The sequence below is a fragment of the Arthrobacter sp. 2MCAF14 genome (genome assembly GCF_052115645.1).
Lineage (GTDB): Bacteria > Actinomycetota > Actinomycetes > Actinomycetales > Micrococcaceae > Arthrobacter.
This window is the reverse complement of the sequence record NZ_JBFRHB010000032.1, coordinates 1-57,475: the sequence shown is the minus strand read 5'-3', so window position 1 is coordinate 57,475 and position 57,475 is coordinate 1. Positions and strand designations below refer to the sequence as shown.

The 57,475-nt window shown below is 64.0% G+C and carries 53 protein-coding genes, 1 tRNA gene and 2 pseudogenes (1 of these 56 cut by a window edge); 21 read left to right on the top strand and 35 right to left on the bottom strand.

The genetic code is table 11. From position 1 onward, the window contains the following. Together AB4074_RS19095 and pknB are read left to right on the top strand one after the other, a co-directional pair. On the top strand, nt 1-1,099 hold the 3' portion of the coding sequence (locus AB4074_RS19095) for a LysM peptidoglycan-binding domain-containing protein (RefSeq protein WP_441414797.1). Its footprint begins 287 nt before the window's first position; only the last 1,099 of its 1,386 coding nucleotides appear in the window; the start codon falls outside the window, past its left edge; the stop codon is at nt 1,097-1,099. Nucleotides 1,100-1,171: 72 nt separating this feature from the next. Continuing rightward, complete coding sequence (gene pknB, locus AB4074_RS19090; protein ID WP_441414796.1) at nt 1,172-3,262, top strand: Stk1 family PASTA domain-containing Ser/Thr kinase; 2,091 nt, start codon at nt 1,172-1,174, stop codon at nt 3,260-3,262. Between the two features lie 89 nt (nt 3,263-3,351). Here the strand turns inward: pknB and AB4074_RS19085 are convergent, their stop codons facing one another. Together AB4074_RS19085 and AB4074_RS19080 are read right to left on the bottom strand one after the other, a co-directional pair. Continuing rightward, nucleotides 3,352-4,779, bottom strand: coding sequence for a class II 3-deoxy-7-phosphoheptulonate synthase (locus AB4074_RS19085; protein ID WP_425550454.1), 1,428 nt, complete (start codon nt 4,777-4,779; stop codon nt 3,352-3,354). Nucleotides 4,780-4,845: 66 nt separating this feature from the next. Beyond that, a complete protein-coding gene (locus AB4074_RS19080) occupies nt 4,846-5,646 on the bottom strand; it encodes a lysophospholipid acyltransferase family protein (RefSeq protein WP_441414795.1) in 801 nt (266 codons plus the stop codon). A gap of 155 nt (nt 5,647-5,801) precedes the next feature. Between AB4074_RS19080 and AB4074_RS19075 the strand changes: the two genes are divergently transcribed. Together AB4074_RS19075 and AB4074_RS19070 are read left to right on the top strand one after the other, a co-directional pair. Further along, nucleotides 5,802-6,617, top strand: coding sequence for an alpha/beta hydrolase (locus AB4074_RS19075; protein WP_441414794.1), 816 nt, complete (start codon nt 5,802-5,804; stop codon nt 6,615-6,617). Further along, complete coding sequence (locus AB4074_RS19070; protein WP_441414793.1) at nt 6,610-7,152, top strand: hypothetical protein; 543 nt, start codon at nt 6,610-6,612, stop codon at nt 7,150-7,152. Before AB4074_RS19075 ends, AB4074_RS19070 begins: the two co-directional genes overlap by 8 nt. A 42-nt stretch (nt 7,153-7,194) precedes the next feature. Here the strand turns inward: AB4074_RS19070 and AB4074_RS19065 are convergent, their stop codons facing one another. Beyond that, nucleotides 7,195-8,310 carry an ROK family glucokinase gene (locus AB4074_RS19065; protein WP_441414792.1) on the bottom strand — a complete coding sequence of 372 codons (1,116 nt, stop codon included), beginning with the start codon at nt 8,308-8,310 and terminating at the stop codon, nt 7,195-7,197. 207 nt (nt 8,311-8,517) lie between these two features. Here AB4074_RS19065 and AB4074_RS19060 point away from each other — a divergent pair, with 207 nt between their 5' ends. Continuing rightward, nucleotides 8,518-10,329 carry an AMP-dependent synthetase/ligase gene (locus AB4074_RS19060; protein ID WP_441414791.1) on the top strand — a complete coding sequence of 604 codons (1,812 nt, stop codon included), beginning with the start codon at nt 8,518-8,520 and terminating at the stop codon, nt 10,327-10,329. 99 nt (nt 10,330-10,428) lie between these two features. On the opposite strand, the gene AB4074_RS19055 is transcribed toward AB4074_RS19060, so the two are convergent. Next, the gene (locus AB4074_RS19055) at nt 10,429-13,824 is read right to left on the bottom strand and encodes a pyruvate carboxylase (protein WP_441414790.1); all 3,396 of its coding nucleotides are present in this window, start codon (nt 13,822-13,824) and stop codon (nt 10,429-10,431) included. A gap of 313 nt (nt 13,825-14,137) precedes the next feature. Here AB4074_RS19055 and AB4074_RS19050 point away from each other — a divergent pair, with 313 nt between their 5' ends. After that, a complete protein-coding gene (locus AB4074_RS19050) occupies nt 14,138-14,956 on the top strand; it encodes a ParA family protein (protein ID WP_441414789.1) in 819 nt (272 codons plus the stop codon). A 130-nt stretch (nt 14,957-15,086) separates the two neighbouring features. Here the strand turns inward: AB4074_RS19050 and AB4074_RS19045 are convergent, their stop codons facing one another. The 5 genes from AB4074_RS19045 to gcvH form a co-directional block, all read right to left on the bottom strand. Then, complete coding sequence (locus tag AB4074_RS19045) at nt 15,087-15,680, bottom strand: MerR family transcriptional regulator (RefSeq protein ID WP_236816845.1); 594 nt, start codon at nt 15,678-15,680, stop codon at nt 15,087-15,089. Between the two features lie 243 nt (nt 15,681-15,923). Continuing rightward, the gene (locus tag AB4074_RS19040) at nt 15,924-16,427 is read right to left on the bottom strand and encodes a bifunctional nuclease family protein (protein ID WP_234753890.1); all 504 of its coding nucleotides are present in this window, start codon (nt 16,425-16,427) and stop codon (nt 15,924-15,926) included. Next, nucleotides 16,427-17,143, bottom strand: a complete 717-nt coding sequence (gene ftsR / locus AB4074_RS19035; RefSeq protein ID WP_441414825.1) for a transcriptional regulator FtsR — start codon at nt 17,141-17,143, stop codon at nt 16,427-16,429. Before ftsR ends, AB4074_RS19040 begins: the two co-directional genes overlap by 1 nt. 20 nt (nt 17,144-17,163) lie before the next feature. Beyond that, nucleotides 17,164-17,643 (bottom strand): FHA domain-containing protein, encoded by a 480-nt coding sequence (locus AB4074_RS19030; protein ID WP_441414788.1) that lies wholly within the window; start codon nt 17,641-17,643, stop codon nt 17,164-17,166. A gap of 140 nt (nt 17,644-17,783) precedes the next feature. Further along, nucleotides 17,784-18,170 (bottom strand): glycine cleavage system protein GcvH, encoded by a 387-nt coding sequence (gene gcvH, locus AB4074_RS19025; RefSeq protein ID WP_078105597.1) that lies wholly within the window; start codon nt 18,168-18,170, stop codon nt 17,784-17,786. Nucleotides 18,171-18,333: 163 nt separating this feature from the next. Here gcvH and AB4074_RS19020 point away from each other — a divergent pair, with 163 nt between their 5' ends. Further along, nucleotides 18,334-19,230, top strand: coding sequence for a DNA-formamidopyrimidine glycosylase family protein (locus tag AB4074_RS19020; RefSeq protein ID WP_441414787.1), 897 nt, complete (start codon nt 18,334-18,336; stop codon nt 19,228-19,230). Between the two features lie 21 nt (nt 19,231-19,251). Here AB4074_RS19020 and AB4074_RS19015 read toward each other — a convergent pair whose 3' ends face one another. After that, on the bottom strand, nt 19,252-20,475 hold the full coding sequence (locus AB4074_RS19015) for an MFS transporter (protein WP_441414786.1): 1,224 nt from the start codon (nt 20,473-20,475) through the stop codon (nt 19,252-19,254). A gap of 171 nt (nt 20,476-20,646) precedes the next feature. Here AB4074_RS19015 and AB4074_RS19010 point away from each other — a divergent pair, with 171 nt between their 5' ends. Continuing rightward, a complete protein-coding gene (locus AB4074_RS19010) occupies nt 20,647-21,093 on the top strand; it encodes a MarR family winged helix-turn-helix transcriptional regulator (protein ID WP_441414785.1) in 447 nt (148 codons plus the stop codon). Nucleotides 21,094-21,098: 5 nt separating this feature from the next. On the opposite strand, the gene AB4074_RS19005 is transcribed toward AB4074_RS19010, so the two are convergent. After that, nucleotides 21,099-21,449 carry a zinc ribbon domain-containing protein YjdM gene (locus tag AB4074_RS19005; protein WP_441414784.1) on the bottom strand — a complete coding sequence of 117 codons (351 nt, stop codon included), beginning with the start codon at nt 21,447-21,449 and terminating at the stop codon, nt 21,099-21,101. A 205-nt stretch (nt 21,450-21,654) separates the two neighbouring features. On the opposite strand from AB4074_RS19005, the gene AB4074_RS19000 reads away from it, so the two are divergent. Then, the gene (locus AB4074_RS19000) at nt 21,655-21,909 is read left to right on the top strand and encodes a hypothetical protein (RefSeq protein ID WP_441414783.1); all 255 of its coding nucleotides are present in this window, start codon (nt 21,655-21,657) and stop codon (nt 21,907-21,909) included. 12 nt (nt 21,910-21,921) lie between these two features. On the opposite strand, the gene AB4074_RS18995 is transcribed toward AB4074_RS19000, so the two are convergent. Then, nucleotides 21,922-22,143, bottom strand: coding sequence for a hypothetical protein (locus AB4074_RS18995; RefSeq protein WP_441414782.1), 222 nt, complete (start codon nt 22,141-22,143; stop codon nt 21,922-21,924). Between the two features lie 1,031 nt (nt 22,144-23,174). On the opposite strand from AB4074_RS18995, the gene AB4074_RS18990 reads away from it, so the two are divergent. Both AB4074_RS18990 and AB4074_RS18985 read left to right on the top strand, forming a co-directional pair. Beyond that, entirely contained in the window at nt 23,175-24,371 is a 1,197-nt protein-coding gene (locus AB4074_RS18990; RefSeq protein ID WP_441414781.1) for a hypothetical protein, read from the top strand. Between the two features lie 35 nt (nt 24,372-24,406). After that, entirely contained in the window at nt 24,407-24,808 is a 402-nt protein-coding gene (locus AB4074_RS18985; protein WP_441414780.1) for a hypothetical protein, read from the top strand. 284 nt (nt 24,809-25,092) lie between these two features. Here AB4074_RS18985 and AB4074_RS18980 read toward each other — a convergent pair whose 3' ends face one another. Beyond that, nucleotides 25,093-25,335, bottom strand: a complete 243-nt coding sequence (locus tag AB4074_RS18980; protein WP_441414779.1) for a cupin domain-containing protein — start codon at nt 25,333-25,335, stop codon at nt 25,093-25,095. 94 nt (nt 25,336-25,429) lie between these two features. Between AB4074_RS18980 and AB4074_RS18975 the strand changes: the two are divergent. Further along, nucleotides 25,430-25,897: pseudogene (locus AB4074_RS18975) on the top strand (transposase); the annotation flags it as partial. A gap of 154 nt (nt 25,898-26,051) precedes the next feature. After that, nucleotides 26,052-26,441, top strand: coding sequence for a hypothetical protein (locus tag AB4074_RS18970; protein ID WP_441414830.1), 390 nt, complete (start codon nt 26,052-26,054; stop codon nt 26,439-26,441). A gap of 108 nt (nt 26,442-26,549) precedes the next feature. On the opposite strand, the gene AB4074_RS18965 is transcribed toward AB4074_RS18970, so the two are convergent. The 10 genes and pseudogenes from AB4074_RS18965 to AB4074_RS18920 all read right to left on the bottom strand — a co-directional run bounded on the left by AB4074_RS18965 (nt 26,550) and on the right by AB4074_RS18920 (nt 36,282). Next, nucleotides 26,550-26,626, bottom strand: a tRNA-Pro gene (locus AB4074_RS18965). A 127-nt stretch (nt 26,627-26,753) separates the two neighbouring features. Next, entirely contained in the window at nt 26,754-28,304 is a 1,551-nt protein-coding gene (der, locus tag AB4074_RS18960) for a ribosome biogenesis GTPase Der (RefSeq protein WP_441414778.1), read from the bottom strand. A 10-nt stretch (nt 28,305-28,314) separates the two neighbouring features. Continuing rightward, nucleotides 28,315-29,011 (bottom strand): annotated as a pseudogene (locus AB4074_RS18955) (lysophospholipid acyltransferase family protein). 28 nt (nt 29,012-29,039) lie between these two features. Further along, the gene (gene cmk, locus AB4074_RS18950; RefSeq protein WP_441414777.1) at nt 29,040-29,753 is read right to left on the bottom strand and encodes a (d)CMP kinase; all 714 of its coding nucleotides are present in this window, start codon (nt 29,751-29,753) and stop codon (nt 29,040-29,042) included. Next, on the bottom strand, nt 29,753-30,859 hold the full coding sequence (locus tag AB4074_RS18945; RefSeq protein ID WP_441414776.1) for a prephenate dehydrogenase: 1,107 nt from the start codon (nt 30,857-30,859) through the stop codon (nt 29,753-29,755). Before AB4074_RS18945 ends, cmk begins: the two co-directional genes overlap by 1 nt. A 3-nt stretch (nt 30,860-30,862) precedes the next feature. Further along, nucleotides 30,863-32,113: a pseudouridine synthase gene (locus tag AB4074_RS18940; protein WP_441414775.1), complete on the bottom strand. Its 1,251-nt coding sequence runs from the start codon at nt 32,111-32,113 to the stop codon at nt 30,863-30,865. Between the two features lie 157 nt (nt 32,114-32,270). Then, on the bottom strand, nt 32,271-32,936 hold the full coding sequence (gene scpB, locus AB4074_RS18935; RefSeq protein ID WP_441414774.1) for an SMC-Scp complex subunit ScpB: 666 nt from the start codon (nt 32,934-32,936) through the stop codon (nt 32,271-32,273). Then, nucleotides 32,933-33,793, bottom strand: coding sequence for a segregation and condensation protein A (locus AB4074_RS18930; RefSeq protein ID WP_441414773.1), 861 nt, complete (start codon nt 33,791-33,793; stop codon nt 32,933-32,935). The genes scpB and AB4074_RS18930 overlap by 4 nt, the downstream gene beginning before the upstream one ends. A 5-nt stretch (nt 33,794-33,798) precedes the next feature. Beyond that, entirely contained in the window at nt 33,799-34,698 is a 900-nt protein-coding gene (locus AB4074_RS18925) for a ParA family protein (protein WP_345446988.1), read from the bottom strand. 258 nt (nt 34,699-34,956) lie between these two features. Then, nucleotides 34,957-36,282 carry a cation:dicarboxylate symporter family transporter gene (locus tag AB4074_RS18920; RefSeq protein WP_441414772.1) on the bottom strand — a complete coding sequence of 442 codons (1,326 nt, stop codon included), beginning with the start codon at nt 36,280-36,282 and terminating at the stop codon, nt 34,957-34,959. 152 nt (nt 36,283-36,434) lie between these two features. Between AB4074_RS18920 and AB4074_RS18915 the strand changes: the two genes are divergently transcribed. The 6 genes from AB4074_RS18915 to AB4074_RS18890 all read left to right on the top strand — a co-directional run bounded on the left by AB4074_RS18915 (nt 36,435) and on the right by AB4074_RS18890 (nt 43,237). Next, nucleotides 36,435-38,102, top strand: coding sequence for an ATP-binding protein (locus AB4074_RS18915; protein WP_441414824.1), 1,668 nt, complete (start codon nt 36,435-36,437; stop codon nt 38,100-38,102). Then, nucleotides 38,099-38,812 carry a response regulator gene (locus AB4074_RS18910; RefSeq protein WP_345446996.1) on the top strand — a complete coding sequence of 238 codons (714 nt, stop codon included), beginning with the start codon at nt 38,099-38,101 and terminating at the stop codon, nt 38,810-38,812. The genes AB4074_RS18915 and AB4074_RS18910 overlap by 4 nt, the downstream gene beginning before the upstream one ends. A gap of 120 nt (nt 38,813-38,932) precedes the next feature. Then, entirely contained in the window at nt 38,933-39,574 is a 642-nt protein-coding gene (locus AB4074_RS18905) for a GntR family transcriptional regulator (protein ID WP_441414771.1), read from the top strand. 10 nt (nt 39,575-39,584) lie between these two features. Continuing rightward, on the top strand, nt 39,585-41,105 hold the full coding sequence (locus AB4074_RS18900) for an MmgE/PrpD family protein (RefSeq protein WP_441414770.1): 1,521 nt from the start codon (nt 39,585-39,587) through the stop codon (nt 41,103-41,105). Next, complete coding sequence (gene prpB, locus AB4074_RS18895) at nt 41,106-42,014, top strand: methylisocitrate lyase (protein WP_441414769.1); 909 nt, start codon at nt 41,106-41,108, stop codon at nt 42,012-42,014. 71 nt (nt 42,015-42,085) lie between these two features. Next, nucleotides 42,086-43,237: a bifunctional 2-methylcitrate synthase/citrate synthase gene (locus tag AB4074_RS18890; protein WP_441414768.1), complete on the top strand. Its 1,152-nt coding sequence runs from the start codon at nt 42,086-42,088 to the stop codon at nt 43,235-43,237. 82 nt (nt 43,238-43,319) lie between these two features. Here the strand turns inward: AB4074_RS18890 and AB4074_RS18885 are convergent, their stop codons facing one another. The 3 genes from AB4074_RS18885 to AB4074_RS18875 form a co-directional block, all read right to left on the bottom strand. Beyond that, entirely contained in the window at nt 43,320-44,861 is a 1,542-nt protein-coding gene (locus tag AB4074_RS18885; protein WP_441414767.1) for a hypothetical protein, read from the bottom strand. 1 nt (nt 44,862) lies between these two features. Beyond that, the gene (locus AB4074_RS18880; RefSeq protein WP_441414766.1) at nt 44,863-45,372 is read right to left on the bottom strand and encodes an RNA polymerase sigma factor; all 510 of its coding nucleotides are present in this window, start codon (nt 45,370-45,372) and stop codon (nt 44,863-44,865) included. Nucleotides 45,373-45,480: 108 nt separating this feature from the next. Beyond that, the gene (locus AB4074_RS18875) at nt 45,481-45,984 is read right to left on the bottom strand and encodes an 8-oxo-dGTP diphosphatase (protein WP_441414765.1); all 504 of its coding nucleotides are present in this window, start codon (nt 45,982-45,984) and stop codon (nt 45,481-45,483) included. A gap of 55 nt (nt 45,985-46,039) precedes the next feature. Between AB4074_RS18875 and AB4074_RS18870 the strand changes: the two genes are divergently transcribed. After that, a complete protein-coding gene (locus AB4074_RS18870; protein ID WP_441414764.1) occupies nt 46,040-46,780 on the top strand; it encodes a hypothetical protein in 741 nt (246 codons plus the stop codon). A gap of 38 nt (nt 46,781-46,818) precedes the next feature. Here AB4074_RS18870 and xerD read toward each other — a convergent pair whose 3' ends face one another. From xerD to AB4074_RS18825, 9 genes are all read right to left on the bottom strand, one after another. After that, nucleotides 46,819-47,781, bottom strand: coding sequence for a site-specific tyrosine recombinase XerD (gene xerD, locus AB4074_RS18865; RefSeq protein ID WP_441414763.1), 963 nt, complete (start codon nt 47,779-47,781; stop codon nt 46,819-46,821). Nucleotides 47,782-47,783: 2 nt separating this feature from the next. Then, nucleotides 47,784-48,446 carry an NUDIX domain-containing protein gene (locus tag AB4074_RS18860; RefSeq protein WP_441414762.1) on the bottom strand — a complete coding sequence of 221 codons (663 nt, stop codon included), beginning with the start codon at nt 48,444-48,446 and terminating at the stop codon, nt 47,784-47,786. Nucleotides 48,447-48,470: 24 nt separating this feature from the next. Beyond that, nucleotides 48,471-50,213 (bottom strand): CTP synthase, encoded by a 1,743-nt coding sequence (locus AB4074_RS18855; protein ID WP_441414761.1) that lies wholly within the window; start codon nt 50,211-50,213, stop codon nt 48,471-48,473. A gap of 211 nt (nt 50,214-50,424) precedes the next feature. After that, a complete protein-coding gene (gene recN / locus AB4074_RS18850) occupies nt 50,425-52,164 on the bottom strand; it encodes a DNA repair protein RecN (RefSeq protein WP_441414760.1) in 1,740 nt (579 codons plus the stop codon). A 3-nt stretch (nt 52,165-52,167) separates the two neighbouring features. Continuing rightward, nucleotides 52,168-53,190, bottom strand: a complete 1,023-nt coding sequence (locus AB4074_RS18845) for an NAD kinase (RefSeq protein ID WP_441414759.1) — start codon at nt 53,188-53,190, stop codon at nt 52,168-52,170. A gap of 13 nt (nt 53,191-53,203) precedes the next feature. Then, complete coding sequence (locus AB4074_RS18840; protein ID WP_441414758.1) at nt 53,204-54,016, bottom strand: TlyA family RNA methyltransferase; 813 nt, start codon at nt 54,014-54,016, stop codon at nt 53,204-53,206. Between the two features lie 2 nt (nt 54,017-54,018). Next, nucleotides 54,019-54,273 (bottom strand): hypothetical protein, encoded by a 255-nt coding sequence (locus AB4074_RS18835; protein ID WP_441414757.1) that lies wholly within the window; start codon nt 54,271-54,273, stop codon nt 54,019-54,021. A 9-nt stretch (nt 54,274-54,282) separates the two neighbouring features. Beyond that, nucleotides 54,283-55,272 (bottom strand): HAD-IIA family hydrolase, encoded by a 990-nt coding sequence (locus AB4074_RS18830; RefSeq protein ID WP_441414756.1) that lies wholly within the window; start codon nt 55,270-55,272, stop codon nt 54,283-54,285. Next, nucleotides 55,265-56,146: a hypothetical protein gene (locus AB4074_RS18825; RefSeq protein ID WP_441414755.1), complete on the bottom strand. Its 882-nt coding sequence runs from the start codon at nt 56,144-56,146 to the stop codon at nt 55,265-55,267. Before AB4074_RS18825 ends, AB4074_RS18830 begins: the two co-directional genes overlap by 8 nt. Here AB4074_RS18825 and AB4074_RS18820 point away from each other — a divergent pair. Then, entirely contained in the window at nt 56,120-57,115 is a 996-nt protein-coding gene (locus AB4074_RS18820) for a hypothetical protein (RefSeq protein ID WP_441414754.1), read from the top strand. The genes AB4074_RS18825 and AB4074_RS18820 overlap by 27 nt on opposite strands. Nucleotides 57,116-57,475 lie beyond the last annotated feature (360 nt).

Below are 57,475 nucleotides of genomic sequence, written 5' to 3'. Positions count from 1 at the left end.
GGGCGATACCATCAGCGGCATCGCGGCCCGCTACGGGCTGAACACCAACACCGTCCTGCAGCTCAACGGGCTCTCTGGCAACACCATCATCTACCCGGGACAGCAGATCAAGTTGTCCGGTTCCGCGGCTGCTCCAAGCGCCCCGGCACCCGCGCCCAGCCCGGCACCCAGCCCGGCGTCGTCGTCGGCTGCCAGCTACACAGTCGTGTCCGGGGATACCCTGAGCGGCATCGCCGCCCGCCACGGAGTGGCGCTCTCGGACGTCTTCAGCTGGAACGGCCTCAACGGCCGGTCCATCATCTACCCGGGACAGAAGATCAAGGTTGGCCCGGGAACGAACGCACCAGCTCCGGCGGCCCCGGCTCCAGCGGCATTGGCCCCTGCTTCCGCTCCGGCTGCCCCGGCAGCGCCGGCACTTGCCAACACCGGCTCGTACACCATCAAGTCGGGTGACACTCTGGGCGGCATTGCGTCCCGCCTTGGCGTGTCCTTGTCATCGCTGCTCTCGGCCAACAAGCTGTCCATGAGCACCATCATTTATCCGGGGCAGAAGCTCGCCATCCCGGGTGCTCCTGCAGCCTCGGCTGCGGCCCCGGCTCCGGTCAGCACCCCCTTGGTTCCCAGCACGTTCCTGGGCTACACCTACCCGGAGGCGGTGGTCAGTTCAGCCAACGCGAACAAGGCCCTGCTCAATGCGTCCCCGGTACCCAGCACCGCCCAGATGAAGGGGATCGTAGCCGATACCGCGCGCCGGATGGGGGTGGACCCGTCTTTGGCCATGGCGTTCGCCTACCAGGAATCCGGCTTCAACCAGCGTGCCGTCTCTCCCGCCAACGCCATCGGCACGATGCAGGTGATTCCCTCCTCCGGAGAATGGGCTTCCCAACTGGTGGGACGCAAGCTCAACATCCTGGACCCGTATGACAACGTGACCGCTGGCGTCGCCATCATCCGGGCCCTCGTCAACACCAGCAAGGACCTGAACACGGCCATCGCAGGCTACTACCAGGGCCAGTACTCGGTAAGCAAGCACGGGATGTACGACGACACCAAGGCCTACGTCGCCTCGATCCTGTCCCTCAAGAAGAACTTCAGCTAAATCAAGCCGCTGAACACGGGCCCGGATCGCACGGCGATTCGGGCCCGTGTTTTGCTCAACTAGGATCGTAGGGTGCAGGAACAAGTTTCGGACCAACTCCTCGGATCCCTCGTGGATGGGCGCTACCTGGTGCGATCGCGCCTCGCGAACGGCGGAATGTCAACCGTCTATCTCGCCACCGACGAGCGGCTCGACCGCGACGTGGCGCTCAAAGTGCTGCATCCCCACCTGGCCAATGACCAGAATTTCCTCGACCGCTTGCAGCGCGAGGCCCGGGCCGCGGCGAGCCTTTCCCATCCGCACGTCGTAGGTGTCCTCGACCAGGGACAGGACGGCCACATTGCGTACATCGTCATGGAGTACATCAAGGGCCACACCCTGCGCGACGTCCTCAACGAGAAGGCAGCCCTCCCGCCCCGGCTGGCCTTTGCCCTGATCGACCCCGTCATCGAAGGGCTCGCGGCCGCCCACGCGGCAGGACTCATCCACCGCGACGTGAAACCAGAAAACGTCCTCATCGCCGACGACGGCCGCATCAAGGTGGGCGACTTCGGCCTGGCCCGGGCGGTCACAGCGACAACCAGCACTGGCGCCCTCATCGGCACAGTCGCATATCTGGCTCCCGAACTGGTCCTCGGCAAAGCCGCGGACGCCCGGAGCGACATCTACTCCACCGGCATCATGCTCTACGAAATGCTTACCGGCGAGCAACCGTATGCGGGCGACGTTCCCATCCAGGTTGCCTACCAGCACGTCAACGCGGCCGTCGCTGCGCCGTCGCTCGCGGTGCCCGGCCTTGCCGCCGATGTGGACGAACTGGTCCAGTGGTGCACCGCAAAGGAACCCGAAGAGCGTCCGGTGGACGGCTCCGCGCTCTTGTCGGAACTCCGGCACATCCGCACCACCTTGAGCGACGCGCAACTGGATATCAACCCGCCGGCCGCCAAGGCGGCGACGCCCGAAGGGCAACAAGAAGCGGCCGGGGCAACCGCGGTAGTCGCCCCTTTCCACGCCGAACGTACGGAGCCCCTGGAACGGATAGGCCGCCCGACGGAGATCATCTCAAGCCAGCGCAATCCAACCACAGTGCTTCCGCCGTCGGGATTCTCCCCCGGTGCCGCGGCTTTCGACGTCCAAGTGCCACAGGACCGCGAACCCCTGGATCCGGCCGATGCCCCGCCGAGCAAACGCGACATCAAGCGGATGGAGCGCCAGGAAGAAAAGGACCGAGCCCGGGCCGCGGCCACGCCGTCGCGCTCTTTGCGGGAAGGCAACCCGCGCCGCCGGGCCGTGATCTGGACGATCGTCGTGATTGTCCTGGCGATCCTTGCCACTGCGGCTGGCTGGTTCTTCGGCATGGGGCCCGGTTCGCCCGGAACCATACCGGACACCAGGAACAAGACGGTCGCCGAGGCACAGCAGCTGCTGAGAACCGCCGGCTTCCAATCCGAGCCAAAAGACGTGTTCGACGACGACGTCACGGCGGGGTTGGCTGTTGGAACGGAACCCGCTTCCGGCCAAGTAGTCCGGAAGTTCCAAGGGGTGTCGCTCTTCGTCTCGAAGGGCCCGCAATTGTTTCCGCTTGCCGCGATGACCGGCCTGACACTCGACCAGGCAAAGAATGCCCTTGGTGTGGCGGGGATGGCGCTCGGCAAAGTCACCGAGCAATATGACGACAAAGTGCCTTCAGGCACGGTCATCTCCCAGTCTCCGGCCCAGGACACCGCGGTCCGCCACGGCACCCCGGTGGCGCTGATGGTCTCCAAGGGACCGCAGCCCCTTCCCGTACCGGATGTCCGCGGCATGAGCCAGCAAGCCGCCGTCAAAGCGATCAGCGACGCCGGATTGACCGCAAAAATATCGCCGGAACCCGTCAACGACAAAAAGGTCCCCGCGGGAGCCGTAGTCAGCCAGATCCCTGCCAACGGCACCTTGATCCGCGGCGACGCCGTCACGTTGACCCTCTCGAAGGGTCCGAAAATGGTGCATGTCCCCAACTTCATCGGCAAACAGGCAGACGCCGCCCGCAAGGCCCTGGAGTCGCTCGGATTCGAGGTCAAGATCAACAACATCCTGGGTGGCTTCTTCGGCACCGTCCGTGACCAGAACCCCGTGGACAGCGATGCCCCGGAGGGCTCCGTCGTCACCCTGACCGTCGTGTAGGACGCACCCATACAGGAAAGGCGATCCGGAATGTTCCGGATCGCCTTTCCTGTATTCGGGCCTGCTGCTGGACGTCCGCTTCGTGGGGACTACCGCTTGGTGAGGGCTCCAGCCACGAGGAACGCCATCTCGAGGGACTGCATGTGGTTCAGGCGGGGATCGCACACAGACTCGTAGCGGTCCAGGAAGGCATCCTGGTCAATGGGATCGGCGCCGCCAAGGCATTCCGCGACGTCGTCGCCGGTCATTTCCATGTGCAGGCCACCGGGTACCGTCCCGAGGGCGTGGTGGACTTCGAAGAACCCGCGGACTTCGTCCACGACGTCATCGAAGTTGCGGGTCTTGTACCCGTTGGGCGAGGTGACCGTGTTCCCGTGCATGGGGTCCGTGACCCAGAGAACCTGGGCGCCCGACGCAGTGACCTTCTCGACGACGGCGGGCAGCTTCTCGCGGATGTTCTTGGAACCCATACGGGTGATGAAGGTAAGGCGGCCGGGCTCGCGGTTCGGGTCGAGCTTGTCAATGAGCCGCAATGCGTCGTCTCCGGAAGTCCCGGGACCGAGCTTGACGCCGATCGGATTGCGCACCCGGGACAGGAAGTCCACATGCGCATGGTCGAGCTCACGGGTGCGCTCACCGATCCAGAGGAAGTGCCCGGAAGTGTCGTAAGGAAGTCCCGTGCGGGAGTCGATGCGCGTCAGGGCCCGCTCGTAGTCGAGCAGGAGTGCCTCGTGGCTCGCGAAGAACTCCACGCGCTTGAGGGCTTCGAAATCAGCACCGCAGGACGCCATGAACTTGATGGCACGGTCGATGTCCCTCGCCAAGGACTCGTAGCGGGCATGGGCGGGGTTTTCGGTGAAGCCCTTGTTCCAGAGGTGCACCAGGCGGAGATCGGCGAAGCCGCCCTGCGTGAAGGCGCGAATAAGGTTCAGCGTGGAAGCCGAGGTGTGGTACGCCTTCAGCATGCGGCTGGCATCGTGGGCCCGGGACTCCGGGGTGAAATCGTAGCCGTTGACAATGTCGCCGCGGTACGCGGGCAAGGTCACGCCGTCGCGGGTTTCCTCGTTCGAGGACCGGGGCTTGGCGAACTGGCCGGCCATGCGGCCCATCTTGATGACGGGCATGGCCGCACCATAGGTAAGGACAACGGCCATCTGCAGGATGGTGCGGACCCGGGCGCTGATCTTGTCAGCTGTCGCGTCCTCGAAGGTCTCGGCGCAGTCGCCGCCCTGAAGCAGGAATGCCTTGCCCTGGGCTGCAGCGGCCAGACGCTCGCGCAATATGTCAACCTCGCCCGCGAACACCAGCGGCGGAAGCACGGACAGTTCTTTGACGGAGGCATCGAAGACGCCCCTATCGGTCCATGTGGGTTGCTGCGAGATGGGCAGCTGGCGCCAATCGTCCAAGCCGGGATAGTTTGCCGCGCCGCTTTGGGCGGTGCTGGTCAGGGGGCTGCCCAGGGAACTGGTCACGGGGCCGGTCATGGACGGTGCGGGGTTCGCGGATAGCTCAGTCACTCTCCAAGACTAGTTGCCTTGCCCGCTGTTCGGGGCATGGCTTCCGTAACCCTTATTGGCAGGCCGTCACACTTTCCCGGCCACTGCGCCGTCGCCGTCCGGGCCTGAACTGTTGCCGGGCGGGCGCCTGCCCTCGTCGCCGTCGTCGGCTGGATTCGCTTCGCTTCCGCTCACCGGCGCCGGAGGCTGCCCGGCCAGCCGCTGCTTGACGACGGCGGCGTATTCGTCCACGTATTCCTGCCCCGAGAGACGCATGAGTTCGTACATGATTTCGTCGGTCACGGCGCGTTGAACGGCATGGTCTTCTTCTTGGCCGTAATACCGGCTGAAGTCCAAAGGTTGCCCGAAAATGATCCCGATCCTGCGGATGTTGGGCAAACGCTTCCCGATGGGCTGGACTTTCTCGGTGCCGATCATCGCAACGGGAACAACGGTGACCCGGGTTTGGAGCGCAAGTTTGGCGACCCCCACTTTGCCCCTGTAGAGCCTGGCGTCGGGGCTGCGGGTGCCTTCAGGGTAGATGCCCAGCAGGCCGCCGGCGGCCAGGACGTCCCTGCCGGCCTGCAGGGACAACTCGGACGCGGCCCCGCCCGAACGGTCCATCGGCAACTGGTTGGTGAGCCGGAAGAACATGGCCGTAAGCCTGCCTTTGAGCCCGGTACCCGTGAAGTACTCGGACTTGGCAAGGAAACTGACGCGCCGGGGCACCATCACCGGCATGAAGATCGAGTCGGAAAAGGACAAATGGTTGGAAGCGAGAATCGCGGCGCCATCCTGGGGAACATTGTCGAGGCCCTTGACCCACGGGCGGAACAGCATTTTGAGAAGCGGACCCAAAAAGATCCGTTTCATGACCCAATAGAACACTTTGGTTCCTCTCCGGGGCGGCGTCTGCAAGGCGTCCGGACGGTCCCGGCCCGCACTCAGAAGCCACCATACTCCAGTGAGAATTGTCCCGAACAGTGACACGATGGACTCATCACGGAAAGCAGTGCCGCCAACAGAGTAGCCTCGGAGTCATCATGAACACTCTCCCCGATCCCTCGCCGTACACCAGCGACTTCACCGGTAGTGGACCCAGCATCGGCGTCGTGATGAGCCACGGCTTCACGGGCAGTCCGCACAGCATGCGCCCCTGGGCCGAGTACTTGGCGGCCGAAGGCTACGCTGTCCGCCTCCCTCTCCTTCCAGGCCATGGGACCACGTGGCAAGACATGGCCACGCGGCACTGGCAGGAGTGGCACCGTGCAGTGGACGCGGCGTATCTGGAGCTCCAGGCCGAGTGCGACTTCGTCTTCGCCGCCGGCTTGTCGATGGGCGGGACATTGGCTCTGCGGATCGCGGCTACCCGCCCCGTGGCCGGCACTGTCGTCGTCAATCCGGGACTGGTGATCGACGATCCCCGCGCCGCCGTGGTCGGCATCCTCAAGCACGTCATGAAATCCACCCCGGCCATCGCCAACGACATCCTCAAACCCGGCATGGACGAGGGAGCGTACCCCAGGACACCGGTTGCCGCCGCCCATGAGTTGAAAAAGATGTACAAGGACACCGTCACCCTGCTCCCCCGGATTTCCGCACCGGTGCGCGTTTTCCGCTCCTCCGTGGACCACGTGGTTTCGGATCGAAGCATCACGCGGTTGAAGGAACAGGTCACGGCTTCGATGGAGTTCAGCACCTTGGAGAACAGCTACCACGTGGCCACGCTGGACAACGATGCCCTGGAGATTTTCCGGGGCTCGGCCGAGTTCATCAGGAAAACAATGGCAGGACTGACAAGCAGTTCCGCCCCCGCCAGCCAGTCCGGCACCGAGCTCCGGGATTCACCCCATGAATAGGCCAGGGCCTGACTCCCCCGACCAGAGCGCCAACAAAGACGACGACGCCGTCTGGCTCGATTTGGTGGCCCGGCTTGAGTCGATGCCTTCATCGGCCCTCGACGAGGCGCCGACGTCGGCGGAGGCCGGCAACGATTCCGGAACAGGGCCGGGTCCAGGTCCGGACGACGTTCCGGGGCGCTCATCGTCACGTTCCTTCCAAGACTTCGACCCTCTTGGATTGTCTAAACGGGGCGCCGCAGAAGAACCCACGGGCAGCGGGGAGCCCGGTCCACGCGACTACGACGTCGAGGATGAGAACGGCTTCGTCCCGGAGGATCCGCCGAGCCTGGCCGGCACCGAACCCCTGACCATGCTCGCCTGGATCGGAGCCGTGGGCGGCCCGCTTGCCCTGCTGTTCACCGCCATGTTCTGGCGCTCGGCGCCGCTCCTGGCAGTGATGGGCATCCTGGCGACCTTTCTGGCCTCAGTGGTGTACCTCATCATGAAGCTGCCCCAGGAAAAAGACGAGAACGACGACGGCGCCCGCGTCTAAGCGGACTGCCGCACTGCGCATCCCCTCGCGGCTGAGCCCGTACTACCCGCGCGCCCTGCCGCTGACCCGGGACAGGTCGGCAGCGCCGATCATCCCCGCTCGCGGTCCCAGCGCAGCGAGCTTGATGGCGGCCGCGGGACGGAAACCACGGCCGGTGAGGTTCCGGGTGAATGCTGTCCGCGCAGGGCCCACGAGAAGCTCACCGGCGTCGCATAGCCCACCGCCGATGACGAATGTCCCTGGGTCGAGCGCAGCAGCCAGGTTCGCCAGACCAAGCCCGAGCCAGTGCCCCACTTCTTCCAAGAGCTCCCTCGAAGCGGAATCTCCGGCTTTGGCCCGCTCCGTCACGGTTACGCCCGTGATGTTCTCAGCCGAGCCTCCGGCAGCCTTGAGCAATTCGTAGGCAACAGGTGAATTCCGGAGGGCCAGCTCCCGGGCTTCCCTGCCGAGCGCGTTACCGGAGGCATATTGCTCCCAGCAGCCGCGGTTGCCGCATTCGCAGCGGTGCCCGCCGGGCACCACGATCTGGTGGCCGAACTCCCCCGCTACGCCGAACCGCCCACGCTCCACTCGTCCGTCCATGACCATGGCACCACCGATGCCGGTGCCGAGCGTGATGCAGACGAGTCGGCTCTCCCCTTGCCCGGCGCCGAAGCGCCATTCGGCCCAGGCAGCAGCATCGGCGTCGTTGGTGACAAGTACTGGGCGCCTCAGCAGGCTCTGCAGGTTTTCGCGCAACGGCTCGTTGCGCCAGGCGAGATGCGGGCTGAACAGCACCGTGCCGCCGTCGAGATCCATCCAACCGGCGGCGCCGATCCCCACGGAGGCAATCCGGTGGCTTCTGCCCAATTCCTGGACAAGCTCGACGATCACTCGCTCTACTGCCCGGGCGTCATTGCCCGGCGTGGAGCGCCGCGCTTCCTCCACCACACGACCCGAAGGATCCACGACTCCCGCTGCCACCTTCGTGCCGCCGATGTCGATCCCGATCGCGAGCCCCCTGCGGCCGAGATGGGAACGGCGCGCGGCCCACGGCACGGACTCCCAGCGGAGGCCTCCGTGCGTGGAGCCGGGGCGCCGGCCGGTTGAGGCCGAACCGGACCAGGAAATCTTCCGAACTCTTGCCGGGGTCTGGTCGTTGGATGAATTCAGTGGCATGTCGCCATCCTATTCCGAGCGCCGCATATGTACTGACATGTTGCACCTTCGGGCGGAGCGCCCGCAGGCCCGCATTGGCGGAATCCCACGCTTCACGTAAAGTTACTCATCAGTAACTTGAGTAAGGTGAATTGCGACACACCCATTACTTGGCCGTATAGAGTTAGAGCAGCCCCGCAATGGTCTGTTGATATCGAAGGAGCTATCGTGCGTGAATTCAGTGTTCCGCCCCTGGTGAATGTTGCCCCCGAAACCAACATCACGGACCTCGTGGTTCGTCAGGCCGCCAAGCCATCCAACCCGGCATTGTTTGCCAAGCTCAACGGCGCCGGCCAATGGCAGGACATCCGGGCAACGGCCTTCCTCGAGGATGTATCGGCCCTGGCCAAAGGCCTGATCGCCAATGGCGTCGGTGTGGGCGACCGCGTGGGCATCATGTCCAGGACCCGCTACGAATGGTCCCTCGTGGACTTCGCCGTCTGGTTTGCAGGCGGCATTTCCGTGCCGATCTATGAAACGTCATCGCCGTCACAAGTGGCCTGGAACCTCGGCGACTCCGGCGCAGTCGCGGCATTCGCCGAGTCGGCACACCACGAAGACGTCATCCGCCAGGCCGTCACCGCCGAAGGCCTCGGCTCAGTGGCCCATGTCTGGCAGCTTGAAGGCGACGGCCTTGACGCGCTTCGCAGCGCGGGAAGCGGTGTCAGCGACGAGGAACTCGAGGCGCGCCGCAGCAGCGCGGAACTCGCCGACGTCGCCACGATCATCTACACCTCCGGCACCACGGGGCGTCCCAAGGGTTGCGAACTCACGCACGGAAACTTCGTGGAGCTCTCGGAGAACGCTTTGGCTTCCCTTGGCGACGTCGTCAACGAGACCGCCAAGACCATCATGTTCCTCCCTCTGGCCCACGTCTTCGCCCGTTTCATCTCGGTCCTGGCCGTCGCCGCCGGCGCCCAAGTGGCACACACGCCGGATATCAAGAACCTTTTGGCAGACCTGCAAAGCTTCCAGCCGTCCTTCATCCTGGCTGTTCCACGTGTCTTCGAGAAGGTCTTCAACTCGGCGCTCACCAAGGCTGAGGACGGTGGCAAAGGTGCCATCTTCCACAAGGCCGTCGACACGGCGATCGCCTACTCCAAGGCGCAGCAGGAGGGATCCCTTGGCTTGGTGCTGAGGCTCAAGCACGCCGTATTCGACCGTTTGGTGTACGGGAAGCTTCGCGCTGCCATGGGCGGCCACGTCAGCCACGCCGTCTCCGGTGGCGGTCCCCTCGGCGAACGGCTGGGCCATTTCTTCCACGGTATCGGCCTGCAGATCCTCGAAGGTTACGGCCTGACCGAGACCACGGCACCCATTTCAGTCAACACCCCGTCCCTGATCAAGATCGGCACGGTGGGGGCCCCGCTTCCCGGAAATGCGGTCAGGATCGCCGACGACGGCGAAATCCTCGCCAAGGGCGTCTGCGTCATGAGGGGCTACTTCAAGCGGGATGACCTCGCCGCGGAAACGTTCGTGGACGGGTGGTTCCGCACAGGTGACATCGGCGAACTGGACGAACAGGGCTTCCTGAAGATCACCGGCCGCAAGAAGGAAATCATCGTCACGGCGAGCGGCAAGAACGTCGTGCCTGCCCTGCTGGAGGACCAAATCCGTGCGGACGCCCTGGTGTCCCAGGTCCTAGTGATCGGCGACAACCGGCCCTTCATCGGCGCGCTGGTCACCCTCGACGAGGAAGCCCTGCCCGGCTGGCTCGAGCGCCACGGCCTTCCCGCGTCCACGACGACGACGGATGCCGCGGACAACGCCCTCGTCCGGGCTGCCGTCCAGGAACTGATCAGCCACGCCAACCAGTCCGTCTCCCACGCGGAGGCGATCAAGTCGTTCCGGATTGTGCCCTCCGACTTCACCGAGGCCTCCGGTCACCTCACGCCGTCGTTGAAGGTCAAGCGCGCCCAGGTCATGAAGGACTTCGACGCAGTGATCGAGGAAATGTACTCGGCGCCCAAGGCTTCCTGACGCGCCGCACCCCGACGCATCAGTCAAAGCATTAAAGAAAGGTCCCGGGCTAACAGCCCGGGACCTTTCTTCTTGCGTGCTCCGCGGAGGAGCGGGCCGCTATTCGACCACGATCAACAGATCGCCGCCCTGGACCTGCTCCACGTTGTTGATGGCGAGGCGCGAGACCGTGCCGGCTACCGGCGTCGTGATGGATGCTTCCATCTTCATCGCCTCGATGGTGGCGACGGTGTCGCCGGCCTTGACGGCGTCGCCTGCTTTGACGGTCAGGGTCACGGCGCCGGCGAACGGCGCTGCGACCTGGCCGGGCTGGGACGCATCCGCCTTCTCCGCGGCCTTCACGTTGCTGACGACCGACTTGTCACGAACCACCACAGGGCGGGACTGGCCATTGAGCTTGCACATGACCGTGCGCATGCCCTTTTCGTCGGGCTCAGAAACTGCTTCCAAGGAAGCGATCAGGCGCACGCCCTTTTCGAGCTCCATGACGTGTTCGGCACCGAGCTGGAGACCGTACAAGTAGTCGCGGGTATCGAGCACCGACAGGTTGCCGTAGGTGTCCACGCTCTTGAGGTAGTCCTTGGTGGGGCCCTCGAACAGCAGCCGGTTCAGGGTCGCCTGGCGGGACTTGGAATCGCCCTTGAGCGCAGCACTGTCTTCGGCGCTCAGTTCGACGTCGCGGACCTTGATGCTGCGGCCCTGGAGCGCCTTGGTGCGGAACGGCTCCGGCCATCCTCCAGGGGGATCTCCCAATTCACCCGACAGGAAGCCGATGACGGAGTCCGGGATGTCGTAGTTCTGCGGGTTCTCGTTGAAGTCCGCGGGATCTGCATGGATTCCCACGAGGTGCAGCGCGAGATCGCCCACCACCTTGGACGACGGCGTCACCTTGACCAAGCGGCCCAGGATACGGTCCGCGGCGGTGTACATGTCCTCAATGGCCTCGAAACGCTCGCCAAGGCCCAGCGCGATGGCCTGCTGGCGAAGGTTGGACAGCTGGCCGCCCGGAATTTCGTGCTGGTAGACCCGGCCTGTGGGACCGGGAAGCCCGGACTCGAACGGCGCGTAGACCCGGCGGACCGCTTCCCAGTAGGGCTCCAGGGAGCTGACGCTGGCCAGGCTGAGCCCGGTGTCGCGCGGGGTATGTGCCAAGGCGGCCACAAGGGCCGACGCCGACGGCTGGCTTGTCGTACCGGCCAGGGACGCTGATGCGACGTCGACGGCGTCCACGCCCGCGTCCACGGCTGCCAGCAGGGTGGCCAGCTGGCCGCCTGCGGTGTCGTGCGTGTGCAGGTGGACCGGAAGGTCGAAGCGTTCACGCAAGGCGCTGACAAGCTTGGCTGCGGCCGCGGGGCGGAGCAGGCCGGCCATGTCCTTGATGGCGAGGATGTGCGCACCGGCGTCGACGATCTTCTGGGCGAGGTCCAGGTAGTAGTCGAGGGTGTACAGGTTCTCGTTAGGGTCGAGGAGATCACCGGTGTAGCAGAGTGCAACCTCCGCTACCGCGGTGCCGGTGGCCCGCACTGCGCGGATGGCCGGAGCCATCTGGTTGACGTCGTTGAGGGCGTCGAAGATTCGGAAGATGTCGATGCCCGTTGCCGCGGCCTCATTGACGAATGCCTCGGTGACTTCCTCCGGGTAGGGCGTGTAGCCGACTGTGTTACGGCCACGGAGCAGCATCTGCAGGCAGACATTGGGAAGGGCCTTGCGCAGGGCGGCCAACCGGTCCCAAGGATCCTCGCCGAGGAAGCGCAGGGCGACGTCGTAGGTGGCACCGCCCCAGGCTTCGACCGACAGCAGTTCGGGCAGCAGGGCGGAAACCGCGGGACCGGCCGCGACCAGGTCGCGGGTACGGACACGGGTTGCGAGGAGCGACTGGTGGGCGTCGCGGAACGTGGTGTCCGTGACGGCCACGGCCTGCTGCTCGCGCAGGGCCTTCGCAAAGCCTTCGGGACCCAACTCCTGCAGCTTCTGGCGCGAGCCGGCCGGTGCAACGATCCCGGCAATCGACGGGAGCTTGGCTGCGGGGTCCGAGTGGACCTTGAGTTCGCCGTTGGGCTTGTTGACCGTCACATCGGCCAACCAGGTCAGCAGTTTGGTCCCGCGGTCCGCGGAGACGTGGGACTTCAGCAGTTCGGGGCGCTTGTCGATGAAATCGGTCGCCACGTTGCCCGCAATGAAGTCCGGGTCGGCCAGGACGGCCTGGAGGAAGGGGATGTTGGTGGACACGCCACGGATCCGGAACTCGGCCAGGCCGCGCCGGGCACGGGCCACCGCGGCAGGGTAATCGCGTCCACGGCAGGTCAGTTTGACCAGCATGGAGTCAAAGTGGGGGCTGATCTCGGCACCCGAGTAGACCGTGCCGCCGTCGAGGCGGACACCCGCGCCACCCGCGGAACGGTAGCCGGTGATCTTTCCGACGTCGGGCCGGAAGCCGTTGGCGGGATCTTCCGTGGTGATGCGGCACTGCAGTGCGGCGCCCTTAATGGATACCGATTCCTGGCTCAAGCCGAGGTCTGCGAGGGTCTCGCCCGAGGCGATGCGCATCTGCGCCTGGACGAGGTCCACGTCAGTGATTTCCTCGGTGACCGTGTGCTCGACCTGGATGCGCGGGTTCATCTCGATGAAGACGTGCTGGCCGGCCCGTTCGCCCTCGGTGTCCACCAGGAACTCGACCGTTCCGGCGTTGACGTAGTTCAGGGCCTTCGCGAAGGTCACGGCATCCCGGTAAAGGGCCTGGCGGATGGACTCGTCCAGGTTGGGGGCCGGAGCGATTTCCACGACTTTCTGGTGGCGGCGCTGCAGGGAGCAGTCGCGCTCGAAGAGGTGCATGACATTGCCCTCGCCATCGGCCAGGATCTGGACCTCGATGTGGCGGGGACGCAACACTGCCTGCTCCAGGAACATGGTGGGATCGCCGAACGCGGCGTCCGCCTCGCGCATGGCCGCCTGGAGGGCTTCCGGAAGGTCCTCGCGGGTCTCCACCCGGCGCATGCCGCGGCCACCGCCGCCAGCGACGGCCTTGGCGAAGATCGGGAATCCGACCTCGTCCGCTGCGGCGATGAGTTCGTCGATGTCGCGGGACGGCGCGCTCGACTTCAGGACGGGTACACCTGCCTTGCGGGCGGCTTCGAGTGCGGCGACCTTGTTGCCGGCGAGCTCCAGCACCTCAGCCGGCGGGCCGATAAACGTGATGCCCGCCTCTTGGGCCGCCCGGGCGAGGTCCGGGTTTTCGGACAGGAATCCGTAGCCCGGGTAGATTGCGTCCGCACCCGATTCTTTCGCGACGCGGACGATTTCGTCTACGTCCAGGTAAGCGCGGACCGGATGGCCTTCCTGGCCGATCAGATAGGCCTCATCGGCCTTCTGCCGGTGGATCGAGTTGCGATCCTCATACGGGAAGACCGCTACGGTCTTGGCGCCCAGTTCATAGCTAGCGCGGAAGGCCCTGATCGCGATTTCGCCGCGATTAGCCACCAGAATCTTGGAAAACATGCTTCTCCTGCATCATTGCGGGTGTAACGGTCGGTGGTCACAGTGTGTAAGACCTCCATACCCAAACACAAATCTTTGTGGTGACAGTCACACGGGGATTCGTCACGAGCAGTGTACCTTCGCGCACGATGCAGTTTCACGTGCTAAAAGCCGATCGAGTAACAGGCGGCCCAAGCCGTTCCGGGCCGATAAGGCAGGAATCGGTGGCCACTCAACATATGATGTTGAAGGGCAGCGGCAGAGCCCCGGTTCCGGCAAAGCCGGAACACAAGCACCGCGACACGGCAACCGGCGTTAGGTTTTGGGTTTTCAAGTGCAAGTAGTCAGCATCAGCAGCCTCAAAGGCGGCGTGGGCAAGACATCCGTAACCACTGGGCTGGCCTCGGCCGCACTGGCCGCAGGGATCCCGACCCTTGTTGTGGACCTGGATCCCCACGCCGACGCCACCACGGCCCTCGGCGTCCAGGCCGGTGACCAGCTCGACATTGGCCGCATGCTGAAGAACCCCCGCAAGGCCAGGCTCTTGGACAACGTGGTCAGCAGCGGCTGGGTTGACCACTCCCGCGGCAATGGCGGAGGCACGGCCCTTGATGTCGCCGTCGGATCCGCCTACACCGGAATCTACGACCGGCCGGATCTTGGGCGCCGCGATCTCCGCCGCCTGACTACGGTCCTGGCCGCGGCCGAAAAGTACGAGCTGGTACTCGTTGACTGTCCGCCGTCCCTCAACGGCCTCACCCGCATGGCCTGGAGCGCGAGCGACCGCGTGGTCCTTGTCGCCGAACCAGGGCTCTTCTCGGTAGCCGGCACGGAACGCACCATGCGCGCCATCCAGCTGTTCCGCCAGGAATTCGCTCCGCAGCTGGCTCCTGCAGGGATCGTTGCAAACCGGGTCCGGCCTGCCTCATCCGAGCACACGTTCCGGCTCGCAGAGATGGAATCGATGTTCGGCGAGCTTTTGCTGGCACCTCATATTCCGGAGCAGGCGAACTGGCAGCAAATCCAGGGGGCCGCCCACGCCGTCCACCACTGGCCTGGCGACTCCGCCAAGAACACCGCCAAGCTATTTGACTCGCTTCTGGAGAACATGCTGTCCTCGAACAACGGCACGCGGGAGCGCCGCAAGCGCTGACGGGAACCTGCGAGGCAGAAGCTGCCTTTTCGAGAAATGCTTTCTTCGAGAGAAGCGACGAAGCCGCCTTCCTATTGGAAGGCGGCTTCATTGGTCTTCAGTGGCCGCTCGTGGCGATCCCGACGGCGGTTCAGCCGGTGCGGCGCGCGGAACGGCGCTTGCTGAGTTCGTCGTCCGGAAAGGACTGTTCTACAACGTGCTCGCTCGGCAGCGCAGCAAGGCTCCCCTCGACTTCGCGCCACACGCGGCCTACCGCGATGCCGAACACGCCCTGGCCACCCTGCACCAGGTCAATGACTTCGTCCGCGGAAGTACATTCATAGACACTCGCACCATCGCTCATGAGCGTGATTTGCGCCAGGTCTTCCACTCCGCGTTCACGCAAATGTTCAACGGCCGTGCGGATCTGCTGGAGGGACACACCTGTGTCCAGGAGGCGCTTGACGACTTTGAGAACCAGGATGTCCCGGAAGCCATAGAGCCGCTGCGATCCGGAACCGGCGGCGCCACGCACAGCGGGTTCAACGAGTCCTGTACGTGCCCAGTAGTCCAGCTGGCGGTAGGTGATCCCTGCCGCCTTGCACGCGGTGGGACCACGGTAGCCGGCATCTTCATCCAGGACCGGAAGGTCCTCCGTGAAGAGCAGACCCTGGGCACCGCTTGCGGGTACAGCAACGCCTGTCGACGCCTGCTTTAGCTCGCCTGCTTCGCCTTTGGGACTCACGTGACCCTCCTTGTCAGAAGTTCCCTTGGGGATGGTGCATACGGCGGCTAACACGAAACGGGAAAATGCACTCGTGTAATTTCAACGCGGCCGCACCTTTCAGTGTGACTTGCGCGGGTCCTGTACGCAACGGGAACTTGATATCTTCGACGTTAGGCGTGCGGGAGCCTCAGGTCAAAGACGTCCGGGGCATTTTCAGATCGTGTCGAAACTTTCACCCTCAACTTTAACCTTAGGCTGCCTTCAGCCTTCGAAATCCTCGGGCTCCACGTCGTCCAGGAACTCCCGGAAGCGGCGCAATTCCCGTTCTTCGTCGACTTCGGGACCCGGCTCGGTGTCTTCGCCCTCGTCGTGTTCGGTGATCCGGACGCCGGCTTCATCCATCACGGCGTCCGCACACCAGATGCGGCATTTCGCCCGCAACGCAAGCGCCAGCGCGTCGGAAGCGCGGGAACTCACCACAGTGCCGTCGTCGAACTGGAGCTGGCCATAGAAGATATTGTCTTCGACCGCCACGATGTTCACGCTGATGATGGTGTGGCCGAGGGCTTCAACGACGTCGATCATCAAATCGTGGGTCATGGGCCGGGGCGGCACCACGCCTTGCTGGGCCAGGGCGATGGCACTGGCTTCGGGCGTGCCGATCCAGATGGGGACATGGCGTTCCCCATGCATCTCGCGCAGGAGGACCAAAGGCTGGTTTGAAGGCAGTTCAATCCGCACTCCAACGATCTCGACCTCAATCATCATGCGTCCATACGGGAGATACGGTCCTGCACCAAGGCTCGATGCAGGCTGAGGCAGAGTTCGCTGATTTCCCGGGCGGATTCCGCTGCCCGGGATTGCGATGCCGCATCCTTGCGGGACGTCAGAGGAGCGACGACACGCTCCACCAAACCGAATTCACGCTCGGCTGCGGCCTGGAAGGGACGGAGGTGCCGCGGCTCAAGTCCATGGCTTTCAAGTTGGACACATGCGCGCGCCACTTGAAGGGCGTGTTCGTCGAATTTGCCGTTGACGTGGCTGATGAGCCCGTAACTGAGGAGGGACTGCAATAGCGGGACGCTGGCCCCGGATTCCGTCCGCAACTGCTCCTCGCTCAAGGCGCGTGCGTGGCCCTGCAGCTCAGCCGCAAGTTCGTCCGAGACAATCCGCGGAGAGACCGACACCCCCGGCGGGAGGTTTTCGGGACGCTCGCCACGGTCGATCGCGTCCAGGTAATCCTTGATGACCTTCAGGGGCAGGTACTGGTCACGCTGGAGGGCCAGCACGAAACGCAGTCGCTCGACGTCGCTTTCGGCGTACTGCCGGTACCCGGCAGGCGTGCGCTTCGGATTGATCAGTCCCTTTTCCTCAAGAAAACGGATCTTGGACGCCGTCATGGTGGGAAAGTCGTCGCTGAGTTGGGCGAGGACCTCCCCGATGTTGAGGACCTGCGGTCCTCGCCGTTCCGGCTGGGGCAGTGCCACAGGCGTACCCGGAATCAGTCTTGGCCTGCTGCGCGGGCAGGGCTCAGGTAGTAGGTGAGGCGGAACTTCCCGATCTGGACCTCGCTGCCGTTCTTGAGCAGGACGTTGTCCACCCGGTCCTGGTTGACGTAGGTGCCGTTGAGGCTTCCGGTGTCCACTACTTCGAAGCCTTCGGGGGTGCGTACGAATTCCACGTGCTTGCGCGAAACCGTCACGTCATCCAGGAAGATGTCCGCATCCGGGTGGCGGCCGGCGGTGGTGGTGTCAGAGTCCAGAAGGAAGCGTGCACCCGCATTCGGTCCGGTGTGCGCAATCAGCAAAGCAGATCCAGGAGGCAATGCCCGGACCGCAGCGCGCTCCTCGGCGGCCAGCGGCGGCCGGGCATCCGGCTCGTGGTGGCGCACGGGCGTGAGCTGGATTGAGGTGGTCTCCGAGGTTGGCTGTTCTACAGCACCGTGCTCGTCCCGGGCGTGGTTCCGCTTGCCGCCAACCATGGAAATCCTCCTCATCCGCCGGCAGTTGACAAAACTGCCGGTTACGCAACTGCCCGGTTCCCCGGGCCAAACAGGTCGCTGGCCCGCCGCCGTCGCTCCCGATGTTCCGGGGAGAACCGACTTGGCGGGCCAGATACCATTTAGCCTACCTGTTGTTCGTACTCTGATGCACTGAGAAGGGTCTCGATGGCGTCAGCTTCCGAAAGCTTTACTTCGAACAGCCAGCCGTCACCGTAGGGATCCGAGTTAATCAGGGCAGAGTCGGTGTCGAGAGCCTCGTTACGGGAAACAATTTCGCCGCTCACCGGGGCGTAGATGTCGCTTACGCTCTTCGTCGACTCGACTTCACCTACGACGTCGTTGCCCTTCACCGTGGTGCCAGGCTCGGGCAGCTGGGCGTAGACGACATCGCCGAGTGCATCCTGGGCGAAGTCCGTGATGCCGACGCGCACGACGCCGTCTGCATTCGGGGCACTGACCCATTCATGTTCGGCGGTGTAGGAAAGATCGGCAGGAATGTTGCTCATGAGTCGCCTTTCATCGGGACATTTCGGACCACGACGGCGGCCCGGTCATCCGGCCACCGCTGAAAGTATAAGCACATCCATGTCCCCTCCCCACAGGTGTCTGGAATGATTGGAAGCAGACTCGAGCCGCATAGTCCTGCAACGCCGCCGAAGGAGCACGATCATGCCGGAGCTGCCCGAAATCACTGCCCTGAGCGACTTTCTGGACGAACAGCTATCCGGGGCACAGCTCACGCAGTTACTGCTGCCATCGGCATTCGCCCTGAAAGTTGCGGATGTTCCCCATGAATCGCTCATCGGGCGGACCGTTGAATCCGTCGGCCGACGCGGAAAGTTCCTCGTTTTCAAGATCGCCCCTGCTGCACCGGAGGGCGGCGACTCAGCAGAGCCTCTGTACATGATCGTCAATTTCGCCAAGGCCGGCTGGCTCACGTTCTCGGATAAACACCCCGGCAACGAAGCGACCGCAGCGGGCGGATACTTCGCCGCGCAATTGGGCTTTTCGCACAATGGCAGCGATTTCGACATCACCCTTACCGACACCGGAACGTGGAAGGGATTGGCCATCTTCCTCGTTCGCCAGCCGGGGGAAGTCCATGGCATTGCGGAGCTTGGGCCGGATCCCCTTGGCCCCGCCTTCGGCCTGGACGAGTTCAGCCGGCTTTTCACGCACCGGCAGCAGATCAAGGGAATCCTGAAGAACCAGAAGCTCATGGCCGGTATCGGGAACGCCTACAGCGACGAAATCCTCCACGCGGCGAAGCTGTCTCCCGTCGCCGTTGCTTCTTCGTTGGGACCGGACGCGGTGGAGCGTCTCTTCACAACGATGCAGGACATTCTCAGTGGTGCCATCAATGAGTTCTCCGGCAAGAAACCGGGCGAGCTGAAGCCTGCTAAGAAGGCCTCGATGCGCGTGCACGGCAGGACCGGCGAGCCTTGCCCGGTCTGCGGGGACACCGTGCGGGAGGTTGCCTTCGTGGGGACTTCCCTGCAGTACTGCCCCACGTGCCAGACCAACGGCGAGATCCTGGCCAAACGCGGTTCGAGCGACGACGCCTGATTCGAAGAAACCGCCGGTCGCCTAGGCGACCGGCGCCTCCTCAGGTTCGCGTACGACGTCGGAGGCTGCTTGCTGCGCGGAAGCTGACTGCGCCGCTCCCCTGCGTCGGGCGGCTGCCGCGGCAGCGATCATAACGAGCAGGGCCGCTACAGTGATGGCGGCGCCGGCCCAGATCGGCGAGGTGTAACCCAGGCCCATGGTGATGGCGACTCCGCCCAGCCAGGCGCCTAGGGCGTTACCCAGGTTGAAGGCACCGATATTCGCGCCGGAGGCAAGGGTGGGCGCGGTGGCGGCAAAGTGCATGACGCGCATCTGCAGGCCCGGGACGGTAGCGAAGCCGAAGCCGCCCATGAGTGCCAGTGAGAACAGGGTGGCCACCGGGCTCGCGGCGGTGAGTGCGAAGAAGACAAGCACCAGCACCAGGCCCGCGAGGATGACCACGAGGGTTTTGTCGATGGACTTGTCGGCCGCTTTGCCGCCGACGATATTGCCGACGAACAGTCCGGCGCCAAACAGGACGAGGAGCCAAGGGACGGCGTGGGGATCGAATCCGGAGACTTGGGTCAGCGTGAAGGCGATGTAGGTGAAGGCGCCGAACATACCGCCAAAGCCGAGAATTGTGACGATAATCGACAGCCACACCTGCCCGGACTTGAAAGCCCCAAGCTCACTGCGGAGGCTGCTGGCGGCGGCGCCTTCCTTTGTCCTCGGGACCATGAGGGCAATGCCGATGAGGGCGAAAACGCCGATGATGGTGATGGCCCAGAAGGTGGACCGCCAGCCGAGGTTCTGGCCGAGGAAGGTTCCGAAGGGCACGCCCAGCACGTTGGCGGCGGTGAGGCCCGTGAACATGATGGCAATGGCTCCGGCCTTTTTGTGGGCCGGGACCAGGCCGGCTGCAACGACAGAGCCGATACCGAAGAAGGCTCCGTGACAGAGGGCGGCCACAATGCGCCCGATCAGCATTGCCTGGTAACTGTCCGCGATGGCAGAGAGGAAGTTGCCCGCGATGAACAGGACGAGGAGCCCGATCAGGACAGGCTTGCGGGGCAAGCGGGTCACGGCCGCTGTAACCAGGAGGGCGCCGACCACGACGCTCAGCGCATAGCCGGTGATGAACCAGCCGGCGGCCGCTTCGCTGACTCCGAAGTCGGTGGCAATTTCTGGCAAGAGGCCCATGATGACGAATTCGGTCAAGCCAATGCCGAATCCGCCGAGGGCAAGGGCGATCAACCCTGCGGGCATGTTGTTGCTCCTTTGTGGGGATCGATTCCCGTGAGACTGGAAGTGCGCCGCCGAGAACCGTAGAATTAGTTGCAGACGCTCCATATATAGTTGCACGCGCCATGTAATTGCGCAAGCAACTACTTTGCGGGCGTCTGATTTCTTCATCAATCGGCAGGAGTTACAGGAGACATGGGCATCAAGGACGACGCCGTTGAAGTACGCGCGCAAGGGTGGCGGACTCTCGCAGCGCTCCACGGCAACATCGAGGCAGCACTGGAGAAGGCGTTGCAGTCCGCTGCGGATCTTTCGGTGGTCGAGTACACGGTGCTTGACGCTCTGAGCCGCCAGGATGGCTGGCACATGCGGATGCAGCAGCTCGCGAGGGCGACGGCACTGTCCAGCAGCGCCACGACGCGTTTGGTGAACCGGCTTGAAGACCGGGGGTTGCTGACCAGGATCCTGTGTGCGGACGATCGGCGCGGGATTTACACGGAGCTTACCGAGGCCGGCCAGAAGCTGTTGCTGGCGGCCCGCCCGGTGCACGACGAAACCCTCGCGGAATCGCTGGCGGCCGCAGAATCGGTACCGGAGCTTGAACCGCTGGTGAAGGCGTTGGGGGCGTCGCAGGGGGCTTAAGGGCTTTAGACCTTCTTGACCACGCTTGACTTGAGCTGCATCGGCCCGAAGCCGTCCACCTTGCAGTCGATGTCGTGATCCCCCACGCCGTTCACGAGGCGGATGTTGCGGACCTTGGTTCCAACCTTGATGGCCGTGGCGCTCCCCTTGACCTTGAGGTCCTTGATCACTGTGACAGTGTCCCCGTCTGAGAGGACATTGCCCACGGCGTCCTTGATGTCCGTTGGCTCGGCTTCTGCCTCATCAGACGCGGCCGGCGACCATTCGTGGGCGCACTCGGGGCAGACCAGCAACGCACCCATCTCGTAGGTATATTCGCTGGCGCATTCGGGGCAAGGGGGAAGTGTTTCGCTCACCCGTCCAATGATAGACGGGGGCGGTCAAACACGTAGACGGCGACCTGGGCACACGTAGACGCTTTGCAAGAACCCCGGGATCTCGCGGAATTGAGCACGGAGATCGTTACTGCAGACCACTTAATTCTTGGATTTGACCACTTAGACGCCACATATCCGTCATATATTGCCAATGCCCAAGAATCCGGAAGGTGGTGCATGAACCGTGCAATTGCCGCTATGGGGCCTCGCCCTGGGATGGCTGGTCGTCGGCATATATCTTCGCTCGCCCAGGCTCTTCGCACTGATGACAGTGTGTGCCGTGCCGGGGCTGGCGGCCCGCGCAATGTCGACGCTGTTCGCGGAACCCTTGCATTTGACGGCAAGCCAACAGACCGGGTTGAGCGTCTTCTCTTCTATCTGGATCTACCTGACGCTGATCCTTTTCGTAGGCATTCGGCGAATGACCGGGCGCGGCTAAGCCCGGCCTACTTCACCCCGCGGAAAGTCGGCGTTTTCGGTTAGAAATGTAAGTTATGCCGAACAGGATCAAAGCAACGATGAGCGCCAGCATCCCACTTTGGATGAGAAACATTGCGAGGCGAGAATGAGGCACCGTGTCATCCGGAAAGGCGCGGATGTGCGACACAGCGAACCCCATGGCAGTGTCTGGGAAGATCAGGAGCACCGACGGAACCGCATAGGCGAACAACATGAAGGGAGCCACCTCCTAGCATCGAAGGATCTATCAATCCGCCGTACAAGGGTCCAACAAACGATGCCGGTTGTTCCGCTCCAAATCACGAACCAAATGACGTTGCCAACGTTAGACCCGCTCTGGAACGCCACATAGGACTCGAAGACGCCCAGTCCGGTGTACCGCGCTGAAACGATGAACACGGCATAGGCCCCTAGTAGCCACGGAATGACACCAGCCAAGACTATCGCCGCGCCTGCCGTTCGTACCCTACGCATGGTCAGCACTCCGATTCACCAGTTGCAAGTAGCGCTTGGTGGCCAGACCGTGCCAATTCGACTCCGCCAGTTCGGGTTTGATCTGCGCTCATACTCGAGATCAAAAGTCCCCCAATCAGTCAGTCCTCCAAGCACATGACACTCCCACTGTTGTCGCATCGAATCAGTGTAGATCCACGAAGAATGCTTCGACTTTAGAAGGTTCCATCCGGAGGTCAGGAACTGTCCAGCGTTTACGATAACGTCATGACGCCCCCATGCTGAGAGTTCTATCGAGAGCTGATTCATCCCGTATCCCGCATTCCAGCGTCGTCGCGATGATCTTCCTCCGGTCGACGTCCCGGGGCCGCCCACTTAGGGGACACCCCGCACTGGATGCGCCGAAAAGCCCACTAAAATCGACCACGAGAAAAGCGACAAAGTGATCTCGAGGGCTGACCCTATTCACCACGGCGAACAGGTCGAATCCTCGAAGGTGCACGTGTCAAACAGCGAGCTGACGGTTCACTACGGAACGCTCCCCACCCAGTGGATTCCCGGGTACTTTGAGTTAATCGGCTTCAGAACCGTGCTGTCTCGTTGTCTTCCTTAATCCGTGGGTTCAACAAGCTCTCCAAGCACGATGCCCATCGCGGTTTGAATTGGCTGGCGCCTGTCGAAGTCCATGGGTCGTCGGAGGTACCGAAGGCCAGCTCGACAGACCGGAGGTTCCCCCGCCAGCGACGGCGATGGTCTGCAACCTCAAGCAGCCCCGATGGATTACTCCACAGCGTGGCGGTCGACGAGGAGATGCCCGGGTGGGGAAGGCCCCTGACAGCTGAAGACATGACGGGCTGGAGTCAGCGTCAGCTCGATATCGACACCAATATCGCGATCACGAACCTCGTCACGGCTGATGATCGCCGGGCCATCAACACTGTCACTTGGGACCCGGAGCGGGACGTCGTCTCCTTCTACGTCTTTGGGGACACCCGCGGGCTTGAAGCGCGCATCGCAAAAGCGCTTGGTTCGGAACAACGATGGGAGGTCATCGCCGCTCAACGACCGATTGCCGAACTCGAGAAGGTGATCGAGTCGCTTGCCGCCGACAGCAGTGCCTTGCCAAGCGGCGCGAGATTCGTCTCGGGCACCCCAGCCCCCGACGGTTCATCGATCACTGTCGGCGTCGAGGTGAAGGACAGGGCGTTACGGCGTAGCCTTCCCCTACCGGACGCGATATCCGGGGTGCCGGTGGCGTACGAGAAGGCAGCTAGACCCGAGGTGGCCACAAGACTGCGCAGCAGCGAGCCGATCATCTCAGGCGGGTACACGCAGGGTCCGCCGGGATCATGTAGCTCGGGGTATCCGGTCCTTCGCAACCAGGACAATCAGCCGAGCATGCTCACCGCTGACCACTGCACCTCCGCTACAAAGGAATCATGGCAGTGGGGAACCGGCAGCGTCACGATCGGCTCGTCGACGTTCCAGGCGGCCGGCGACACCGACCTTGAGCTGTTCACTAACTCGGGTCCCTTGTCGGCATGGATGTTCGCAGGCTCGTACACCGACAACACGACCGTCGCGCCGATTCGCGGATACATCGCCCCGGTGGGTGGCAACAGCGTTTGTTACAACGGCTCCCGTTCAGGGCCGGTGTGCTCCAACGTGCTGGAAAACTCCGACGCGTTCAGCTGTGTCGCCTTCCTCCAGTGTAACTGGACCCGCTGGTCCACGCAGGGTTCAGGCATCCCCGCAGCTGGCAACGGCGACAGTGGAGGCCCGGTCGCGATCTTCGCGCTGAGGTCGTCTGACAACACGGTCGGGGCGTACGGGGTCGGCGTGATCTCGATGATGTCCAACATGAGCAGTAACTGCACCGGCGACCCTTCGACATCAGCCCGGGAGTGCTCTGCCAACATGGGCATGGCACCTCTCAGCCGATGGGCGAACGCGCAGTATACGCATAGTCTGGTTTACACGACGTCATAGCTCTGGAAAGGGGTGAGGAATTGCGTCAAGCGGTCATGACCAGGATCAACGTTGTCTCGATGATAATGATTGTGGTCGTCACATTGACCTCCTGTTCCTCAGCTGGCGTTGCCGACTCGCGCCATGCCGGTGCGCCGCCGGGCGTCGAGGTCACGCTCAGCGGCGCACCTGTGGCATTCGCCCCGGGTAATGGCAGCATTGAGATCGTGACCTGGGGAAGTTCAAGCTGCCCACCGACAGCGACATTGTTTACCGTGAAAGACGGGTCCGCCTCGGTGACGTTCGACCTCTCCACGGGATCGCCCTGCACCACCGACATAGCAGCCACCACGCACGTCTTCGGCCCGGAGAAGGTCGGCAAGACGATCCCGGAGACCGCACACATCACCTTCACCGACCTTTACGAACAGTATGATGTCAAGGTGATTCGGGGATAAGCCTCAACCGGGCGCTGTCGGTCTTGGTTCGCGAAAACAAGGAAACCCATACGACACGAAACCCAGCCGTTAGGCCCCAGAAGTCCGCAGTGCTCTGATCGCAGATAGCGACCAGTTCACCACATCAAGGCTCCCTCAGTAAGCTGGCAGTCGATAGCTGTTCGGTGGCGAATTGGGAACCGTCCCCGATCGACACGAGCGTCACGAGACACAGATCAGCGGATCTGCGTCTTCGGCCGAATCGGCTCTACCAGACGGCCACGATCCACTCGCTGGATAGCTCCTTAGCTGAGTTCCTGAAGCTGCACCGTCATCTCAACGCCGGCATCTCCGGTATCGATAGTGCCCTTGGGCTCGACCAAGATAGCGTGCACATCGCCCTCAGCCCTTGGACAATGCTCGACGCCCTTCGGCACCACGAACACATCGTTCGGACGCAGAATGACGTCGCGATCGCGGAGCTGAATCGTGAGCTCGCCTCGAACCACCATGAAGAGCTCGTCAGTGTCCGGGTGGGAATGCCACACGAACTCCCCTGCAACTTGACTACCTTGACGTCGTAGTTGTTGATGCTGATCAGGCGATGCGGATGCCAGAGCTCAGGGGTTTCGAGTAGCAATCATGTCCGAGTATCCCCCGGCAGGCTGGCCGCTAGGTACCGGCAGCCAAGCGCTGGTTGACTCGTTCGGTACGGCCCGGTCGTTCCGGCGCCGCACGGCGTGGTGTTGGAATATCGCCCCCACGATTCCGGCCACGGGCGAGATCCATGACCAGGTCCAGATTGACGGGATCTGTGTCGGCTCGTGGTGCTGCCTGATCGCGATCGCCGGAGAGCATGTGATCGGCCGGCAGTGGTGCGACACCGAGAAGAAGGCCGCGTGGGCCGCCCTGTTGGGACCGCTCCCGGCTCCGCGGGTGGTGATCACCGACGGTGGTTCCGGGATCGCCGCCGCGCTCTCTGACTGCTGGTCCGATACCGCCGTTCAGCGCTGCCTGGTCCATGTCCAGCGCAACGTGCGAATCTACCTGACCAGCAGGCCCAGGACCGAGGCCGGCAAAGCTCTCCTGAGCCTTCGCCGGGCCCTGACCCGGATCAGCACAGCCGCGCAGGCCGCGGCGTGGCTCGGCCACCTCAATGACTGGTACCAGAACCACGGGCAACTGGTCCGGGCCCGGACCTACCGCACCGCAGCCTCCCCGGCGCCGGCGTGGGTGCGGGCGAATCAGGCCTGGTGGTTTACCCATGACCGGCTCCGGAAGGCCTACCGCCTTGGAGCGGCTCAGCCAGGCAGGGACGCTGTTCACCTACCTGCGCACCGAGTTCACCGGACTCGATATCGCGGCCACGACAAACCGGATCGAAGGCGGCACGAACGCGCAGCTGCGCCTGATTCTGCGCGCCCACCGAGGGATGAGCGAAGAGCACCAGAAGCGGGCCATCGAGTGGTACCTCTACCTCCACAGCGAAACTCCGGACCAGCCCGCCCGCCTCATCCGCCCCAAGCACTGCACACCCACACGCCCGGCGGCGCAAACCGCCGTCGAGCCGCCACACGGACCCGAGGAATACGGCAACACAGCCACCGCCGAGGAAGGCCTCTGGGCCCGCAAAGGCTGGGCAGGACGCACGTGACACACGCGGGATTTACACACGTTTTGTCCTATAACCCCAACTACTAGCTGCCACACCAACGCTTAAACGCAAAAGCCGCGGGAACCCTAGAGTTCCCGCGGCTTTCATTGGTCGGGCTGACAGGATTTGAACCTGCGACCCCTTGACCCCCAGTCAAGTGCGCTACCAAGCTGCGCTACAGCCCGTCAGTCCTGCCGTTCTCCGCCTAGGTTTTCACCTAAGCAGTCCGGCCGAACCACCTCAAAAAGCTTACACGATGTTCGAGGTTCCCAATGACACCTTGGCGGGTGTCATCTGTGATGCGCGTCTCAATTAGCGCTTCTTGCCGCGCTTTTCGCGGACGCGCATGTTGACCTCGATCGGCGTGCCGTCGAAGCCAAAGGTTTCGCGCAGCCGGCGAGTGATGAACCGGCGGTATCCGGGGTCCAGGAAGCCCGTGGTGAAGAGCACGAACTTCGGCGGACGGCTGGATGCCTGGGTGCCGAACAGGATGCGGGGCTGCTTGCCGCCGCGGACAGGGTGCGGGTGGGCAGCCACGAGCTCGCCCAGGAACGCGTTGAGGCGTCCCGTGGGGATGCGCTTGTCCCAGCTCTCCAAGGCAAGGTCCAGTGCGGGCACCAGGCGGTCCTTGTGCCAGCCGGTCTTGGCGGAGATGTTGACGCGCGGAGCCCATTCAACGTGTGCCAGGTCCTGCTCGATTTCACGCTCAAGGTAGCGGCGACGTTCGTCGTCGAGCAGGTCCCACTTGTTGAACGCGAGGACCAGTGCACGGCCCGACTCGATGGCGAGCTGCAGGATGCGGACGTCCTGTTCGCTGAGGACCTCGTCAACGGCCAGGAGCACGACGGCGACCTCCGCCTTTTCGAGCGCGGCCTGCGTACGCAGGGAGGCGTAGAAGTCCGCGCCCTGGGCCATGTGCTGGCGGCGGCGGATACCGGCGGTGTCCACGAAGCGCCAGGTGCGGTCACCCAGTTCGATGAATTCGTCCACGGGGTCGCGGGTGGTCCCGGCGAGGGGATCGACGACCACGCGCTCGGAGCCGGCCAGCTTGTTCAACAAGGAGGACTTGCCGACGTTCGGGCGGCCGATGAGGGCAATGCGGCGGGGACCGCCGGAGCGCTCGACGCCTTCCACCGTGGAGAACTCGGGCAGGGTGTCCATGACGTGGTCCAGGAGGTCGGCAACGCCGCGGCCATGGAGAGCGGACACCGGGTACGGCTCGCCGAAGCCAAGGCCCCAAAGCGTTGCCGAGTCGGCTTCCTGCGCAAAGTCGTCAACCTTGTTGGCCACCATGATGACCGGTTTCTTGGATTTGCGCAGCATCTTCATGACACCTTCGTCCGTGGCAGTGGCGCCAACGGCTGAGTCCACCACGAAGAGCACGGCGTCAGCCAGTTCCACGGCCATCTCGGCCTGCTCGGCGACCCGGGCGTGGATGCCCCTCGCGTCGTGCTCCCAGCCACCGGTGTCCACGAGCGTGAAGTTGCGGCCGTTCCAGTGTGCCGAGTACATAACACGGTCACGCGTAACGCCCGGGGTGTCCTCGACGACGGCCTCGCGGCGGCCGAGGATGCGGTTAACCAGCGTGGACTTGCCGACGTTGGGGCGGCCAATGATGGCCAGGACCGGGTCCAGCTTGAGGGGGCCGTCTTCGCCTTCGTCGTCGTAAAGCCCGCTCAGCAGGGCGGCGTCGTCCTCGTCGAGGTCATAGTCTTCCAGGCCTGCCCGGAGGGAGGCTGCGCGGAGTTCGGCTTCGTCGTCGTCCAGGGCGGCGAGGTTTTCAGCCACCTGGTCGGTGCCGGTGGGCGTGTATTCGTCGTCGCCGGCTCCGATGTTGCCGGATTTGTGAGTCGTATCGCTCATTGCACTTTCCTTAGTGGTGATCTGCCGGCGTCCCGGCTACTTCTTCTTGGCGGTGCTGCATTGGCTGTGGGCCGGTTCATTTAGTCCCCCGGAAGGGACTGACCGGTGGTCTTGACGGCATCCTGGACGTGTCCAGCCAGCGCAGCGCGGATCTCCGCAGCCGCCCTGTCCATTGAAACACGCCCCGACTCGCCATTTCTGCGGGTCACATTCAAGGGGGCTCCGAAACTGACGTGCAGGCGGCGCCGCAGCCTCGGAATGGAATCGCGATGTTCGTTACCGATCCGCGTTCCGAGGACGGCCACGGGAATCACTGTGGCCCCGGACATCAACGCGAGCCATGCGACGCCGTTGCTGATGCTGCCGGCGGTGCCGCTCCCCCGCGTTCCTTCGGGGAGAATCCCCACGCAACGGCCGGCGTCGAGCACTTGCTTTCCGAGCTGGAGCGCTGCGCGATCGCCGGAGCGGTCGATGGAAATCTGCCCCGAGGCACGAAGAACTTTTCCCAGGAAACCCTTGAACATCTCTTTCTTGACCAGGATGTGCATAGGCCGTGGAGCCGCGCCGAACATCACCGGCCCGTCGAGGAAGCTCATGTGGTTGCCCGCAAAAATGACCGGGCCGGACTTGGGAACATTGGAGCGTCCCGTGATCGCGGTCCGGTACAGGACATGGTCGACCAGCCAGCCAACTGGCCGGCTCCACATCATGGTCCAGCGTGCCGGGAGCCGGGCTTCAGTCACCGTAGATGACCTTGCCCACAATGCTCAGTGCCGTTTCGACCGTTTCTTCGAAGTCCAGGTCCGAGGAATCCAGGGTCACGACGCCGTCGGCCGCCTGGGTGAAGTTCACCACAGTGGAGTCCTTGGCGTCGCGGTGGATCACTTGGGCGGCGAGCTGCTCCTGGCTCTGCGTTCCGCCCAACTGGAGGCCGCGGCGCCGCAGCCGGGCTTCCTCGCTGGCGGTCAGCAACATGCGGACCTCCGCATTCGGCGCGACGACGGTAGTAATATCCCGTCCTTCCACCACCATGCGGCGGTGGTGCCGTTCGATCAGCTGGCGCTGGCGACGAATCAATTCGTTCCGGGCACCCAGGGTGGTTGCCACCGCGCTGACCGACGAGGAGATCCTCGGCTCACGGATTTCCTCCGTGATGTCCACTCCGGCAACACTGACATATTCGGCGTTGGCGCTCGTGCTGAGTTCCAGCGGCAGATCCTTTGAGGCCTGCTCGACGGCGGCACCGTCGGCGAGGTCGATGCCGGTCTTGAGGCAGTACCAGGTCAACGCACGGTACATCGCACCCGTGTCCAGATAGGCGAGCTTCAAGCGCCGGGCAACTTCCTTGCTGACACTGGACTTGCCTGAGCCGGACGGGCCGTCGATCGCGACAACGAGCGGCTTTCCCGGACGTACGACGGTCTCCGGGCCGAAAAGTTCACGTTTCATTACTGGAGTACCCGCCATCCACGGTCGGTCAAGGCTTCAACAAGGAGGTCGTGCTTGTTGGGCATAACGGAAAGTTCCACCATGCCAACGTTCTGCCCGGACGAGTGATCCAGGCGGAGGTCTTCAACGTTGACGCCGATCTCACCGATCTCCGTCAACAGCCTGGCGATCTGCCCGGGCCGGTCGTCTACCAGAACTGTAAGCCATGAATATGCCTGCGGAGGTCCACCATGCTTTCCTGGGATCCTGGCCTGCCCGGCGTTGCCCTCGCTGATGAGCTGGGCAAGGTCCAGGCGGGCGCCGGGAGCCGTGGGATCCTCCAGGGTACCGATCAAACGGTTGAGGTCTTCACGGACACCATGGAGGATATCCACCACCTTGGCCGCGTTGTTCCCAAGGATCTGCACCCAAAGAGTGGGATCGCTGGCAGCAATCCTCGTGGTGTCCCGCAGCCCGTTGCCGGCCAGGGACAGCGCGTGAAGCGGTGTTCCCTGCAAGCGGCTGGCGAGAAGCGAAGACATCACCTGGGGCAAATGCGACACCAAAGCAACGGCTTCATCGTGTTCCTCCGCCGTGAACTGGGAGACTATTGCCCCCAGGTCCCCGGCAAGGGAACGCGCGGTCTGAAGCGCGTCGGCGCTGGTCTCGTCGGACGGGCAAAGGACCCAAGGCATGGACGTGAAGAGCTCGCCGCGGGCAGCGACGGGCCCAGACTTCTCGCGCCCCGCCATCGGGTGCGTCCCGACGTAGCGGGACATGTCCACTCCACGGCCGCGGAGCTCTGCCTGGATTGCCTGCTTGACGCTGGCAATGTCCACCACGACGGCCTCCGGGTATTCACCCAGGGCACGCTGGACGACGTCGGCCGTCACATCCGGTGGCGCCGCGACAACAACCAGCTGGGGTGGGTTCTCAAGCTCGGACAGAGGCCGGCCCGCACCGATATCCACGGCCACGGCCTGGTTGGTTGGCGACGGGTCCGACAGGAACACGGAGACACCCCGGCCACGCAGGCCGAGACCGATGCTGGCTCCGAGCAGGCCGGTGCCGAAAACGACCACCGGGCCGTCAAGGTGGCCCCGGCCGTGCGAGTGGAATGCCGACATGCCTTACAGTCCTACGGAGGCCAGGAGGTGTCCGACTTCCTGCTTGCCGAGGTTGCGGATGCTGCCCTGGCGCTGGTCGCCCAGGCCGATGGGACCGATCTTGACGCGCACGAGGCGAAGCACGGGGAAACCCACGGCTTCGAACAAGCGGCGGACAATACGGTTCTTGCCGGAATGCAGCACAACCTCGATCAGCACGTGGCCCGGAGTGGAATCCACGAGCTTGAAGGAGTCGACGGACGCGATGCCGTCTTCGAGCTCGATGCCGGCCTTCAGCTGCGCGCCGACGCCCTGCGGGAACGGACCGCGGACCTGTACCAGGTACGTCTTGGGCACCTCATAGGAAGGGTGCGTCAAGCGGTTGGCGAGTTCGCCGTCGTTGGTCAGCAGCAACAGGCCCTCGGTGGCGACGTCAAGACGGCCGACGTGGAAGAGACGCTCGCCCTTGTTCTTGGCGGACTTGAGGAAATCGCTGATGCAGGGACGGCCCTCGGGGTCTTCCATCGTGGAAACGACACCCTTGGGCTTGTTGAACACCATGTAGAGCATGGTGTCATCGAGCTGGATGCGAATGCCGTCGACGTGGATCACGGCGCTGGCGGGGTCGACGCGCATGCCGAGCTCGGTGGTGAGCTGGCCGTTGACCTCGACGCGGCCTTCCTCGATCATTTCCTCGCACACGCGGCGGGAAGCCACGCCGGCCTGGGCCATGACCTTCTGAAGGCGGACGCCATCGGCGTCGTGCTGCTCGGACTGGGCCACCTCGCCGCGGCGGCCGCGGGGCTTGCGGATCGGTCCAAGGTTCTGGCCGAAGCGCTCGCTGCCGAAGGCGCGGGAAGCGTACTGTTTCTTGGTGCTTGTCTTGGGCTTCAATGCGCCCGGCGTACCCGGCGCCTTGCCGAAGCCGGGCTTGTTGGAGCCTGGCTTGCGGGGGGCCTTGGCTGGCCTCGCGTCTTCACGACGCTCGTAGCCTCCGGCCGAGGTGGGGTTGTCCGGATCGAAGGGGCGTTCTTCACGCGGACGTGTGGGCTTGAAGGGGCGTTCTCCGCCCGGGGAGAAGCTACGCTTGCTGCCGCCTGAGGCGCCACCGGCACGGCTTGCGCCACCCCGGCCGGCACCAAAACTGCTGCCTCCTGCGCGGCCGGCACTGCTGCGGCCTGCGTTGTTGCGGCCTGAGTCTTGCGACTCGTTGCGTCCGGAATTGTTTCGTCCCGAACTATTACGTGGTGAACCCTGGCGTCCCGCCTGTGTCATGACCCGTCCTTTTGTTATGGTGGCCGGCTTGTTCTTTCTCAACTAAGCCAGCCGGACAGAGAATATCTGTCCTGTGTGTCTGCCCGCTACTAGCCAGGCGTTTGTAGATCCTTGCAATATTGAGTTGTTTAGCTTGCCTGCGGCCGGGTTCCCGCGACTACATGCGTTCGGCGTCGAAGAACTCCTCGATGCCCTCCAGCCCCGGAAGGTGGGGGGACAATTGAGGCAGTTCCGCCACCGAGCCAATGCCCATGCGTTCGAGGAAGTACGAGGTGGTCCGGTAAAGGATCGCCCCCGATTCAGGATCGGTACCCGAGTCCTCGATCAGCCCGCGTTGGACAAGGGTCCGAACGACTGAATCGACATTGACGCCGCGGATGGCCGACACCCTGGCCCTGGAAACCGGCTGCCGGTACGCGATGACCGCCATGGTTTCAAGGGCTGCCTGCGTCAGCCGCGCGGTCTGGCCTTCGAGAACGAACCTGCCCACGACGTCGGCAAAATCCGCGCGTGAATAGATCCGCCACCCTCCGGCAACGTTCCGCAACTCAAAACCCCGGGGTGCAGCGCTGGCACTTGCATCAGTGTGCAAGTCTTCAGCGTCCCTGCCCGGGGCTTTAACAGTATAGCCGCTATACTCCTGCCGCAGTCCCTCCAGCAAATCCTCGACGGCGGCGACCGTCACGTTGAGCCCGGCCGCTAGCTCTTCCGCGGTGGCCGGTTGGTCGACCACCATCAGGACGGCTTCGAGAGCCGCGCGGGCGCCACCGGGCAAGGCCTTAAGCTCGGCGAGGCCGTCCCCGCCTGTATCCTGCTCGCTCACAGCGGCTCCTCTCCTTCGTCGATCTGCTCGTACTCGTCGCTCAAATTGTCACTGCTCCATCCTTCGGGGCGCCCTGTCCAGCGGACGGTCAGTTCGGCGAGCGGACCCGGCTGATCAAACGCCACCACGCGGTCGCGGAACAGCTCAAGGAGCGCCAGGAACCGGGCCACGACAACGAGCGTGGACTCTGCGTCGGCAATCAGTGCCCTGAAAGATTGCGGCTGGCCGCGCTGCAGGCGGTACCCGATGATCTCGGCTTGTTCCTTGACGCTGACGGGTGATCCGTGAAGGTGGTCGAGTCCGACTTCCTCGGGCGTGTTGTCCTTCGGCGCCAGGGTTTTGGCCGCAAGCGCGGCGAATTGCTCCGGAGTGTGGCGCCAAATCAGTTCGGGCAGCATCGCCGCGAAATGCCCTTCCAACGCAACTTGCCGCGGGAAGCGCCGGGCTTCGGACTCCAGGGTGCCGGACATGATCGCGGCCACTTGCTTGAAAGCCTTGTACTGCAGGAGCCGGGCGAAGAGGAGATCCCGGGCCTCCAACAAGGCAATGTCCTCGGCATCTTCGACTTCGCCGGCCGGCAGGAGCCTTGCGGCCTTGAGGTCCAGGAGGGTTGCGGCGATGACCAGGAATTCGCTGGCCTCGTCCAGAGCCCAGTCCTCGCCCAGTTCCTGCAGGCGCCGGATGTACTTGATGAACTCATCCGTGACGGTGGCCAGCGCAACTTCGGTGATGTCCAGCTTGTGTTTGGAGATCAGGCCGAGCAGGAGATCGAAGGGGCCGGTAAAGTTCGCCAGCCGGACCTCAAAGCCGGCCTTCCGTCCCGCGGGCGAGGCTCCCGGGGTGAGCGGTTCTGCCACGCGGGCTAGGGTGCGCCGCCGCGCGAAATCAGTTCCTTGGCCAGGCGGCGGTAGGCATCGGCACCGATGTGGTTTCCGGCGTAGCTGGTGATGGGCTCCGCGGCAACTGTGGCGTCGGCGAACTTGATGGAACGCTTGATGACGGTCTCGAAGACTTTGTCCCCGAACGCCTCCACGAGCCTCGAAATGACTTCGCGGCTGTGCAGGGTGCGGGCGTCGTACATCGTGGCGAGCACGCCGTCCACCTGCAGGCGAGGGTTCAACCGGTCCTGGACCTTTTCGATCGTTTCGACGAGCAGTGCCACCGCGCGGAGGGCGAAGAATTCGCAGATCAGCGGGATGATGACGCCGTGCGCAGCCGTCAAGGCATTGACCGTCAGGAGGCCAAGGGACGGCTGGCAGTCGATGAGCACGACGTCGTAGTCGTCCTCGACGCTCTTGAGCGCGCGGTCCAGCACTTGCTCGCGGGCTACCTCGTTGACCAGCTGGACCTCCGCAGCGGAGAGGTCGATGTTCGCCGGTAGGAGGTCGATGCCTTCGACGCCGGTCTTCTGGATGGCGTCGCGGATGTCCACTTTGCGGTCCATCAGGACGTTGTACACGGTGAGGTCGAGCTCGTGCGGGTTCGTTCCGAGCCCCGCGGAAAGGGCTCCCTGCGGATCGAAGTCAACAAGCAGGACGCGCCGGCCGTATTCTGCGAGCGCAGCGGCGAGGTTGATGGTTGACGTGGTCTTGCCCACGCCGCCCTTCTGGTTGACCATGGCGATGACGCGGGCCGGGCCATGGGAGGCCAGTGGCGCGGGCTCGGGGAAGTCGCGGTGCGGGCGGCCCGTGGGCCCCATGACGGCGTCTTCCAGATCGAAATCCGTGCCCTCCAGCGTAGTCGTTCCCCGTTCGCTGCTCACGTATCTATCCACTCTCTCCACGACGGTCATTTCCTGCGGCTGTCTCCAGCACCAGCACTGCTCCCCACCTAGGCTACAGCGCCCGACACGGCATTCTGGGGAACTTGACATTGCCCGCAGTTTGAGCCTTTACCTTCTAGCTGAGGTAGAAGGTTTGGCCCGCATGCAACAAAAACGTGCAATGAAAAGCAGGCAAGGCAGGTCCCCATGACGGGTTCCTGCCTTGCCGGCGTGGATGCTTCGAAACAGTGTGCCGGACTAAGCGGCCACGGCCTCTTTCACTTCGGGTTCAGCGTGGTGGCTGATCATGGTCAGCTCGTCGAACGGCGTTGCACCGGAGAGGACGTTGGTGACCTGGTTGCGGTCGATTTCCTTGACCCAGGTACCGATCAACACCGTGGCGACGGCGTTGCCCGTGAAGTTGGTCAGGGCGCGGGCTTCCGACATGAAACGGTCGATGCCAACGATCATGCCTACGCCGCCCAGCAATTCGGGCCGGTGTGCCTGCAGGCCTGCGGCCAGGGTAGCAAGGCCTGCACCGGAAACGCCGGCCGCTCCCTTGGACGCAATGATCATGAACACCAGCAGCGATACCTGCGCACCCAGGTCCAGCGGGATACCCATGGCATTGGCGACGAACAGCGAGGCCATGGTCAGGTAGATGGCAGTTCCATCCAGGTTGAAGGAGTAGCCAGTAGGCACCGTGACACCGACAACCGGCTTGGAAACGCCGAGGTGCTCCATCTTGGCGATGAGCCTCGGCAGCGCCGCTTCGGAGGATGAGGTGGAGAAGATGAGCAGGTACTCGCGGGCCAGGTACTTCATCAGCTGGAAGATGCTGACGCCCGCAACCACCCGCAGCAAGGTTCCGAGCACCACGACGATGAACAGCGCGCAGGTGATGTAGAACGCAACCATCAGGGTGAGCATGCCGAAGATGGCCTTCACACCGGTGGCACCGACCACTGCGGCGATGGCGCCGAAAGCACCGACGGGAGCCAGCCACATGATCATGATGAGGATGCGGAAGACGAGTGCCTGCCCGTGCTGGATGGCCTTGAGTACCGGCTGGCCCTGCGAGCCCATGCGCTGCAGCGCGAAGCCCACCAGGATGGCTACCAAGAGCGTGGGCAGCACGGGAATGTCTCCCGGGATGATGCCCAGCAGGAAGTCAGCGGTACTGTTCGCGGAAGCAGGCGCGTTCGGGTTGTACGGGATCAGCTTCAGGCCCTCGCCCGGGTGGATGATGTTGCCAACTACCAAACCGATGGCGAGCGCGAAGGTTGACATCACCAGGAAGTAGATGAGTGCGAGCCCTCCGACCTTGCCAACGGTGGCAGCCTTGGCGATCGATCCGATGCCCAGGACGATGGTGCAGAAGATGACCGGGGCGATCATCATCTTGATGAGCTTGATGAAGCCGTCACCCAAAGGCTTGAGGGATTTACCCACTTCCGGGAAAAGCAAGCCGACGACGGCGCCCAGCACAACTGCGGCGATCACGGCGATGTAGAGGTAATGCGACTTGTCCAGCCCCTTGCGCCCGGCCTTCGCGGGTGCAATCTCTCCTCTTTGAGAGGTCATGGCTTTGCTCCTTATAGATACTCTGGAAAGCGCCGTGGTCCCTGCAAAATGTCCCTGCGTCGCTCTGCTGTGATACCCATCATTAGGCGTGGCGTGACATGTATCACTGTTGCGTTCATATTGGTCACAGGATGGCCCGCAGAAAGGAGCACGTGATCCGACGCTGGAGCATCGCCCGGAGACTCTTTGTGGCGAATCTACTGTTCGTGCTGGCGCTCACCGCCATCGTGGGCACGGCAGCCTTCCTGGACGCGAGGGACCGGGCCTACAACGATGCCGGCCAGCGCATGCAGGCGGTGGCCGCCGCGATCGCAGCCAATCCGCTCGTGCTTCAAGCAGCCGCCACGCCGAACCCGTCCGCCACCCTGCAGCCATATGCCCAGGTGGTGACGGCCAATGCCCATGCCGATTTCATCACCATCATGGCTCCGGACCGGACCCGCTGGACCCATCCGAACCCTGACGAAATCGGCAAACCCTACATCGGCACCATCGATCCTGCCCTCCGAGGTCAGACCTTCACCGAAGTCACCGCAGGTACCTTGGGCCCATCCGTGCGAACCATCGTTCCCGTGGAGGATTCCTCCGGCAAAGTCCATGCCCTCGTGGCGGCGGGTGTCACGGTGCGGACGGTGGACGTCGCCGTGTCAGCGCGACTCACGGCGATCATCGGCATCTCGCTGGCCATGCTCGCAGGCGGCTCCCTCGCCTCGTGGCTATTGGGCCGGTACCTGCGCGCGGTCACCAGGGGCTGGGGACCGGAGCAATTGGCGCAATTGTTCGCGTATTACGAGTCGGTCCTGCATTCGGTCCGCGAAGGCGTGGTGCTGATCGACACCGGCGGCAGGGTGGTCATGTACAACGACCAGGCTGCGGAACTGCTGGGACTGGAACGGTCCGACGTCGATCCCGCCGCAGGAGCCGCCCCGCGCCTTTCTGACCTGCCCCTGGATCCCAGCCTCCACCGCCTCTTCGAGTCCGGCCGGACGGCGCACGACGAAATCCACCTCACGGGCTCGCGCATCCTGGTGGTGAACCAGGCGCCGGCAGTGGGGCCGCCCGGAATGAGGGGCCGGCAGCGGCCTGCCGTGTTCGGGACCGTGGCCACGCTCCGGGACAGGACGGAAATCGAGTCCCTCGGCAGCGAACTCGAAACCATGAAGACCCTGTCCGACGCCTTGCGGGCCCAGACACATGAACACGCCAACCGGCTGCACACCATCGTGTCGCTCATGGAGCTCGGGCGGACCACCGATGCCTTGGACTTTGCCACCAAGGACCTTGAACTGAGTCAGCAGCTGACCGACCACCTCGTGGCATCAGTGGACGAGCCCGTCCTGAGTGCACTCATCATGGGGAAGTCAGCCGAGGCGCACGAACGCGGAGCGGAGCTGACGGTCACGGTGACCGGCGGGGACGGCCTCCAGGGCCTCGCCGTGCAGGACCTTGTGACGATTTTGGGAAACCTGCTGGACAACGCCCTCGACGCGGCCGCCGCCGCTCCCCCGCCGCGCAAAGTGGAACTGGGCATCGATTCCGGACCTGGAGGAACCACCTTCACGGTTGTCGATTCCGGCCACGGCATCGATCCCGGCATCGTGGACGACGTCTGGCAATACGGATTCAGCACCAAGGCCGCCGGCATCGGCCAGGCGGGTCAACCCGGAGCTCCTTCCCGTGGCGTGGGCTTGGCCTTGGTCCGGCAAGCAGTTCAGCGGCTTGGCGGTACGCTGTCCATCAGCGAATCTATGAGCGCCTTGGGCGGTGCGTTCTTCCGCGTGGCGCTCCCCGCGCCGGACTCCAGGAAAGAAGCCGAATGACCGAAATCCGCGTCCTCGTTGTCGAGGACGAACCCATCGCCGCCGATGCCCATGGCGTCTACGTCGGCCGAATCGACGGCTTCACTGTTGCGGGAACGGCCCCGGACGGACAGTCGGCCCTGCGGCTACTCAACGAATTCGCCGTTGCGGGACAGCCGGTGGACCTCGTCCTGCTGGACATGAACCTGCCGGATCTTCACGGACTGGATGTTGCCCGCCGAATGCGCGCTTCGGGACTCCTTGCGGACATCATCGCCATCACCGCCGTCAGGGAAGTGAACATTGTCCGCAGCGCGGTGTCGATCGGAGTGGTGCAGTACCTCATCAAGCCCTTCACGTTCGCAACGTTCGCAGACAAACTCGCCAGCTACCGCACCTTCCGCGAGCAACTCGCCGCACCGGCGTCGGGCGCTCGGGCGAGTGGAGCCTCGCAAAGCGATGTGGACCAGGCGTTTGCCAGTCTCCGCGCGCCCACCGAAGTCCCACTGCCCAAGGGCCTTTCGGCCCATAGCCTGGAGTCCGTCAAAGACCTCCTGGCCAGCCTTGGCCGGGCCGTGTCGGCAAGCGAGGCAACTGTCGCCCTTGGGATGTCCCGGGTCACCGTGCGCCGCTATCTCGAGTACCTGGCCGACGCCGGAATGGTCACACGGAATGCGCGATACGGTACCCCGGGACGGCCGGAGAACGAATACCGCTGGAACCGCAGTTAGCCCACAATCCATCCTGGATGTATACACAGCCCGATCATCTGCCGACTATTCTCAAGAAAAGCTAGGCTTGATCGCCATTTGTGTATACACTGAGGACGTCCACCCAGCGAAGGAGGGTCCATGCGTGCCAGCGACAAAGCCTATGCGGCCCTGCGCGAAGACATCATTGAGTGGCGCTTGGCACCCGGAACGGTCCTCGCAGAAGTGGAACAATCCGAACGCCTGGGCGTGTCCCGCACACCGGTCCGGGAGGCACTGAGCCGGCTCAGCGCGGAAGGACTGACGACGGCGGCAGGCGGCCGCGGCGTCGTCGTCACCGATATCTCGCTGGACGACATCGACGAACTGTTCGAGCTGCGCGAAACCCTGGAAGGCAAAGCCGCCGCCCTCGCCGCGGAACGCGGTGAACGCCCGGTGTTCGAGCAACTCCACGCCAAGCTCCTCCGGGCACCGGAGATGCTCAACGACAGCGACCCCTCCCGGCACGACTATTACGCCCTGGTGGGAAGGCTCGACGAAGCGATCGACGAGGCCATCTCCAATTCCTACCTCGCCCAGGCCATGCGCAGTCTGCGCGTCCACCTCGTGCGGGTCCGCCGCCTCGCGGCCGACGACGACGAACGCCTCCATGCCGCCGCGGCCGAGCACGCCGCGATCGCCGAAGCCATCGCGGCAGGCAACCCCCGGCTCGCCAAAGCCGCCACCACAGTCCATCTGCACCGCAGTCTTTCCCACGTCAAAGCCACCCACACCCCTCACTAGAAGGAGCACCATGGTGAAGAACAACCACGTCCGCGTCTACAAGAGCGAAGAGAACCTTGCCCGTGAGGAGCAGCTGGCGCACAAGATCGCCACCGTCGCCGCCGACCCCGTCGAAGTGACTCCCGAGGTCACCGACATGATCATCAACCGGATCATCGACAATGCCTCCGTCGCCATTGCTTCGCTGAACCGCGGACCGATCATCGCTGCCCGGTCGCAGGCCCTGACCCACGCGCCGACCACCAACGGCAAGGGCTCGTCCGTCTTCGGGATCAGCGACAAGGTCTCCCCCGAGTGGGCCGCCTGGGCAAACGGCGTGGCCGTGCGCGAACTCGACTACCACGACACGTTCCTGGCCGCGGACTACTCCCACCCGGGGGACAACATCCCGCCGATTCTCGCCGTGGCCCAGCACGTCGGCTCCAGCGGCAAGGACCTGATCCGCGGCATTGCCACCGGCTATGAAATCCAGGTGGACCTGGTCAAGGCCATCTGCCTGCACAAGCACAAGATCGACCACGTAGCGCACCTCGGCCCGTCCGCCGCCGCCGGCATCGGCACCCTCCTGGGCCTGGACGTCGAAACGATCTTCCAGTCCGTCGGCCAGGCCCTGCACACCACCACCGCCACACGGCAGTCCCGCAAGGGCGAAATCTCCACCTGGAAAGCCCACGCTCCGGCGTTCGCCGGCAAGATGGCCGTCGAAGCCGTGGACCGCTCAATGCGCGGCCAGACCTCCCCCGTGCCCATCTATGAAGGCGAAGACGGCGTGATCGCCTGGATGCTGGACGGCCCGGACGCCTCCTACGAGGTTCCGCTGCCCGAGGCCGGGGAGCCCAAGCGGGCCATCCTGGACACCTACACCAAGGAACACTCCGCCGAGTACCAGGCCCAGGCCTGGATCGACCTCGCCCGCAAACTCCACAAGGAGCACCCCGAGGCCACGGACCCGGCCAACGTGGCCTCCGTCTTGATCAAGACCAGCCACCACACGCACTACGTGATCGGTTCCGGCGCCAACGACCCCCAGAAATACTCGCCCACCGCGAGCCGGGAAACCCTGGACCACTCCATCCCGTACATCTTCACCGTCGCGCTGCAGGACGGCGCCTGGCACCACGTCGACTCCTACAGCCCGGAACGCGCCGCGCGCGCGGACACCGTGGAACTCTGGCACAAGGTCACCACCGTGGAAGACCCCGAATGGACCCGCCGCTACCACTCCCTGAACATCGCGGAAAAGGCCTTCGGCGGCACCGTTGTCATCACACTCACGGACGGCACCGTCATCACCGATGAGATCGCCGTGGCCGACGCCCACCCGCTCGGTGCCCGGCCGTTTGCCCGCGAGCAGTACGTGAACAAGTTCCGCACACTCGCCGCGGGCCTCGTCGAGGCGTCCGAGATCGAGAGGTTCCTCGCCGCCGTCGAGCGCCTCCCGGAACTGGGCCCGGGCGAACTGGACCAGCTGAACATCACCGCGGCACCCGGCGTCATCGACCTTGCCGCCGCTCCGAAGGGACTCTTCTAGATGCTCTACTCCAAGACCACCCCGGAGCAGAAGCGCCTCGCCCTGCGCGGGATGCTCGCTTCCGGAACCATCCAGCAGTTCCCCGGTGCCTTCAACCCGCTCTCGGCACGCCTGATCGAGGAGAAGGGCTTCCCCGGGGTCTACATCTCCGGTGCTGTCCTCGCCAACGACCTCGGCCTGCCGGACATCGGTCTCACCACCCTCACCGAAGTGGCCACCCGGGCAGGCCAGATCGCCCGTATGACCGAACTCCCGTGCCTCGTGGACGCGGACACCGGATTCGGCGAGCCGATGAACGTGGCCCGCACCATCCAGGAACTGGAAAACGCCGGGCTGGCCGGTTGCCATATCGAGGACCAGTTCAACCCCAAGCGCTGCGGGCACCTGGACGGCAAGAACGTGGTCGACGTCGACACCGCCGCCAAGCGCATCCGTGCGGCGGCCGATGCCCGTCGCGACCCGAACTTCCTCATCATGGCCCGGACCGACATCCGCGCCGTCGAGGGCATAGAGGCCGCGCAGGAACGTGCCCGGGCACTGGTCGACGCCGGCGCGGACGCGATCTTCCCGGAAGCCATGAAGGATCTCAGCGAGTTCCAAGCCATCCGTGATGCAGTGGATGTGCCGATCCTGGCCAACATGACCGAGTTCGGCAAGAGCGAGCTATTCACCGTGGAACAGCTCCAGGGCGTCGGCGTGAACATGGTGATCTACCCGGTCACCTTGCTCCGCATTGCCATGGGGGCTGCAGAGCGTACGCTGGAAACGATCAAGGCCACAGGAACGCAGGAGGCGCAGGTGGAGAACATGCTCACCCGTGCACGCCTCTATGACCTCGTGGACTACGAGGCCTACAACCACTTCGACACGAGCGTTTTCAACTTCCAGATTCCTGGGCTCAGCCGGTAACTGGATCAACCAAGGGATGCAGGCGCTCCGGGCTATTCCGGAGTGCTTGCCGATGAACGAAGGAGGACAGCATGGTAGCTGTTGAGATCAAGAAGGGCCTGGCCGGCGTCGTGGTTGACTACACCGCGATCTCCAAGGTCAACCCGGACACCAACTCGCTGCTCTACCGCGGCTACCCCGTGCAGGAACTCGCCGCCAAGTGCAGCTTCGAGGAAGTTGCCTTCCTGCTGTGGAACGGTGAACTGCCCACGCCGGAGGAACTTGCAGAGTTCACAGCCCGCGAGCGCGCGGGCCGCGCCCTTGACCCTGTAGTGAAGCAGGTCATCGATACTCTGCCGACGACTGCCCACCCCATGGATGTCTGCCGAACGGCCGCTTCAGTGCTGGGAGCACGGCACCCGCTGGCCGAGGTATCCACGCCCGAAGCCAACATGACCAAGGCAATTGACCTGTTCGCCGCCATGCCGGCAGTGGTCGCCTACGACCAGCGCCGCCGGCGCGCGGAGGGCCAGGCCATCGAACCCGTGGCACCGCGGGACGACCTCGGATATTCCGCGAATTTCCTGTGGATGACCTTCGGCGAGGACCCGGTGGACGAGGTCGTGAAGGCCTTCAACGTCTCGATGATCCTTTACGCCGAGCACTCCTTCAACGCGTCCACCTTCACGGCCCGCGTTGTCACCTCCACGCTCTCGGACCTGCACTCCGCGGTCACCGCGGCGATCGGTGCCCTCAAGGGTCCGCTGCACGGTGGCGCCAACGAGGCCGTCATGCACACCTTCGAGGAAATCGGGATCCGCACCGAGGAATCGCTCGATGAGGCCGCCGGCCGGGCGAAGACCTGGATGGAGCACGCCCTTGCGCAGAAGAAGAAGGTCATGGGATTCGGGCACCGCGTCTACAAGCACGGGGACTCCAGGGTGCCCACCATGAAGGCAGCGCTGGACAAGATGATCGCCCACTACGGCCGGCCGGAGATCCTGGGCCTGTACAACGGGCTGGAACAGGCCATGGACGAGGCCAAGGCGATCAAACCCAACCTCGACTACCCCGCCGGTCCCACGTACCACCTCATGGGCTTCGACACCCCCACCTTCACCCCGCTGTTCGTCGCCAGCCGCATCACCGGCTGGACCGCACACATCATGGAGCAGCTCGGATCGAACTCCCTGATCCGTCCGCTCAGCGAATACAACGGCGTGGATGAACGGCACCTGCCGTAATTTCACCAAGTACGACGCCGGGCCGGTCACCCGCCTAGGAGGTGGCCGGCCCGCCGTCGTTATTGTCCTGTAGCCAGGTTTGCTAATCGGTGAGTACGAGGCTCGTCATCATGAGCTTCAGTTTTGTGTACTCGGGCGTGCCCATGTAGGCAATGGCCTCCTGCATGGTGCCGAAGACCGGGGCTCCCTGCCCCAGGATGGCCCGGTCCGCGAAGGACAGGGAGCCCTTGGGGGCACCGCTGACCACGGCGTACATCAGGCCCGGGCACGTGTCAGTCAGCTGACCGCTGGACTTGTCGACGAGACCCACTTCATAGCTCAGGCCTTTGCCCACCGAGGTCTGATCCAGCACACGGTACGAGAATCGGGCCCCCACTGTCTCCGCCCCCAAAAAGCCCATCGCGAAGGAATCGAGCTCCGTCACTTTGTAGCGCTCACTGGGACCGCAGGCGCCACCGAGGCCACCTCCGGAGCCGCGGTACAGCTGGGCGACCCTCTTGCCAGACTCGTTGGTGACGTCAATCCCAAAGGCCGGGAATTCCGCCGTCCCCGCGGGCACCTCGGCCGCTGTCCATCCCGTTGGCAAATCGAACTGGACCTTCGCAGCTTGGCTTGTGTAAATAGAGGAGACCACAGTTTTGCTGGGCTTCAGGGACAAAGAGCTCAACATCCGCTTCATATCCTGGTAATCCTGCGTCTGCATGTAGGCCCGTGCCTCCGCCATGGTGTCGAAGACGAGAGGTGCGTTTGAGCCGTCCGCGGCCATCGCCGATGTATCACCGAAGTCGACGGAAGGAACATTGCTCGGTCCCGTAATGCCATTGACCTGGTGGCACACAGGTGTTCCGGGCAACTCATGCTCCTCCGAGAGCGCGACTGTGCCGTAGACGCGATCGCCTTCGATCACGGTGAAGGTGAAGCGAGAAGGGCCGAGAGCGGCTCCCTTGTACGCAGAGAACTCAGCGACCTTGTCGGGCTTCTGCGGGATATCCAGATCGACTGAATCCAGGACTGTGACCGATTTTGGAGCGTACGGCTTGGGATTGGCACAGCCACCAATAGCCCCGTCGTAGACCAAGTTCAGCACCGCCACCTGCTTGTTCTCGGCGTTCCGTATTGAAGCCTGGTTGTACGATCCGCCGGCAATCATGGTCGGTCGCTCCACTACGAACCAGCTTTCCGGCAGCTCGAACGTCGCCTGCGATGTCGCGTCTGTAAACGTCTTCCACCGGACAGCGGGGGCCATGCTTATTGGTGTTGGTGTTGGTGTTGGGGTTGGTGTTGGTGTCGCAGTGGGCGTTGCGGAGGTTGACGGGGTGGCGGAGGGAGCCGGAGTCACATGCCCGGAATTGGCCGGAGCAGGAGCCCCGGTCAACGCGCCCAGATTCGACACCACCAGCACGCCTGCCGTCACGGCAGCCGCAGCGATGGTCAGCAGCCCGGCGAGACGCACTGCACGCTGTCGCCTGGCATCGGCCAATGACCGGATATTGGGCGGCATCTTGTCAACGGTCTCGGAGCGGTCCGTGACAATCTGCCGGAGGACGGTCTCGGCATCTGGGACGGTAACGGGATCTGCTTTCAACGGATCAGTTGCGGAAATCAAATTCTTGATGGCATCCATTTCATGCCCCCATCTTCTGTGAAGCGGTTTCGGCCCGGACCGGCATGGCCTTGCGGAATGCCTCGCGGGCTCGGTGTAGACGCACCTTGGCGGCCGATTCGCTACACTGCAGCACGCCGGCGATTTCTGCGATCGAGAGTTCATCCCAATACGCGAGTTGCAGGACGTCACGGTCCTTTTCCCTCAAAGCAGCCATGGCATGTTCCACAACTTCGTTCCTTTCGGCAGCAGCACCGGTGGCACCTGCGGATTCCCTAAGCCGCAAATGCAATGCCTGCTGACGTTCGTGGCTACGGTAGGCGTTCCCCAGCAGATTCCGAGCTACGGCGAACAACCACGCGGGTTCAGTCGCCCTTGCTACATCCCATTTTTGCCATGCCACGCGAAACACGTCCGCCGCAAGCTCCTGCGCTAATTCCGCATCTGAAACGCGTCGTCGAACAAAGCCGAAAACGCGTGGGTAACAGTCCTTGTGAAGCGTGATAAACGCCAGCTCCCGTTCCGAAAGCATGGTCCCCCCTTGAAGTTTTAAGCCTGTGGTTACCGGCTACGAGGGTAATTTCCAAGAAGCCGGACAAAGTTACATTTCCAACCAAGCTTTCTTGAAGATTCCTCGCAGCTAGCGCGCTGCTCCCGAATCCAGCCACTCGCCAGTGTGAACTTCGGCGACACTTTCGTTGTCATCAGCGAGCACAACTTCAACTGCGATGCGTTGACCGGAAATCATGGCGGGCAGCCAATGTTCGGCGTCGGCCCACATCTGTTCGACAGGGAGTCCTTCCACGCGGTACCACTGCGGCGCTATTTCATCACTCTCGGCTGGCTCGCCTGTCCATCTCTCGGTCAGATACACCGTGGTGAACATGTTCCACTCGGCCTTGGCGGGGAAGACGAAATCCACTGTCCCGGCGGGAATGAGGTCCTCTTCTTCCACATGGACGAAGATTTCCTCCTGAACTTCCCGGCATACGGCTTCGGCCGCTGTCTCTCCGGACTCCACATGTCCGCCTACGCCCACAATCTTCCCTGTGCCGAAGCCGGTCTTCTTCCGACCCAGGAGCACCTCTTGTCCGGCGTCGCCGTCGCGGAGCAGGAAGCACAGGGTGACGTGGGCTGCAGTCATTGACCAAGCCTAACTCTGCGGGGCTTCGCAAGTGTGTCCTTGCTACAGTTGGCCCATGAGCGTGGATGGGGGTGAAGGTCCCACGACGGCGAGTGCCCCGCCGGGAGAAGCAGATGCCCCGGGGAGCGAGGCGAGTGCCCAGGCAGCGGACGCCTCCGAGGCCTGGCTGCCTGGCTGGCTGGTCCGGCATCCGCTCTACGCCGGGTGGGCATGGACCGGTTTCTGGGCGGTGTTGATCATCCTCGATGAATTCCTGGACCTGGCCGGCTGGAGCTGGTACCTGCTGGTCGGCATGGCCGCGCTGCCGACCCTTCTGTCTACACTCGCGGTGCTGAACGCTACTCCCCGCAGGCATTTGAAACCACAAAACGAATCAGTGCTTGGCCACTTCTTCGTGAGATTCCTTGCCTTGGTGACTGCATTCCTCGTGTGGGGCGTCTCAGTGGTCATGAGCGCCTCGATCTCCACGACTGTCCAGGCCGCAGTGGGAAATTCCGAGCGCGAAGTGACGGCCCTCGGCTTCAACTTGCTCGTGGCAGCAGTCCCGCTTGTCATTTCGGTCCTGTGGATGGCTTTCATCGTCCGCTGCGCCTGGTTCCTGCGACGTTTGCGTGGCTGGAGCCAAAGTCCCGCCAGCTCACGGGTGCCAAGGAAATTCCTGCGCTCCCGGCCTGATCTGAGGCGGGTGGTTGTCGGCTTGGCGCACCCGGGCCTTCTGCTCGTGGCCGGCCTCGGGATGTCCATTCTGGCGCTGTTCTTGAACGCGGTGGAGCTGACCTTCAAGGTCTTGGCGTAACCGGACCGCGGTAAGTCTCCAGCGTGCAGCGCGAGGGGTCAGCCGAGCACCCGCGGATGCGCAGCCGCATACACCTCGCGCAATGTGTCGGCAGTGACCAAGGTATACACCTGTGTGGTGGTCACCGAGGCATGGCCCAGGAGTTCCTGCACCACGCGGACATCGGCGCCGCCCTCAAGCAGATGAGTGGCGAAAGAATGCCTCAGGGTGTGCGGGGAGACATCCTTGGTGATGTTGGCCTTCTCGGCCGCAGTCTTGAGAATGGTCCAGGCGCTTTGCCTGCTGATCCGGCCGCCGCGGGCATTCAGGAACAGCGCCGGGGTGCCTTTTCCTTTGGCGGCCAACGCAGGCCTTCCGCGGACCACATAGGATCCGACGGCGCGGGCACCGTAGGACCCCAGCGGCACCAAGCGCTCCTTGGAGCCCTTTCCGAAGAGCCGCACGATCGCGGGCCCATCGGCCTCCGCCTCAAGGGAGACATCGTCGACGTCAAGCCCCACCGCTTCGCTGATGCGGGCACCCGTGGAGTAGAGGAACTCCAAAAGTGCCCGGTCCCTCAACCCGGTGGCGGTATCGGCACCGGCGGCTTCGAGGATCCGGGTCACTTCGCCGACGCTAATGGCCTTCGGCAGACGCTTGCCGGGCATTGGCGGGTGGACATCGCTCGCGGGGTCCGCCGTCGTCGTCCCCTCCAGGGCCCAGAACTTGTGGAGGCCCCGGACGGCGACCACGGTGCGTGCCGCCGACCGGACGCCGAGTGCGGCGCCGCCGTCTGAGCCGTCGGCCAGGGCCTGGACAAAGGCGGTGACATCGTGGCGGGAGATATTTCCCGGCTTGTCGACACCGGACCCTGCCAGGAAGTTCGAATAGCGGGACAGATCCCTGCGGTAGGCGGACAAGGTGTTGCTTGCGAGGCCGCGTTCCACGCCGAGGTGCTGCAGGTAGTCCGTCACGGCCCGGTCAATGGCGGTCTGGACCCTGGTCTCCGCGAGCTGGGGCACGGTCAGCGCTGGCTCGGGTGGGCGGGCCAGGGGGCATTGGCCGGTCGCAGGTTCCTGAAGCCGTCGGCGCGGGCAGCTGCGACGGCGAGGATCCCGACGACGGCGGACGGGTTGTGCAGGCGGCCTTCCAGCACTGCCAAAACAGCTTCATCGAGAGGCACCCACACCAGCTCGATTTCGGATTCCTCCTCCGTGCGGACGTGGCGTTCGGCCTCGGGCACGTCTCCCAGTCCCCGCGCCAGATAGATTCGGATCGCCTCGCTCGAGGATCCCGGTGAATTGAAGAAGTCGGCGAGGACATTCCACGTGGCTGCGGTGAGATCTGCCTCTTCTGCGAGCTCCCGGGCTGCGCCGACTACGAAGTCTTCGCCGGCCACATCAAGAAGCCCGGCAGGAATCTCCCACAGATCCATGCCCACGGGGTGGCGATATTGCTTGAGCAACAGGATTTCGCCGTCGACATTCATAGGCAGTACCGCTACAGCGCCGGGATGGTCGATGTAGTCGCGGACCAAAGTGCCGGTGTCTTCGCCCAGCTCGAAGGCGTCACTGACGACGTCCCAAATACGGCCTTCATAGACCTTGTTGGACGACAAAAGACGGCGCGGGCTCGGCATGTCCGAAACCCTCCGAAAAGTGCTGGGGGTTTCAGAAATACCGGGCATCGCGCCGTCCTTTCGTGTGAGCGATTACTTCGCAGCGACCTTGCGGGCTGACTTTGCTAGCGAATCCACGCCCGACTGACGCTCAAGCGCAGCCTTCACGAGGCCGGCAAACAGCGGGTGGGGGCGCGTGGGGCGGGAGCTGAGCTCGGGGTGGGCCTGTGTTGCCACGTAGTACGGGTGTACTTCACGCGGCAGTTCCACGAACTCAACCAGCTTGCCATCGGGAGACGTTCCGGAGAACACGAGTCCCTCGGCTGCGATCTGCTCGCGGTACTTGTTGTTGACTTCGTAGCGGTGGCGGTGACGCTCGCTAACAGTTGTCGCGCCATAGGTCTCTGCAACCACGGAGCCTTCATCCAGCTTGGCTTCGTAAAGGCCCAGGCGCATCGTGCCGCCAAGGTCGCCCTTGCCGTCCACGATGTCGAGCTGTTCTTCCATGGTGGCGATGACCGGGTACTTGGAGTCGGGCTCGAACTCGCTGGAGGATGCGCCTTCGAGGCCGACCACGTTGCGGGCGTATTCGATGACCATGCACTGAAGACCGAGGCAAAGGCCCAGCACGGGAAGCTTTGTCTCGCGGGCGAACTTGAGCGCGCCCAGCTTGCCTTCCAGGCCACGGATACCGAAGCCGCCGGGAACACAAATGGCGTCGACGCCGGCCAAGGACTTGGTGGCGCCTTCGAGGGTTTCGCACTCGTCGGACGGGACCCAGCGGATCTTGACCCTGGTTTCGTTCGCGAAACCGCCGGCACGCAAAGCCTCGGTCACGGACAGGTAAGCGTCCGGGAGGTCGATGTACTTGCCCACGAGGGCAACTTCTACATGGTGCTTGGGGTTGTGTACTGCTTCGAGGAGCTTGTCCCAGCTGGTCCAGTCGACGTCCTTGAACGGGAGATCCAGGGCTCGGACGACGTATGAGTCAAGGCCCTGGGAGTGCAGCGTCTTGGGGATGTCGTAGATGCTGGGAGCATCGGCGGCGTTGACCACGGCGTCAATATCGACGTCGCACATGCGGCCGATCTTTTCGCGCATGGCGTCGGGCACTTCGCGGTCCGAACGGATCACGATCGCTTCCGGCTGGATGCCGAGGGAGCGCAAGGCGGCAACGGAGTGCTGCGTTGGTTTGGTCTTCAGTTCCTGCGAGGGGCCGATGTACGGCACCAAGGAGACGTGCAGGAAAAAGACGTTGTTCCGGCCGATGTCCTGGCGGACCTGGCGTGCGGACTCGAGGAAAGGCTGCGACTCGATGTCGCCAACGGTGCCGCCGATTTCGGTGATGATGACATCAGGAGCGTTCTTGCCCTCAGCGGGGAGGCGCATGCGGCGCTTGATCTCATCCGTGATGTGCGGGATGACCTGGACGGTGTCGCCGAGGTACTCACCACGCCGTTCCTTGGCGATGACTGTCGAGTAGATCTGGCCGGTTGTGACGTTGGCCGAACCCTCAAGGTTCTCATCGAGGAAGCGCTCGTAGTGTCCGATGTCGAGGTCGGTTTCGGCGCCGTCGTCAGTGACGAAGACTTCGCCGTGCTGGAAGGGGTTCATCGTGCCCGGATCCACGTTGAGATAGGGATCGAGCTTCTGCATAGTTACAGACAAACCGCGCGCCCGCAGCAGGTGGCCGAGGCTCGAAGCCGTCAGTCCCTTACCGAGCGAGGACGCCACACCGCCAGTGACAAAGATGTGTTTGGTCGTCTTGGACGAGCCCGGGAACCGGGAATTTACACGGGAATTTGATCGCTGCACCACGGAATTCGAGCCTATCATCAATTGCGCCTCCAAAGGATCCGCTAGCCGTTTTCCCAAATGCTCAATAGTCTCCTGCGGTGGGGCAAGGATCAAGAGGAAAGTCCACCCGACCGGGGAAAACAGCTCAGCCGGCCGGGAATCCGCAGCGCGGGATCAGGTCTCGCGGAAGGAGCCTCCCCGCCCGGCGAATGCGTTCATGTGACCGATGTCCCAGACGGCTGCCGGGCGGCTACGCCTGTTGGGGCAGAAGCTTCGCGTCGTCCAGCAATTCCTGGGCATGCGCACGCGCAGACTCGGAGTCTTCCTGTCCTGCCAGCATCCTGGCAAGCTCCTTCACGCGTTCCTCGTCATCGAGGACCTGGACGTCGCTGGACGTGAAGCCCGTGGCGGTCTTGCCGTCGCTTCCCCTGACTGAGGTCTTGGTGACGCGGATATGTTGGTCGGCGAAGGCGGCCACCTGCGGCAGATGGGTCACCACCAGCACCTGGACGTGGCGGGCCAGCATGGCAAGCCGGCGTCCGATCTCGACGGCGGCACGCCCGCCCACTCCGGCATCTACCTCGTCAAAGACAAAGGTGGGCACAGGGTCCACAGCGGCGAGGACCACTTCGATGGCAAGCATGACGCGGGACAATTCACCACCGGACGCGCCCTTGCCGAGAGGACGGGCAGGGGCGCCAGCATGCGGTTGCAGGAGGAAGGAGATGTCGTCGACGCCGTGCGGCCCCAACTGCCCTTGGCTGTCCACCTCGATCACCAGGGTTGCGTCGGCCATCGCAAGCGCTGTGAGCTCCGCACTTACGCGCGCGGAGAGCTCCTTGGCCGCCTTTGATCGCGACTTCGAGATGCGCGCGGCTTGCTTTCGCAGCGTCGACTCCGCGGCGGTTACCTCGGTATCGAGGGCTTCGATCCGGCTCGAGTCATCCTGCAGTTCGTCAAGCCGGGTCCTCGACGCTGCCGCCCATTCCAAGACCTCGTCGATGCTCGGAGCGTACTTCCGGATGAGTTTGGCCAGTGCTGCGCGCCGCTCCTCGATCTCCGAAAGCCGTTCGGGCCCCTCAGAGTCCAGGGACGCTTGGTAGCTGGACAGCTCCCCCGCTATGTCATTGATGAGGAAGCCGATCTCGGCGAGGCGTGCGGCGGCTCCCGCCAACGCTTCGTCATGTTCTGAAACCTGGTCCAATGCCCGTTTGGCCGAGTCAATCAGCGTCGTGGCATCAGCTGTTTCGCCGAATTCCTCCGAGATCAGGGCTTCATGCGCTGCCGCGGCGGCGATGCGGAGCTCTTCCACATTCGCCAGCTTCACTGCCTCGGCCTTGAGGGATTCGTCCTCGCCGGGCTGGGGATCGACGTCGTCGATTTCGTTGAGCGCGGCCGCGAGCGATTCCGCCTCGCGCAGCCTTTCCCGGGCCTCGCCGCGGAGGGTATCGAGCTCCGCCTGGCTGGACTTCCAATGCCCGTAAAGCTCCTGGTATTCCGTGAGCATCGCGGCGAGCTCGGCCCCGGCGAAGCGGTCCAGTGCGTGCCGCTGCGCCACGGCACCCTTGAGACGTATCTGGTCCGACTGGCCGTGCACCACCACCAGGCTCTCGCCAAGTTCCGCCAACACGCCCACAGGCGCCGACCGCCCGCCCACGAAAGCACGGCTGCGGCCGTCTGCGCCCACGGTGCGGGCCAGCAGGAGCTGGGTGCCGCCGTCGTACTCTTCCGCGTCGCCGCCGGCCTCCACGGCCCGTTCCACGGCGGCGTGCGCCGGATCAAGCAAGAGCCGGGCCTCCGCAGAGGCCGACTTGGCACCGGAACGTACCGCGCCTGCGTCGGACCGCGCTCCCAAAAGGAGGCCAACGGCGGTGACCACCATGGTCTTACCGGCACCGGTTTCGCCCGTAACGACGCTCAGGCCTCGCCCCAACGGCAACGTGGCGTCGGTGATGACGCCGAGATCACGGATCCGGAGTTCCTCGATCATGGTTTACATCTCCTTTGTGGGGTCGGCCGCTCTGCCTGTCCGCACGTCCTGGGGCGCCGGCAAAGGGCTGGGCTTGAAGGTCCTGATCACGGGGGTAGGACCGGTGTGGATGTCAGCCGAACGGGGTGCCGGACCCCGCCAGCCGTGGATGGGGAGCTCAAACTTCCGCACGAGCCGCGCTGAAAACGGGGTCTGGTGGGTGCGGGCAAGCCGCACAGGCCGGGTGGACCTGGTTACTTCGATCCGGGCGCCGGGCGGGAGGTCCACGGAACGGCGGCCATCGCACCAAAGCACGCCTTGGGCGTCAGTCCGGGTGAGGATCTCCACGGCCAGCCTGGACCGCGGCGAAACCACGAGGGGTTTGGCGAAGAGGGCGTGGGCGCTGATGGGGACAATCACCAGGGCTTCAACCTCGGGCCACACCACAGGCCCGCCGGATGAGAAGGCGTAGGCCGTGGAACCCGTAGGGGTCGCGAGCACCACTCCGTCACAGCCGAAAGACGTCAGCGGACGTTCATCCACTTCGGTCACCACTTCGATCATGCGCTCCCGGTCGGCCTTTTCAATGGCGGCCTCGTTGAGGGCCCAGGTATGCCAGATCTTCTGGCCGCGGACCCACACTTGGACATCGATGGTCATGCGCTCTTCCACCGTGTATTCGCGGCTCGCGATCCACTCGACGGTCTGGGCAAGATCGGCCCGCTCGCTTTCGGCGAGGAACCCGACATGCCCGAGATTGACGCCCAACAGGGGAACATCGACGTTGCGGACCAGCTCGGCAGCGCGCAGGATGGTGCCGTCACCGCCAAGAACCATGACGAGTTCGACGTCCTCCAACCGGACATCCTCGTGGAGGATCTCGATCGGCTTATCCACCACGCCGTAGAACCGTTCGATGTCGTCCAGTTCCGACTTCTGCATCACAGGGATCAGGCCTGAGTAGTGGAGTTGCCCGCAGGCATCCCAGGCCGCGCGAAGGGAGTCCTCACGCCCGGTGTGGGCAAGGACCAAAACGCGCCTGCTCATGGTGTTCTGCTTTCTAGTGGGTGGTCCAGAGTCGTTCCATCAGTGCAGCAACTTCCTCGTCCCGCTCTTCGATCTTAGGCAAGTCCGGCTGCATCCTGCGTTTTATCCACAGGAAGTACTCCACATTTCCGTCCTGGCCCGGCAAGGGACTCGGTGCCACGCCACAAAGTTCAAGCCCTGCATCCACGGCCGCTTTGGCGACTTGGGCCACCGCGCGACGCCGTTCGTGGTCCGCGGTGACCACGCCGGTGCGGCTCAGCCGTTCCTTGCCGACCTCGAATTGCGGTTTCACCATGAGCACGAGGTCTCCCCCGGGCTCGGTGCATGCCGCGAGCGGATGCAGAACCAGGGTGAGGGAAATGAAGGACAAGTCTGCCACAGTGAGCGCCGCCGGGCCGCCGATCTGCTCCGGAGTCATGTAGCGGACGTTGAGGCCCTCATGGACTGCGACGCGGGGATCGTTCCGCAGGGACGGCACCAACTGGTCATGCCCGACGTCGACCGCCACCACGTGCGCGGCACCTTGCCGGAGCAGCACGTCAGTGAAGCCACCGGTGGAGGCTCCGGCGTCGAGGCACCGCTTGCCTCCCACAAGAACGGAAGGGAAGGCCGCCAGTGCCCCGGCGAGTTTGTGTCCGGCGCGGCTGACGTAGACGTCCTCGGCATGGGCTTGAACATCGATTTCCGTCTCTTCGGAGACCTGTTGCGCTGCCTTGGCGAGAACGCTGCCTTCGGAACTGACTTTTCCGTCAGCAATGAGTTTCGCGGCATGGGTCCGTGATCTCGCCATTCCACGGCTGACGAGTTCCTGGTCGAGTCTGGCCATGCTCAGCGTTTTTCGTCGTCGAGGGCCGCCAGCAAGGAGTCATGGATCTCGGCGTAGACCCTGTTGTGCTCGGCCACCGCCACAGTGGAGATGCCCGCCAGCCGCTCCAAGGTGGAATCCACGGCGTCGTCACCTGTCGCGGTAGTGTCGTCCGGCCATGGGGCATCGTGCGGTTCGACGCTTTGCGGTTCGAGGCCGTCCAGATCGATGGCACTCATTTCGGCGGCGCTCTCCGGGTGATCGTTCAACTCGCTCATTGGACCAGTCTAGTTTTCCAGCCATTCGAGGCGCGGCGATGTAGCCTCTGCAGCGTCGGGGGTGGCCGCCCACCAGGCTGCGCATGCAGCGCGCCAGGCGTCCAGATCCTTCTCGGACCCGGAGACCTTGATCAGGCCATCGTGGACTTCGGCGGTTGCCTTTCCGCAGCGGAACGTGCTGTCCTCCTCGACGATCTCGGGGTACGGCTCGTACAGTTCCGTGAGATCAGCAAGCAAGTAGCCGGGGCGTTCCGAGCTGCGTGCCGCGAGGATGGACTCGGGCGTATCGACGCCGGTGAGGACTGCCGCCGTCGCGAAGCCCGCACGGTTGCCGCCAAGGATGTCGGTGTCCAGCCGGTCTCCGACGACGATCGGGCGCTCCGACTTGAGCCTCCGTGCCGCCGAGTGGAAGAGCGGGGCCTCCGGCTTGCCGGCTACCCGCGGCTGTTTGCCGGTGGCCGACGCGACGGCGGCGACGAGGGTGCCGTTTCCAGGAGCAATCCCGCGGGCCTGGGGAATGGACATGTCCGTATTTGTAGCCACCCAGAGGGCGCCTGCGGCGACAACGTAAGACGCCTCGGCCAGATCCTTCCACGCGATTTCCGGGTTGAAGCCCTGGACCACAGCCACGGGGTTCTCTTTGGCGCTGTGGACAGGCGTGAGGCCCACGAGTTCGATTTCGTGGGCCAGCGCCGGGCTGCCGGTAATCATTACCCGCGAACCCGGAGCCAGGAGTCCGGCCAAAAGATCCCCGGCGGCCTGCGAGGAACTGACCACTTGGTTATCCTCAGCAGGCGCGCCAAGTTCACGAAGGTGCGCGGCAACCTGTGCCGGAGTACGCGAGGCGTTGTTGGTTACATAACCCAGGCGCACCCCGACCGACTCAAGCCGCTGCAAGGACTCCACAGCGCCGGGAATGGCGTGCGGGCCTGCGTACACGACTCCGTCCAGATCGGACAGGACAGCGTCGAATTGCGAAACCAGTGAGGCCTCAGTCATTCTTGGTCTCTTCGCCGCCTTCGGAAGCCTTTTCTCCGTCTTCCTCGGTGTCCTCGGTGTCCTCGACGTCCTCGGTGTCCTCGACGGAATCGCGGTCCGACTCGGCGTCGTCGGATTCAAAGTAGTCAGACTCGACGTCGTCGAGTTCCACGTCGTCCTGTCCGGTGGATTCAGAACCGATGACCGTCTCCGCGTGTGCGGGCGCCGCCGCGGACTTGCTTTCTTCGGCTCGCTCAGTGTCCTCTTCGATGTTCCGGAAACGAGGCTTGCGAGCTTCATTTTCATCGTCCTCGCCGAGGTCGATGATGTCCGGGTCCTCGAAGTCTCCAACGCCGAGGGCATTTTCAGCCACGACTGCCTGGCGCTGCCACTTGCCGGCTTCTTCCGTGCGGCCCACTGCCGTCAGGGCGTCTGCGTAGGCACGGAACAGGCGCGGGCTGTAGGAGAAGGCACGGTTGATGTCGAGCTGGATGATCTCCAGCTCGGCCACCGCGGCGTCCAACTGGCCAAGGTCGCTCCGGGCACCGGAAGCCACAATGGCTAGCTCAACCTTGCCGGGGGCGTCGAGGTCCTGTGCTTCGGGTGAACGGACGACGTCCAGCGCACGGTCCGGCCGCCCCAGGCCGCGTTCGCAGTCAGCCATGAGCGGCAAATGGACGTTGGAGCCGCTGATCCGGCGGTAGGTGCGGAATTCGCGAAGCGCCTCGCCATAGTGGCCGGCAGCGTAGGCGGTCAGGCCCACGGCTTCACGGACAGCGGCCAACCTGCCACCACGGCGGCTAGCGGCCAAGGCGTGCTGGAAGGACAGCTCAGGGTCGATATCGATAAGGCGGCCTGCCATCACCAGGTGCTTGGCGACCCAATCGGCGTTCATGTCTTCAAGGGTCTTGATCTGGTGCTTCGTGACCCGGTCGAGTTCCTGGCCCGTGACGTCGTCGTCGATCTCGGGGGAACGCTCGCGGTCCGGGCGGTTGGCGCTGCGCAGATCCGCCGCGTTCGGAACCCGCGCGGGACGTTCTTCCCAGGAGCCGCCGCCGAAGCTGCGTCCCTCGCTACGTGGGCCATCGAACTTGCGGGGACCGCGCTCGGGGCGGTCGCCGAAGCTGCGGCGCTCTCCGTCGCCTTCGCGGCGCGGACGGTCGCCGAAGGGCTTGCGGTCGCGGTCGCCGTCGCGGCTCGGACGATCACCAAACGGCTTACGATCCCGGTCACCGAAGCTCGGGCGCGCATCCCCATCACGACGAGGACGATCACCAAACGGCTTTCGGTCGCGGTCGCCGTCGCGGCTCGGACGATCACCAAACGGCTTACGATCCCGGTCACCGAAGCTCGGGCGCGCATCCCCATCACGACGAGGACGATCACCAAACGGCTTTCGGTCGCGGTCGCCGAAGGGCTTGCGGTCGCGGTCGCCGTCGCGGCTCGGACGATCACCAAACGGCTTACGATCCCGGTCACCGAAGCTCGGGCGCGCATCCCCATCACGACGAGGACGATCACCAAACGGCTTACGGTCTCGATCGCCGAACGGCTTGCGGTCGCGGTCGCCGTCGCGGCTCGGACGATCACCAAACGGCTTACGATCCCGGTCACTGTCGCGGCTCGGACGATCACCAAACGGCTTACGATCCCGGTCACCAAAGCTACGGCGCTCACCATCGCCCGCTGGCTTACGGTCTCGGTCACCGCCAGGAGCGCCGTCACGGTTGTCCCTGGAACGGAATCCTCGCGGGTCGCCCCCGGAATTGTTGTTGGCGCGGAACGGGCCGCGATCGCCACGGCCACCGCCGAAGTTGCCGCGGTTGCCGCCGTTGTGCTCAGCCATGATGGATTCCTCCTGTAGTGAGCTGACCACTGGCGCATGCGCAGCCGCTCTTATCCGTATTTTGTTCTCACGCCGCCGGGATCCGGCTCGTATCTCTTATGTAATTCTAGGTGAACAGCCATCCACGAACGCATTCGAGGGCCGCCTATTCAGGCTTCCCGTGGGAATCATCACAACCCAAGCATGACTGAGCACGTTCGGCTGGCTTGCAGATCCGAGTCCTCAAACAACGCTCGCTCACATATGCCGGGTGCCGGCGGGACGCCGGCTCATTTCTGCTGAGGGCGGGTGGGGGTTGGGGTCCGGTCCGGCTCGAGGGTGAGCGGGGGTTGGCCCCGACCCCGTTATATGTGAGCCGGCGTTGGTGGAAACCGGGTG

Coding starts and splice junctions, on each gene's coding strand:
- AB4074_RS19075 (WP_441414794.1), top strand. CDS start 5,802: ATGAACACTCTCCCCGATCCCTCGCCGTACACCAGCGACTTCACCGGT.
- AB4074_RS19070 (WP_441414793.1), top strand. CDS start 6,610: ATGAATAGGCCAGGGCCTGACTCCCCCGACCAGAGCGCCAACAAAGAC.
- AB4074_RS19065 (WP_441414792.1), bottom strand. CDS start 8,310: ATGCCACTGAATTCATCCAACGACCAGACCCCGGCAAGAGTTCGGAAG.
- AB4074_RS19055 (WP_441414790.1), bottom strand. CDS start 13,824: ATGTTTTCCAAGATTCTGGTGGCTAATCGCGGCGAAATCGCGATCAGG.
- AB4074_RS19040 (WP_234753890.1), bottom strand. CDS start 16,427: ATGATTGAGGTCGAGATCGTTGGAGTGCGGATTGAACTGCCTTCAAAC.
- AB4074_RS19030 (WP_441414788.1), bottom strand. CDS start 17,643: ATGGTTGGCGGCAAGCGGAACCACGCCCGGGACGAGCACGGTGCTGTA.
- gcvH (WP_078105597.1), bottom strand. CDS start 18,170: ATGAGCAACATTCCTGCCGATCTTTCCTACACCGCCGAACATGAATGG.
- AB4074_RS19020 (WP_441414787.1), top strand. CDS start 18,334: ATGCCGGAGCTGCCCGAAATCACTGCCCTGAGCGACTTTCTGGACGAA.
- AB4074_RS19015 (WP_441414786.1), bottom strand. CDS start 20,475: ATGCCCGCAGGGTTGATCGCCCTTGCCCTCGGCGGATTCGGCATTGGC.
- AB4074_RS19010 (WP_441414785.1), top strand. CDS start 20,647: ATGGGCATCAAGGACGACGCCGTTGAAGTACGCGCGCAAGGGTGGCGG.
- AB4074_RS18995 (WP_441414782.1), bottom strand. CDS start 22,143: ATGTTGTTCGCCTATGCGGTTCCGTCGGTGCTCCTGATCTTCCCAGAC.
- AB4074_RS18985 (WP_441414780.1), top strand. CDS start 24,407: ATGACCAGGATCAACGTTGTCTCGATGATAATGATTGTGGTCGTCACA.
- AB4074_RS18970 (WP_441414830.1), top strand. CDS start 26,052: ATGACCGGCTCCGGAAGGCCTACCGCCTTGGAGCGGCTCAGCCAGGCA.
- der (WP_441414778.1), bottom strand. CDS start 28,304: ATGAGCGATACGACTCACAAATCCGGCAACATCGGAGCCGGCGACGAC.
- cmk (WP_441414777.1), bottom strand. CDS start 29,753: ATGAAACGTGAACTTTTCGGCCCGGAGACCGTCGTACGTCCGGGAAAG.
- AB4074_RS18945 (WP_441414776.1), bottom strand. CDS start 30,859: ATGTCGGCATTCCACTCGCACGGCCGGGGCCACCTTGACGGCCCGGTG.
- AB4074_RS18940 (WP_441414775.1), bottom strand. CDS start 32,113: ATGACACAGGCGGGACGCCAGGGTTCACCACGTAATAGTTCGGGACGA.
- AB4074_RS18920 (WP_441414772.1), bottom strand. CDS start 36,282: ATGACCTCTCAAAGAGGAGAGATTGCACCCGCGAAGGCCGGGCGCAAG.
- AB4074_RS18910 (WP_345446996.1), top strand. CDS start 38,099: ATGACCGAAATCCGCGTCCTCGTTGTCGAGGACGAACCCATCGCCGCC.
- AB4074_RS18905 (WP_441414771.1), top strand. CDS start 38,933: ATGCGTGCCAGCGACAAAGCCTATGCGGCCCTGCGCGAAGACATCATT.
- AB4074_RS18900 (WP_441414770.1), top strand. CDS start 39,585: ATGGTGAAGAACAACCACGTCCGCGTCTACAAGAGCGAAGAGAACCTT.
- prpB (WP_441414769.1), top strand. CDS start 41,106: ATGCTCTACTCCAAGACCACCCCGGAGCAGAAGCGCCTCGCCCTGCGC.
- AB4074_RS18890 (WP_441414768.1), top strand. CDS start 42,086: ATGGTAGCTGTTGAGATCAAGAAGGGCCTGGCCGGCGTCGTGGTTGAC.
- AB4074_RS18885 (WP_441414767.1), bottom strand. CDS start 44,861: ATGGATGCCATCAAGAATTTGATTTCCGCAACTGATCCGTTGAAAGCA.
- AB4074_RS18880 (WP_441414766.1), bottom strand. CDS start 45,372: ATGCTTTCGGAACGGGAGCTGGCGTTTATCACGCTTCACAAGGACTGT.
- AB4074_RS18875 (WP_441414765.1), bottom strand. CDS start 45,984: ATGACTGCAGCCCACGTCACCCTGTGCTTCCTGCTCCGCGACGGCGAC.
- AB4074_RS18870 (WP_441414764.1), top strand. CDS start 46,040: ATGAGCGTGGATGGGGGTGAAGGTCCCACGACGGCGAGTGCCCCGCCG.
- AB4074_RS18860 (WP_441414762.1), bottom strand. CDS start 48,446: ATGCCCGGTATTTCTGAAACCCCCAGCACTTTTCGGAGGGTTTCGGAC.
- AB4074_RS18855 (WP_441414761.1), bottom strand. CDS start 50,213: ATGATAGGCTCGAATTCCGTGGTGCAGCGATCAAATTCCCGTGTAAAT.
- recN (WP_441414760.1), bottom strand. CDS start 52,164: ATGATCGAGGAACTCCGGATCCGTGATCTCGGCGTCATCACCGACGCC.
- AB4074_RS18845 (WP_441414759.1), bottom strand. CDS start 53,190: ATGAGCAGGCGCGTTTTGGTCCTTGCCCACACCGGGCGTGAGGACTCC.
- AB4074_RS18840 (WP_441414758.1), bottom strand. CDS start 54,016: ATGGCCAGACTCGACCAGGAACTCGTCAGCCGTGGAATGGCGAGATCA.
- AB4074_RS18835 (WP_441414757.1), bottom strand. CDS start 54,273: ATGAGCGAGTTGAACGATCACCCGGAGAGCGCCGCCGAAATGAGTGCC.
- AB4074_RS18830 (WP_441414756.1), bottom strand. CDS start 55,272: ATGACTGAGGCCTCACTGGTTTCGCAATTCGACGCTGTCCTGTCCGAT.
- AB4074_RS18825 (WP_441414755.1), bottom strand. CDS start 56,146: ATGAACGCCGATTGGGTCGCCAAGCACCTGGTGATGGCAGGCCGCCTT.